The sequence below is a fragment of the Xanthomonas sp. NCPPB 3218 genome, from assembly GCF_056725185.1.
Genome location: NZ_CM161516.1, coordinates 4,792,347 through 4,849,818, shown reverse-complemented (window position 1 = coordinate 4,849,818; position 57,472 = coordinate 4,792,347). Strand labels below are relative to the sequence as shown.

Below are 57,472 nucleotides of genomic sequence, written 5' to 3'. Positions count from 1 at the left end.
ATCCCCGGCGATATCGACACCAGCCTGCTGCGCGAACCGGCCGAAGAAGCCCTGGCCGAAGCGGTGGAAGCGGCCATCGGCGATACCGGCGATGCGCTGCACCGGCACGATTACGTCGCCGTGCTCGCGCGCCTGGCGCGGTTGCGCCCACAGGTGGACGCGTTCTTCGATGGCGTGATGGTCAATGCCGAAGACGCGCAATTGCGCGCCAATCGTCTGGCCCTGCTGAAGAAGCTCGGCGACCGCCTCGGCAGCGTCGCCGCCATCGAGCATCTGTCCAGCTGATGGCTGCGTCCGCCGGCGCGGTGCACTGGCAGACCGCGCAGGCCGCGTTGGCACGCCGCGACCTGGCTGTGGCGGCGTCTGCGTTGCAGGCGCTGCTGGAGGTGGAGCCGGCGCATGTGGCGGCCCGCGTGCTGCTGGCCGGCATCGTGCTGGCCAACGGCAGGATGCGCGAGGCGGTTGTGCAGCTGCGGCTGGCGGCAGGCGATCTGGGCGACGACGTGACGATGCGTTGCCGGGTGGCGCAGGCCTTGCTGCGCGTCGGCGAGCATCGCGCACTGCATGCCTTGCTGCGGCACCCGTCGGTGATGCGGTGCCAGGACGGCGCGACCTTGGCCCTGCTCGCGCACGTGCATCAATCCCTGGGCGAACATGTCGACGCACTGGCGATGATGCAGCGGGCGCAGGCCTGCGGATTCGATGGACCGGATTTCCGGTTTTTTCTAGCGGTGCAGTTGCAGTTCAATGGTCGCCTCGATGAAGCGGCGCAGGCGCTGGAGCATGCGCTGGCGCACACGCCCGGCTATGGCCGCGCGGCGTTGACGCGCGCGCGCCTGCGCCGGCAGAGCGCCAGCAGCAACCATGTGGCGCAACTGCGTCAACAGTTGCAGCTCGCCAAGCCCGACAGCGAAGATCGCGCCGGGCTGGCGTTCGCGCTGTACAAGGAGCTGGAAGACCTCGGCCAGACCGAGGCCGCCTGGGACGCGCTACAGCACGGCAACGCGGTGATGCATGCACGCCTGCATCACGACGCCGATGCCGAGGCGGCGTTGTACGCGCAGCTGGGTGCGTTGGCCGGCCAGGGCCTGTTCGCCGCGCAGCAAGCCCCCGTCGCACACGGCCCGCAACCGATCTTCGTGCTCGGTTTGCCGCGCTCGGGCACCACGGTGCTGGAGCGGATGCTGGGCAACCATTCCCAGATCGTGTCGGCTGGCGAGTTGAACGACTTCGGCCATCAACTGCGCTGGGGCGCCGACCAGGCCGGTCGCAGCCTGCTGGATGCGCGGCTGCTGCAGGCCTTGCCGACGCTGGACTACGCGCAGATCGGCGCGCGTTACCTGGAACAGACGCAATGGCGGGCCGGAACGGCACGCTGGTACATCGACAAGCTACCGGCCAATGCAGTGGCGATCGGCGCGATCGCGCGCGCCTTGCCGGGGGCATTGATCGTGCATCTGGTACGCGAGCCGATGGCGGTGTGCTTCTCCAATTACCGCGCGCTGTTCGGCGACTCCTACGCCTACAGCTACGACCTGCGCATGCTGGCGCGCCACTATCAGGCGTATCACGCCCTGATGGCGCAGTGGCGCGCGGCATTGCCGGGCCGGGTGATCGATGTGGATTATGCGCAGATGGTGCGCGATCCATCCGCGGTATTGCAGCAGTTGATGGCGCGCTGTGGGCTGCAGATCGAGCCCGGGCAGATCGATATCACCCGCAATGCGGCCGCGTCGGCCACGCTGAGCAGCGTGCAGGTGCGCGAAGGCGTGCATGGGCGCAACGTCGAAGAATGGCGGCGCTACGCCACGCAGCTGGAACCGCTGCGGCAGGCCTTGTTGCATGCCGGCCTGATCCAGACCGACGCACGCTGACAACGGCCAGCGAAACGACGCGGAGACGCCGCCGCGATGTATGCGCTATGCCCGCAATCGAAAACGCCTGGGTGTCGCCAGCCTCGTCGTGTCTGGCCACTCCAAGTTCGCCCACTCGCAGCAGCGGCGATCCCAAGCGCTCGATCCAAAAACGCTTGTCTCAAAACGCCAACGGCAGCCCCGTGGCTGCCGTTGGCAAATACCACCCTGGCTGACTCAGTGCGCGCCGAAACGCCAGTTGAGCTCCAGCATATAGGAGCGTCCGTAACCGGTGTAGTTGAAGATGTTGTAGTACGGATAGCTGCTGTAAGTGCGATCGCGCGGCGGCCGGGTGTCGGCCAGGTTGTTGACCGTGGCGGTCAGCGAGATGTCGTCGTTGACCGCATAGTCCAGCGTGGCATTGAGCGTGGTCCACGCACCGACCTTGCGTGCGCCTTCCACCGCATAGCCATCGGTGCTTTGCTGTGCGGTGAAGTTGGGCGTACGTCCGTAACGCTGGCCGAACAAGGTGGTGGTCCACGCATCCTTCTGCCAGGTGATCGAGGCATTGGTGATGCTGCGGAACTCGGAAGAGAAGAACGGCTCGCTCAGCAGGTCGCGCACCGGGTCTTGCGGGAACTGCTGACTTTCATGCTTGAGCGTGAGGTTGTATTGCGCGTCGAACACGAACAGGCCCCAGGAGTCGGTAGCCAGGTTGTAGGTCGCCTTGGTCAGCACGCCGGAGATTTCCTCGTTGGAAATATTGACCGGGTTGATGCGGATGTTGCTCAGGCGATTGGGTACCGGCGCATCGGCGGCCGTGCGATCGATGCGCGACAGCGCGTCGACGCAGGTCGGCGAGTTGATATCCAGGGCGCCGAGCCGGCAGGCCGATTCGTTCTGCAGCAGGGCATCGGTGCTCAGGTCGCTGACCTTGTCATCGATCTTGATGTTGTAGTAATCGGCGTTGACGCTGAAGCTTGCGCTCGGCGACCACACCACGCCGGCACCCCAGGACTTTGCGGTGATCGACTTCAGATCCGCATTGCCGGACCGACGGCCCTGGATGCTGGTGCCGCCATAGGTGCAGTCGGCGATCGGCACGTTGGGTTCTTCGAGTGCGCAACGGTAGTAATCGTTGACGCCCTGGAAGAAGCCGCTGTCGCCAGCGAAGGAAAACGCCATGTCCGGTGCCTTGAACGCAGTGGCGTAGTTGCCGCGGAACAGCAGCGAATCGATCGGACGGAATTCCAGCGCGGCCTTGTAGGTGAACTTGGAATCGCCGCCGCCGCCCTGGTTCTTGTAGTCGTCGTAGCGGCCCGACAGATTGGCGGTCAAGGTGCTCAGGATCGGCACCCGCATTTCGAAGGCCGCCGCCCAGTTCTCGCGCTTGCCGCTGCCCTGGGTGCCGGTCAGCTGGTAGAAGTCGCCAGCGATCACGCGTTGGTCGGTCGGGTTGGTCCAGTACTGATTACCGGCCTGCACCACACCGGCGACGCCGACCGCACCGGCAGGCAGGTTGAACAACTCGGTGTTGGTCAGCTGCAGGTTGACGTTCTGGGTCCAGGTCCGGGACTTGGTGCGGATTTCGTCGTTGAAGCTGCGGTACTGCGCCGGCGTCAAGGCGCGATAGAAGTTGGCATCGTTGGGTGAATAGATCGGGTAGCCGTAGTACTCGCCCTGCGGAGCGCCAAGGAACTGTTCGCGGAAGAAATCTTCGATGCGGTCGGCCAGCGGCCACTGCTGACGGCTTTCGATGCGATATTCCGAGCGTGCGTAGTAGGCATCGTAGGTCCAGTTGCTGGCACCCAGGCCGCCTTTCAGGCCAAGCGCGATGTTGTAGGAGTCGGCAGTCTGGCGGTCGTTGTTGAAGTTTTGATTGCCGGTTTCCTCCGGCGCAAAGATGCGTTGATAGCTTTCGAGCTGCTGGCTGTCCTGATTGTAGAAAAAACCACCGGTATCGGAGGATGTCTGCCAGAAGCGGGGGCCACTATTCACCTCGACCTTGGTGCGATTGAGCAGCAGGGTCGAGTACAGCTCGACGTTGTCGTTGAAGGCATAGCTCAGGTTGGCATAGCCGCTGGCGCTGCGTTCCTTGTTGAGGATGCTGGCGTAGCCCGGCTCGGTGCGGCTGCTGCAGAAGTTGCCGCGGTTGGCGCGGTTGTCGTACTGCACCGAGCCATTGAACAGCGGTCCCAATGCAGCGCAATTTTCGGCGCCCGGATCGAGATAGGTGGTGGGCAGGTTATGCAAGGCAATGCGTGAGCCGTAACGCAGGGTCGGGTCAGGATTGTCGCTGGTGGAATCGAAGTCGCGGCGCTGGTAGCCGTAGATCGGATCCTGATTGTTGAGCTGCAGGCCCCACACGATGTTGGCGCCACCGATTTCGTTGCCGCCGGTGAGCTGGAAGCGCTGGTTGTTGCCGCCACCCCCGTCGTAGGTGCCCATGCGGTAATTCATCTGCACGCCGTCCATGCGCTTCTTCAGGATGATGTTGACCACGCCGGCAATGGCGCTGGAGCCGTAGATCGAGGACTGGTTGCCCGGCGCCACGTCGATGCGTTCGACCATGCCCACCGGCACGCTGGCCAGGTCGACGAAATTGCTCTGGCCGTTGTAGAGCAATGGGTAATCGGCCATCGGCCGGCCGTCGATCAGCACCAGGGTGAAGCCGGGGTCCAGGCCGAGCAGGCTCAGCGATTTGGCGCCGGCAGTGAAGCCGCCACTGAACTGACCGTCCTGGACCGAGCCGGTGGCCATCGGTTGCGAGCGCAGCACGTCGTAGACGTCCTTGAAGCCGCGGCGCTGGATGTCCTGAGCGGTGATCGAAAACACCGGGGTCGCGGTTTCGACCTGGGACCGGGGAATCAACGACCCTGTCACCGTGACCTTGTCCAGTTGAGTCACTTCACCTGAATCCTGTGCCATCGCAAGCGATGGCATGGTCAGCGCGGTGCACACGGCGGTGACCAGCAAATGACGTTTCATGAAACGCACCTCTCTCTCCAAAGGTATGAACGGGCGCGCGGCAATCGGGGGGCCGCACGCAATGGGTGTCAACGAAACGTTAACAACGTACCGACTGTACCGAGTTCTATCCGATGCCGTATAGGCGTGTTTCTTCAGTTTTTTTGTCCCTTCACGCCCAGGCTGGGTATCCTTTGCCGATGCTTAAAGCCGCGTTTGCTCTCTCCCTGCTGTGCACCCTGTTCGTTCCGCTGCAAGCGGTTGCCCGGGCGACCATCGACAAGATCGAAATCAAGGGCTTGGACGACGACGCCGACGCCGAGATGATCGAGAACATCGAGGTCTCCCTGTCTCTGTATGAGGCCGTCGGCAAGGAGCAGGGCGAGTCGCGGCTGGAGTATCTGCTGGCGCAGGCCGAACGGCAGACGCGCGAGGCACTGGAACCGTTCGGCTATTACTCGCCGACCATCGAGCTGGCCGCGCCGCGCACCGGCGACAAGGTGACCGTGGTGATCACCGTGGAGCGCGGCGAACCGGTACGCGTGCGGCAGTCGCATATCTCCATCACCGGCTGGGCCGAGCAGGACCGTTACCTGGGCCAGGATCTCAAGCAGTTCGAACCGCGCGAAGGCCAAGTCTTCAGCCATCCGCAGTACGAAGCGAGCAAGGTGCGCATCACCCGCCGGCTGGCCGAGCGCGGTTACTTCGATGCCGACTTCACCCAGCGCCGCGTCGCGGTGACGCGCGCCGAGCACGCCGCCGATATCGATCTGAACTGGGACAGCGGCCGCCGCTACGACATGGGCAAGGTGCGCTTCGACTACGACTACTTCCGTCCCGGCCTGTTCGAGCCGCTGGTGTATTGGGACGAGGGCAGCTACTACCACGAAGGCAAGCTGGATCGCCTGCGCGAGTCGCTGACCAAGCTGGATTACTTCAGCACCATCGACATCCAGCCCAAGCCGGAAGAAGCCGACGACCAGGGCCGGGTGCCGGTGGATGTGAAGCTCACCCGCGCCAAGCGCACCGTCTACACCTCCGGCTTGAGCTACGGCAGCGAGAGCGGCGCCGGTGTGCGTGGCGGCGTGGAGCGCCGCTACGTCAATTCGCGCGGCCACAAGATGGACACGCAGCTGGATTACGCGCAGAACCGCAAGAGCCTGACCACCAGCTACCGCGTGCCGGCGTTCCGCTGGCTGGATGGCTGGTACACCGCCTCGGCGCGGCTCTACGACGAGCAGACCGAATACATCGACCTGCGCAACGTCAAACTCACCGGCAGCCGCAGCGGCCAGATCAACGAGCGCTGGAGTGCGATCGCCTCGATCAACGCCTTGCGCGAGCGCTGGCGGTTCAGCAGCGGCAGCGATTTCACCGATGCGGTCTACGAGACCTCCACGCTGATCTATCCGCAGTTGCAGGTCAATTACGTCAATGTCGACGATCGCCTGTTCCCGCGCAGTGGCGTGTCCGGGCAGGCGTTCATCCGCGGCGGTGCAGAAGGCGCCGGCTCGGATACCAACTTCGGCCAGCTCTACGGCCAGCTGCGCTGGTTCCTGGGAGCCGGCGACAACGGCCGGGTGATCCTGCGCGGCGAAGGCGGCACCACCTGGACCAGTGATCTGGTGGCGATGCCGCCGAGCCTGCGCTTCTTTGCCGGCGGCGCCAACAGCATCCGCGGCTATGCCTTCCGCGAAGTGGGCCCGCGCACGCCCAAGCCGGACGAATTCGCGCTCGGTGCCAAGAACGTGGTCACCGCCAGTGCCGAATACGAGCATTACCTCAAGGGCGGCCCCTGGGGCGGCGCGGTGTTCGTCGATAGCGGCAGCGCCTTCGACGACACGCCCGACTGGCACACCGGTATCGGCTTCGGCCTGCGCTGGCGCTCGCCGGTGGGCCCGGTGCGCGTGGACATCGCGCATGGCCTGAACGACCCCGACTCGCAGTTCCAGCTCTATATCGATATCGGGGCCAACCTGTGAGTACGCCGACGCCTACGCCACCCCCCGCACCGCGCCGCGCGCGTTTCTACCGCCGCCGCCGGTTCTGGGTGGGCTCGGGGCTGACCGTGCTGGGCCTGGTGTTGCTGGCGCTGATCGCGGTGTACTGGCTGCTGCAGACCGTGGCCGGGCGCGATGTGTTGCTGGCGCAGGTGACCGCGCGGCTGCCGGTCGGTGCCACCTTTACCTATGGCAAGGTCGAGGGCCCGGTGGCCGGCCCACTGACCCTGCGCGATGTCGATTTCCGTTATCAGGACATCCACTTCACCGCCGAGCGTGTGTACCTGGAACCGGACCTGCGCCCGCTGCTCGGGCGCAAGCTGCAGCTGGATGCGGTGCAGGTCAGCAATGCCAGCCTGAATCTGGGCAAGAGCGATGAGCCGTTCACGCTGCCGAGCTGGCCCGAATCGCTGCCGCAGATCAACGTGCCGCTGGCGATCCAGGCCGACAAGATTGACGTGGAGAACCTGCGCATCACCCAGCTGCAGCAGCCGATGATCGTCCTGCACAAGGTGCAGGGCGGGCTGGAAGTGGCCACCGGCGAACTGCGCACGCGCAATCTGGTGGTCGATACCGACATGGGCGACTTCCGCCTGCACGGCGACTACGTGCCCAACGACGATTACCGCGCCGACCTGACCGCCACCGCCGTGCTGCCGGCCGCGCGTGGGCGCACCCCGGCCAGCCTGGGGCTGGTCGCACGCGGCGATCTGGACAAGATGGAAGTGGCCATCGCCGGCCGCGCGCCGGCACCGCTGCAGGCCAGCCTGGTGTTCACCGGGCGCGACGATCCGACCTGGGCCTTCAAGGCCGTCACCGACGCGCTGGATACCTCGCTGCTGACGCCGGCCACCAATGGGGAGTACGCCGCCCCGGCCACACCGATCGCGCTGAACCTGCAGGCCTCCGGCAAGGGCGGCAACGCCGACCTGCAAGGCAGCGTCAAGCAGGGCGAGCTGAGCGCCACCTTGCAGCCCTCGCACATCAGCCTGCTGGACCAGGTCATCACCGTCGAACCGTTGGTGATCGATGCCTTCGAAGGCCGCGCGCAGTTGCGTGGGACTGCCGATTTCCGCGACACGCAGAATCCGAGCTTCCGTTTTGCGGTCAACGCCAGTGGCCTGCGCTTCACTCCGACGCCGGACCCAGCCACCCCCGATGCGCCGGTGGTGCCGGTGGAATTGGTCGATGCGCGCCTGGGCGTGGCCGGTAACCTGAAGGCGTGGGCGGCGATCGGCCGTGCCACGCTGGAGCGCGACGGGCAGCAGGCCGCGCTGGTGTTCGACAGCCGCGGCAACGATCAACGTGCGCAGCTCAAGCAGGTGCAGGCCAAGACCCCGGGCGGCTCGCTGGATCTCACCGGCGAGGTGGGCTGGACCCCGGAGCTGCAGTGGGATGTCACTGCCCAGCTGGCCAAGTTCGATCCGGGCTACTTCGCGCCGGGCTGGAACGGCAATCTCTCCGGCAAGGTCGCCTCCAAGGGCCGCCAGTTGCCGGCACCGGCCGGTGGCGTGTCGCCGGGCTTCGAGGCCACGGCCGATATCCCGAGCCTGACCGGCCAGCTGCGTCAACGCGCGCTGTCGGCCAACGGCAAGTTCGCCCTGCGTGGTGAACAGGGCGAGGGCCAATTGCAGCTGTCGCTGGGCAATAGCCGCATCACTGCCAAGGGCAAGGTCGGCGACCAGCTGGATATCGCCGCGCAATTGCAGCCGCTGCAGCTGGACGATGTCTTGCCCGGCGCCACCGGCACGATGCGCGGGCAGCTGCAGGTCAGCGGCCGTCGCGACGCGCCCGACATCACTGCCGACCTGGTCGGCAATGGCTTGCGCTGGAACGACTACAGCGCGCAGAGCATCAGCTTGCGCGGGCGTTTGCCGTGGCGAGGCAGCGACGGGCAGCTGGCCTTGCAGGGCACGGCGATCGAAGCCGGCGTGGTGCTGGACAGCGTGCGCATGCAGGCACGCGGTGCGGTGGAAGCGCTGCGCCTGGATGCCGATATCGCCAACAGCATGGCCAACGTCGCGCTGCAGGGCGATGTCCGTCGCAATGGCGAGCGTTGGCAAGGCCAGGTCGCCACGCTGCGGATCGCACCGGCCAAGGGCGATGCCTGGGCGTTGCGCCAGCCGGCGCAGTTCAGCACCGATGGCGCCGCGTTTACGCTGTCCGACACCTGCCTGGGCGCGGCCACCGGCGGCGCGCTGTGCGCCAGCGCCAACTGGCCGCGCGAGGGCATGGTGGTGCACGGCGATGCGCTGCCGCTGTCGCTGGTGCAGCCGTGGTTGCCCAAGCAGGAAGGGCGGCAGATCTATCTGCGTGGCGATTTGTCGCTGGACGGTAGCTTCAAGCCGCGCGGCAATGCCTGGGAAGGCTCGTTCCGCATCGCCTCGCCCGAAGGCGGCATTCGCCTGGGCGAAACCCGCTACGCCGCAGTAGCCGGCAACCCCAATCGCGGCGAGTTGCTGCGCTACGACCAGTTCAGCGTGCAGGCCGATTTCACCCCGCAGCAGATCCAGGCCAAGCTCGGTATCGGCTTCCAGGGCGCCGGCTTTGTCGATGCCAAGTTCAACACCGGCTGGGATGCGTACGCGCCGCTCAACGGCGAGCTGTATCTCAACATGTCGCGGCTGTACTGGCTGGAGCTGGTGGTGGCCGATGTGGTGCGGCCCAAGGGTCTGGTCGAAGGCCATGTGAGCCTGCGCGGTACTCGCGACAAGCCGCTGCTGGGCGGCGATGCCACCCTGAGCGATTTCACTGCCGAATATCCGTCGATGGGTTTGACCCTGAGCGAGGGCAAGGGCCGCTTCGACGCGCTACCGGATGGCTCGGCCAAGATCACTGCTTCTGCCAAGTCGGGGCAGGGCACGCTCAACATCGATGGCGGGCTGTCGTGGTTCGGCACCAGCACGCCGTTGCTGCTGAATATCCGCGGCGAAAACGTGCTGGCCTACAACACCAGCGAGTTGCGCATCATCGCCAACCCGGACATGCAGTTCGGCATCACCGACAACACCATGCAACTGCGTGGCAAGGTCACCGTGCCCGAAGCCGACATCGACCTGGAACGCCTGGATCGCGGCACCTCGGTATCCGAGGACGTGGTGGTGCTGGATCCGGTGGATCCGGAAGAAGCGCCCGCTTCGCCGCTGGATATGGACCTGGCCATCGTGCTTGGCGACAAGGTCAACATGAGCGGCTTCGGCCTGAAGGGCGGGCTGAGCGGGCAGATGCAGATCCGCGCCCGCCCGGGCCGCGAAATGACCGCCAACGGCGGGCTGGACGTGCGCGGCCGCTACAAGGCCTACGGCCAGGATCTGACCATCAGCCGCGGCCAGCTGACCTGGAACAACAACATCGTCTCCGACCCGCGCGTGAGCCTGCGCGCCGAGCGCAAGGTCGGCGATGTCACCGCCGGCATCGACGTCAGCGGCCGTGCCGAATCACCGCGCGCCGATGTGTGGTCGGAACCGGCGATGTCGCAATCCGAAGCGCTGTCGTACCTGGTGCTCGGCCGCGGACTGTCCACCGCCAGCAGCGACGAAACCCAGCAGGTCAGCGCGGCCTCGGCTGCCCTGTCGGCCGGCAGCAGCCTGATCGCCTCGCAGATCGGCGCCAAGCTCGGCCTGGACGAAGCCGGCGTGAGCGAATCCAGCACCGTCGGCTCGGTCGTGGGCTTCGGCAAGTATCTCTCGCCGAAACTCTACGTCGGCTACGGCGTCTCGATGGTCGGCAGCGGCTCGGTGCTGACGCTGAAATACCTGCTCAGCCGCGGCTTCGACATCGAAGCCGAATCCAGCACGGTGGAGACCAAGGGCTCGGTGAACTGGCGGCGGGAGAAGTAGCCGCCCGCCGTGCATCGGCGCATCGACGGTGTGTGGTGTTGTATTGCGTCAGGTCAGGACATGACGCAATGCGGATGTCCAGGATGAGGCCGTGCGTCAGGCATGGCCAGGTCGAGCGCTGCGGTGATCTAGAACCGGCGCGCGACGTTGCGGGGCAGGGCACGCCCGGCATCGGGTAGGCATTACGCACTCTTTATGCCCGCACGCCAGGGTGCAAATAGCCTCTTTATGCCCGGCAGGCCTACCTTGGCACTCCCGCACTGTGGTGCGTTGAGTCGAACACGATGTGTATCCTGATTTTGCAAGGTCCGCAGGCCGATCCGGCGCAGGTGGCGCCGCTGCAGCTGCCCGAGTGTGCCGGACGTGCGTTGCGCACGCTGGCGTGTGCCGATGTCGATGGCTTGATCGCCGGCTTACAGGCCGCCGGTGGTGATGCCGAGGTGGAGCTGGTGTTGCTGGATTCGGGTGATCTGGCGCCGTCGGAGCGTGCGCAGGTGCATGCGAGCGCATTGCGTGCTGCACTGGATGCGCTGTCTGCGCCGTATATCGAGCTGCACACCGATGCCGACCAGGAACTGGAGCCATGGCTGCATCCGCAGCATGCACCGCTTGCGGTGGTGATTACGCCGCACGATGCATCGCGCGCCTATGCGATGTCGTTGGGCATTGCCGCGCGTTGTCTGCCGTCGCTGCGCGCGCCCCTGCGCGCCGCTGCCTGAGGAAGCCGCCATGTCGATCATGATCGTGCGTGGGCCGGAGGCAGCGATGCCGCTGGTGCGTGGGCCGCAGCCGTTGCCGCGGGCCGTCATTCGGCAGCTCGTGCAATGCGCCGGCGACGCGGGCAAGACGGTGGCCTTGCGTGCCTGCGGGTCGGAGCAGGAGCTGCTGGATGCCTTGCGCGTGGCCGGGCAGGCGCGGATGGAAATCGCGTTGATCGATCCGGGCAGCTGCGTGGACAGCGCGCGCCTGCACCGTGTACTCAGCGCGTTGCCGTACCCGTTCGTGGAGGCTCACGACGATAGCGTGGACCGTCCGGAGCGTTGCCTGCCGGAGGGGTTCGGGCAGCGCATTGCGACGGTGCGCGGTTACTGCGCGCAGAGCTATCTGCTCGGGCTGGAAATCGCGTTGGAACATCTGGGCTGCACGGAGATCCAGGGCGATGTCCACGTCGGTACCTGAGCTGCGCCAGCTGCATTATTTCGCCGACTACGAGGGCTATTGCGACGGTCGGCCGGTGCTGTGGGGGCAACTGGCCCATAGCGTGGACGTGCCTGCCGATGGCGTGCTGGATGCCGCCGGGCTGGTCACTGCGTTGCGCCGCCGTGCGGCAGAGGCGCATGGGCTGGAAGCGGGGCAGATCCGCCTGTGCCAGGTCACGCGGCTGTAGCGGCGTGACACACAACGACGCCACCCGAAGGTGGCGCCGTCGTTCTGCCGTGATTGCGCGTCGCTCGCCGCAGATCACATGGGTTGACGCTTACTTGGCCGGGCTGGCCTCCGGCACGAACTTGGTCAGCTGGTTGGCCGTTGCGGCTGTGCCGAAGTTGAAGCGGCCGTAGCCGGCGCCCCAGTACAGCGCACCGTCCACGATGGCCGGCGAGCTGATCACCGAGCCGGTGGCGTCGTGGTTCCACAGCGTGGCGCCGGTGTCGGCGTCGAGGGCGACCATGTTGCCGGCCATCGAACCGGCGTAGAGCAGGTTCGGCGACACCGTCAGCGAGCCCTGGCCGCCGGCCGGCACGTTCGGATTCACGCGGTTGATGCCGGGCACCTTGACCTGCCACTTGATCCTGCCGGTGGCGGCATCCAGCGCTGCCCACGAGCCGCCGTTGTGGCTCTGGGTATTCGCAGGCCCCAGCGTATAGGTGGCGTTGGAGCTGTTGTTGATGGCCACATAGACCTGCGACTTGTACGGATCGAACGCAGTGCCCCACTCGACGCCGCCAGTGGTGCCGCCGGGACCGACCTGGGTCGACCAGACCTTGGCACCGGTCTTGGCGTCGAAGGCCCAGTAGATGCCGCTCTTCTGCCCTGCGCCGACCAGCTGCTGGGCCTTGCCATCGCGCCACACGGTGAACAGCTGCACGCCTGCGCCGCCGAAGTCGTAATCAGGGCCGGTCAGGTTGGTTGCCTGGGTGTTCGGGCACAGGCCATTGGTGGGCGCCACGATGCACGACAGGTTCCAGGCGTCGTAGCCTTGTGCACGGTCGGCCCAGACCAGCTTGCCGGTGTCCAGATTCAGCGAGATCACCGAGTCGACGTAGTTGTCCGGCGCCATGCACGCCAGTTCGTCCTGCACGGTGAGTTCACTGCCGCGATAAGAGCGTGCGTTGGACACGCAGTTACCCACGCTGGCGGGAATGTTGTAGTTGTTGCCGGTGCCGAAATACAGGCGGCGGTTGATCGGATCGATCGCCACCTGGCCCCACACCGATGCACCGGTATAGCCCTCGGGCACGTTGTAGAACTGCCACACCTTCTTGCCGGTGTTCAGATCCAGCGCCACCACGCTGCCGCGGAAACTGAAGGTGTGGGTCGGGTCCAGGTTGCCCCAGTCGCCGGAGGACACGGGCACGTACACGCGGTTGCCGTAGATCACCGGCGAGGAGGTGATGCGCGCTTGCGGGTTGGCTTCGGCGGTGGTCTTCCACAGCAGCTTGCCGGTCTTCTTGTCGATCGCCAGCACGGTGCCGGCGGCCTGGTCGCCGACGATGATGCTGTTGGCACTGATGGCCGGCGTGTTGCGCGTCACCGAGTTGGCATTGCCGGTGTAGTCGGACAACTTGGCCTGCCAGTTCGGTTTGCCGGTCTGGGTGTCGACGCTATACAGCGTGCCGCCCCAGTCGGGCACATACAACGTTCCACCTTCCACGCTCGGCGTGGCCGAGATGTCGCCGGTGGTGGTCAGGGTCCAGGCCGGCTTGAGGCCTTTGACGGTGGTGCGGTTGATCTTCCACTCGCCCGGCGCGAAGCGCTGATTCAAGTAGCCGCCGCCGGCGGTGGTCCAGCTGGTGGGGCTGGCAAATGGCAGCTGATTGCCGAAGCTGCGCCAGATCTGGCCGGAGCGTGCAAAAGCCTGGGTATCCAGCGACGACACCGACTGTTGTGCGGTTGCGGAGCCGGCCTGGGCGAAAGCCACTGCGCTGGCAAGCAGGCAGGGAACGAGCGTCAAACTGCGAAATCGCAAGCGGCGAATTGAATTTGTCATCACGGCATGTCCATAGATGGAAGGAAGCGCTGGATCCCCCCGGATCTGCCGAGTGAAGATGGCCGATTGTGGCGACCGTGCAACACACGCACCTTTCCGCATTCATTCAACGGTCGGGTCCGCTCGCATCTGGTGCCACCAGCTCGAAAAAATTGCGTTCAAGGTGTTCGCTATTCGCACAAATGCTGATGATTCATCACGATCGGCGCCGCTGCGATAGGAAAAATGATTGGCCGCGATGCATGCGTATTTGCATGCAAATCAATGGTCTACAAAAAGTAACCAGGAAATGTTGCGCCACCTTGTGAGGTTGGCCACGGTGTCGAACACAGCCCCTCTTCCTGCGTGGCGAGAAGGCACGGTTTGCGCGCCACCGGCGCGCGCGCCTTGGAGCGCCCGCGTCGCGGAGCGGGGGGTTGGGTGAGGGTACGGTGCGAAGCTTCTGTGTCGTCAAAATGCACGAGGCTTCGCGCGTCCCCTCATCCGCCCCTTCGGGGCATCTTCTCCCGCTGGGAGAAGGAAACAGCCAGGTAGCTGCGTTATCCGGCGCGTTATGCGCTTTGCGGCGAGGGCACGGCGGTGTGCGCTGCAGCGGGAGCGATCAGCGCCAGCTGCGCGATCGCATCCTGCACCACCTCCGCCACCGTGGTGTCCACATCCACCGACACCACATCGGCTTCGTCCAACGGCAATTCCAGGGTCTGCAACTGGCTGTCCAGCAGGCTGGCCGGCATGAAGTGGCCGGCGCGTGCGCTCAGGCGCGCGGCGATCACGTGCGGGGCGGCGTGCAGGAACACGAAGCGGATCGGAATGCCGCTGCGGCGCAGCAATTGCCGATGTGTGCCGCGCAAGCCCGAGAACGCGAGCACCACCGACTCGCCTGCCTGTACGCAGTCGCGCAAGGTGGCCGCCAGCAACTCCACCCACGGCAGACGCATCGCATCGGTGAGTGGCTGGCCGGCGGCCATCTGCGCGCGTGCGGCCACGCTGTGGTAGTCGTCGGCGTCCAGAAAACGGTAGCCGTAATGCGCTGCCAGCGCCTGCGCGATGGTGGTCTTGCCGCTGCCGGAAACGCCCATCACCACGATGGCCAGGGGCGAAGCGGACGCGGGTGTAGCGGGGGCGGCGGTGTCCATCACGTCAGGTTATATCTCCGGATCGATTCGGCATTTTGCCGGATTTCATGTTGGCGGCAGTCGATGCGTGGTGTAGCGTCGGCGCTCCTCGCCAGGTGAGCGGGCCGCCCAGCGTAACGGCGCGCTCGGCCGGGTTCAACGCACTCCAAGGTCTGCCGATGTCGTCATCGCCTGCAACGTCTCCTGCATCGGCGCGCCTGCGCTGGCGCGAAAAACTGGGCTACGGCGCCGGCGATCTGGGCCTGAATCTGTACTGGGCCAACATCTCCGCCTTCCTGTTGATCTTCTACACCGACACCATGCATCTGCCGGCAGCGGCGGTAGGCACGATGATCCTGTTGACCAAGATCGCCGATGCGATCGCCGATCCGGCGATGGGTGCACTGGCCGATCGCACACGCAGCCGCTGGGGCAAATTCCGCCCGTATCTGTTGTGGGGCGCCGTGCCGATGGCGGTGACCGGCGTGCTCGCCTACACCACGCCTGCGCTGGATCAGAACGGGCGCATGTGGTGGGCCACGATCAGCTTCCTGGTGATGATGCTGGCCTACACGGTGGTGAGCATTCCGTACTCGGCATTGTCCGGCGTGATCACCGCCGACAGCAGCCAGCGCACCAGCTTGATCAGCCTGCGCTTCATCGCCGCATTCGCCGGCACCACGTTGGTGAATTACTGCACGCTGGATCTGGTGGCCTGGTTCGGCGCCGGCAACGATGCGCTGGGCTGGCAGCGCACGATGATGCTGTACGGCGCGGTGGCGGTGGCGTTGTTCGTGACCGTGGCGTTGACCACGCGCGAGCGCGTGCAGCCACCGCCGCAGCAGCGCACGCCGATCCGCCGGGATATCGCCGACCTGCTGCAGAACAAGCCGTGGTGCGTGCTGTTCGTGCTGTCGCTGATCATCATGATCACCATTGTCATGCGCGGTGGTGCGGGCGTGTATTACCTCAAGTACTACGTGCAGCGGCCGGACCTGACCGGGCTGTTTCTGGGTGGCTATTCGGTGTCGCTGGCAGTGGGCGCGGCGATCACGCCGTTGCTGACACGGCATTGGGACAAGCGCCAGTTGATGACCGCGCTGATGGCGGTGGTGGGCGTGTTGAGTTGCCTGATGTTTTTCATTCCTGCCGACGCGGTGTGGGCGATCTTCGCGCTGAACATGTTGATCGGGCTGGCACTGGGGCCGAAGTCGCCGCTGGCATTTTCGATGTATGCCGACAGCGCCGACTACACCGAATGGCGCACCGGCCGGCGCGCCACCGCGATGACCTTCGCCGCCGCGACCTTCTCGCAAAAGCTCGGTGGCGCGCTGGCCTCGGCCGGCATCGCCTGGGTGCTGGCGGGCATGGGCTATGTGGCCAACAGTGCGCAGTCGGCGGGGTCGTTGACCGGCATCGTGCTGCTGCTGACGGTGATCCCGGGCGTGGTGGCGCTGCTGGCAGCCTGGACCATGCGTTTCTATCCACTCGATGATGGCCTGTTGCGCCGCATCCAACACGAACTGGCCGCGCGCAAGCGCAACGAACAGGAGCACCGCTGACCGTGTCTGCACTCTCCCACGCCGATTCCAGGTCCACGTCCGACGACGATCTGTCCACGTTGCTGGCGCCCAGCGCCGACGGCACGCGTTATGCGCTCTACAGCCCCACCGCAATGCCGAACGCGGGCGGGTTCCTGTGGAACCGCCGCATGATGCTGCAGCTGACCTGCCGTGGTTACGCCACCGGGCAGTTCATGCAGCCGGAGCCGGCCAAATACGCGCATGCGCCGCTGCTGGAAGCGCGCAACTTCATGATGCCTGAGCAGCCGTACTACGCGCATCATCCCGGGCGCTTCTTCTATCTCAAGGACGAAGACAGCGGCGCGTTGTATTCGGTGCCGCACGAACCGGTGCGTGCAACGCCGGAGCAGTTCGCGTTTTCCGCGGGCAAGCACGATGTGCGCTGGCGGGTGCGCCACGACGGCATCGTGGTGGAGCTGTGCGTGGCGTTGCCCACCGACGATGCAGTGGAGCTGTGGGAATGCCGCGTGCATAACCAGTCCGGGCGTACGCGCCGGCTCAGCCTGTATCCCTACTTTCCGATCGGCTACATGTCGTGGATGCATCAGGGCGGCGCTTACGAGCCGGCGCTGGGCGGCATCGTCTGCCGTAGCGTGGCGCCGTACCAGAAGGTGGACGACTATTTCCGTCAGCGCGATTTCAAGGACTGTACCTTCCTGTTGCACGAGCAGCCGCCGGTGGCCTGGGATGCGCAGCAGATGGCCTTCGAAGGCGAGGGCGGCCTGCATGCGCCCTCGGCCATCCAGGCCGAGCAGCTGGGCAACAGCGATGCGCACTACGAGAACCCGGCCGCCGCGTTGCAGTATCGGCTGACGCTGGACGCCGATGCGGCAAGTGTCTACCGCTTCGCGTTCGGGCCGGCCAAGGACGATGCGGAAATCGCCGCGCTGCGTGCGCGTTATCTGTCCGAAGCCGGCTTTGCCGCCGCCGCGCGCGACTACGCGCAGTATCTGCAGGGCGGGCAGGGTTGCGCGCAGATCGCCACGCCCGATCCGGCCCTGGACAACCTGGTCAACCATTGGCTGCCGCGGCAGGTGTTCTATCACGGCGACGTCAATCGCCTGACCACCGATCCGCAGACGCGCAACTATCTGCAGGACCACATGGGCATGGCCTACCTGCAGCCGGCCACCGCACGTGCGGCGTTGTTGCACGCGCTCTCGCAGCAGGAGCCCAGCGGTGCGATGCCGGATGGCATCCTGCTGGTGGAAGGCGCCGAGCTCAAATACATCAACCAGGTGCCGCATACCGATCACTGCGTGTGGTTGCCGATCTTCCTGAGCGCCTATCTGGCCGAAACCGGCGATGCCAGCGTGCTCGATGCGGTGGTCCGTACGCACGATGGACAGGCGCTCAGCGTGGCCGAGCGACTGGATGCAGCGATGCAGTGGCTGCTGGACGCGCGCGATGCACGTGGCTTGAGTTTCATCGCGCAGGGCGATTGGTGCGACCCGATGAACATGGTCGGCTGGCGCGGCAAGGGCGTGTCCGGCTGGCTCACCGTGGCCACCGCGTATGCATTGCGGCTGTGGTCGGGCATCTGCGCAGCGCATGGGCGAAGCGCGCAGGCGGAGACGTTTGCGCAGGCCGTGCAGGCGATCAACGCCGATGCCAACCGCGAGCTGTGGGACGGCAACTGGTATGCGCGCGGCATCACCGACGATGGCGTGCGCTTCGGCATCGCCGAGGATGTGGAAGGACGCATCTATCTCAATCCGCAGAGCTTTGCGCTGCTGGCCGGCACAGCCGACAGCGCGCAGCGCGCGGCCTTGCTGGAGGCGGTGCGCGAGCAGCTGCATACGCCGTACGGGCCGGTGATGCTGGCCCCGGCCTACACGCACATGCGCGATGACGTGGGGCGGTTGACGCAGAAGTGGCCGGGCGCCGCGGAAAACGGCGCGGTCTACAACCACGCGGCGGCGTTCTACCTGTACAGCCTGTACCAGATCGGCGAAGCCGACCGCGCCTGGGAGATCCTGCGCGCGCTGCTGCCCGGCCCCACCCGCGAGGACGTGCTGCAGCGCGGCCACCTGCCGGTCTCGCTGCCCAACTACTATCGCGGCGCCTGGCACCAGTACCCGCGCACGGCCGGGCGTTCCAGCCAGCTGTTCAACACCGGCACGGTGGCCTGGGTGTATCGCTGCGTGCTGGAAGGGCTGTTCGGCCTGGTCGGCGAAGGCGATGCATTGGCGATCCGCCCGCAGCTGCCCTCGCACTGGTCGCAGGCCCGGGTGACGCGCCAGTTCCGCGGCGCGCAGTTCGAGGTGACGCTGACGCGTGAACCGGGGCGGCGCGACATCGAGGTGCTGGTGGACGGCGAAGCCTGCCCGGACCAGCGCGTGCACGGCATTGTCGCCGGACGCACTTATGAGGTGCAGGTGCGGCTACCGGGCTGAGTGGCGCGTCCGCGGCGCTTGATTGGGGGCAACTGCGATAACTGCCAAGCTGCTGTAGGAGCGCGCTTGCGCGCGATGAGGCTTTCCCGCCGGTGCCCTGTCGCGCGCGAGCGCGCTCCTACGCACGTGCGGCCAGGCGGGCTGTTCCCCACTCCCGATTCCCCACTGCGTAAACTCCCCGTTCGCATTGGCCTAGGAACGCCCCTTGGTATCAAGCTGGATCCTGCTGCTGGTCTCCGTCGGCTATGCCGTGCTGCTGTTCGGCGTGGCCTGGTGGGGCGACCGTCGTCCGCTGTACCCGGAGCGGCCGTGGCTGCGGCCGGCGGTCTACAGCCTGGCGCTGGCGGTGTACTGCTCGTCGTGGACCTTCTACGGCGCGGTTGGCTCGGCGGTGCGCAACGGCATCGGCTATCTGCCGATCTACCTGGGCCCGCTGCTGTTGCTGCTGTTCGGCTGGCGCATCATCGAGCGGCTGGCGCTGATCGCCCGCGCCGAAAACACCGTCTCCATCGCCGATTTCATTTCCTCGCGCTATGGCCGCTCGCGGCGGCTGGCGGCGCTGGTGGCGGTGATTGCGCTGGTCGGCATCGTTCCGTATCTGGCGCTGCAGTACAAGGCGGTGGCGATGAGCCTGGAGGTGCTGACCGGGCATAGCAGTGCCGGGCGCGGCATCCTTGCCGATCCGGCGTTGTACGTGGCGCTGTTGATGGCCTTGTTCGCCACCTTGTTCGGCACCCGCCAGGTCGATGCCACCGAACACCACCGCGGCATGATGCTGGCGATCGCGCTGGAGTCGGTGATCAAGCTGATCGCCATCGTCGCGGTGGGCCTGTTCGCCTGGGTGTGGCTGAGCGACCACCAGGTGCCCATCGCCGACTCGGCGCGCACCTTGTTCGAGCACACTCCGTCGGTGGGTTTCATTTCGCAGACCTTGCTGAGCTTTCTGGCGGTGATCTGCCTGCCGCGCCAGTTCCATGTGGCGGTGGTGGAATGCAGCGACGTCGGCGACATCCGGCGCGCGCGCTGGTTGTTCGGTGCGTACCTGGTGATCATCTCGGCGATGGTGGTGCCGATCGCGTCGGCCGGCGTGGCCTTGTTCGGCAAGGGCAGCACGGTGGTCGACGACGCGGTGGTGCTGGCGCTGCCGCTGAGCCAGGGCAACACCGTGCTGGCATTGGTGGCCTATGTGGGCGGGTTCTCGGCCGCCACCGGCATGGTGATCGTGGCCAGCATCGCGTTGGCCACCATGGTCAGCAACGACCTGGTGATGCCGGTGCTGCTGCGCCGCCGCGGCAGCGCCGATGCGCGCGCGGCGGTGGCCTCGCGGGTGTTGTGGATCCGCCGCGTCGCCATCCTGTTGCTGGCGCTGATCGCCTACGGCTACCACCGCAGCGTGGCCAACGACACCACCTTGGCAGCCTACGGCCTGATGGCCTTTGCGGCAGTGGCGCAGTTCGCCCCCGGCGTGATCGGCGGGTTGTACTGGCGCGGCGCCAGCCGCAAGGGCGTGGAGACCGGCATGGTGCTGGGCTTCATGACCTGGATCTACACGCTGCTGCTGCCGGCCGCCACGCGCGCGGGCTGGCTGCAGCCGGACTGGCTGGTGGACGGGCCGTTCGGCATCGCCTGGTTGCAGCCGCAGCAGCTGTTCGGCATGCGCGGCTGGGACCCGCTGGCGCATGGCACGTTCTGGTCGCTGCTGATCAATGTCGGCGCGATGATGCTGGTCTCCGCACGCTGGCGCCCCGGAGTGGACGAACGCCTGCGCGCCGCGCCCTTCCTGGACCCGTATGCACAGCGGCCGGCGGTGGCCGGCGACTGGCCCGGGCATGTGCGCGTGGCCGACCTGCAGGCCCTGGCCGAGCGCGTGGTGGGCGAGCGGCATGCGCACCGCGCCTTCGTCGACCAGGCGGTGCTGCTGGAGCGCGAGCTGCAACCCACCGTGGTGGCCGACCGCGCCTGGGTGCAGTTCACCGAACGCCTGCTGGCCGCCTCGATCGGCGCGGCCTCCGCACGCCTGGTGCTGACCAGCCTGTTGCGCGGCTCGGGCATGGACCTGGGCGAGGTGGTGGCGGTGCTGGACGAAGCCGGCCAGGAGCTGCGCTTCAATCGCGAGATCCTGTCCACCACGCTGGAAAACATCAGCGCCGCGGTCAGCGTGGTCGACCCGGAGATGCGCCTGACCGCGTGGAATCGCCGCTATCAGCAGCTGTTCGGCTATCCGGACGGCATGCTGTATGTCGGCCGCCCGGTGGCCGATCTGATCCGCTACAACGCCGAGCGCGGCGAGCTGGGCGAGGGCGATATCGAAGATCAGATCGATCGCCGTATCCGCCACATGCGCGCCGGCTCGCCGCATGTATTTGAGCGCACCCGCAGCGACGGCAAGGTGATCGAGATGCGCGGCCAGGCGCTGCCCGGCGGTGGTTATGTCACCAGCTACAACGACATCACCGACTACAAGCGTGCCGAACGCGCGCTGCTGGACGCCAACGAGAACCTGGAGCAGCGCGTGGCCGACCGCTCGCGCGAGGCCGAGCTGGCGCAGCAATCCAAGACGCGCTTTCTGGCCGCGATCAGCCACGACGTGCTGCAGCCGCTCAATGCCGCGCGGCTGTTCGCCTCGGCGCTGCGCGAGAGCCATCAGAACAACGAGGAACAACGCCATCTGGCCGAGCGCGTCGATGCCTCGCTGCGTGCGGCCGAGGAGTTGCTCGATGGCCTGCTCGACGTCTCGCGGCTGGATGCCGGCGGCCTGCGGCCCACGGTCGAGGATTTCGATGCCAGTGCGCTGATGCACGAACTGGCCGCGCAATACGCGCCGGTGGCTTCCAGCCGCGGCCTGCAGCTGCAGGTGCATTGCCGCCCGTTGTGGGTGCGCAGCGACCGCCGCCTGCTGCGCCGGGTGATGCAGAACTTCCTCGCCAATGCGCTGCGCTACACGCGCCAGGGCCGCATCGTGCTGGGCATGCGCGGACGCGGTGAGCACGTGGAGCTGCAGGTGTGGGACACCGGCCCGGGCATTCCCGAGCACCACATGCGGCAGATCTTCGAAGAATTCCGCCGCTATCAGCAGCCGTTCGACTGGGGCGAGCAGGGCCTGGGGCTGGGCCTGTCGATCTGCCAGCGCATCTCGCGCCTGCTCGACCACGACCTGAGCGCACGCAGCCAGGTCGGCCGCGGCAGCATGTTCTCGATCCTGCTGCCGCGCGTAGCGGCGGTCCCGCTGCCGCCGGTGCTGCCGGTGGCCGTTGCACGCGCGCTACCCAGCGGCGATTCGCTGGCGGGCCTGCGCGTGCTGTGCGTGGACAACGACCGCGAGATCCTCGACGGCATGCGCGCCCTGCTCGGTCGCTGGCAGGTGGAGGTGATCACCGCCAGCACCGTGGATCAGGCGCTGGAGCGCGCGCGCGAACAGCCGGATCTGATGCTGGTGGATTACCACCTGCACGACCGGCTCGATGGCCTGGACACGCTGGATGCGCTGCAGGCCGTCGCCACCGCGCCGATTGCCGGTGCCCTGCTCACCGCTGACGGCCGCGACGAACTCAAGCAGCTCGCGCGCGCGCGTGGCTACCGCCTGCTGACCAAGCCGGTGAAGCCGGCCTCGTTACGCGCGTTTCTGAGCGCGCATCACGATGCGAAAACGCGCTGAGCGGTGCGACTGCAGCGTAGGAGCGTGCCTGCGCGCGACGAAGCTTTATCGGTAACGCCCGGTCGCGCGCAGGCACGCTCCTACGAGGGGAGGTGCTTAGGCTGCGCCGCTCAGGTGTTCGTAGAGGATGACGCTGCCGACGATCACCAGGATCAAGCCGCCGAGGATCTCGGCGCGCTTGCCAATCAGGTTGCCGAGCACGCGGCCCAGCATGACGCCTGCGGTGACCATGCTGAAGGTGCACAGCCCCACCACCACCGCCACCACGCCGATATGCACGTCCAGAAACGCCAGGCTCACGCCGACCGCCATCGCATCGATGCTGGTGGCAAAACCGGTGGTGGCCAGGGCCAGCAAGCCATGCCGTTTCGGCGTCTCCGACGTTGCTTCGTCAGCGTCGTCCGCATCGCTTCGCAGCCCCGCCACGATCATGTGCGTGCCCAGCGCACCGAGCAGCACGAAGGCGATCCAGTGGTCGTAGTCGGACACATAGCTGGACGCGGCGCGCCCCAGCAGCCAGCCGATCACCGGGGTGATCGCCTCGATGCAGCCGAAGATCAAGCCGGCGCGTAGCGCATCACGCCACTGCGGCTTGCGCATCGCCGCGCCTTTGCCGATCGCGGCGGCAAACGCATCGGTCGACATCGCGAAACCGATCAAAACAATGGAAAAAGGGGACATCGACATTCTCGGGTTGGGCACGGTCACAACGACATGCGCCCGCGCCAACCTTCGTCGTGCACGCATGCCGCTGGTCTCGCCAAACCGGAACTGGTTGCCTGCACCACGGCGCAACGGCCGAGTATGTTGATGCAGGCGCTTCCGACGATGCGAAAGCAGGCTACTCCCCAAGGGGCGCGCAGTGTACCAACGCATGGCCGCGTTCGGTGCGTCTGCAGCGCACGCGAAGGTCGGTCTGATCTTTATAGCCGTGGCTATTGCGAGCAGGGGTGACGCGGTTTTTGCCTTGTTTTCAGGCATCAAAGCCAGACAGGCATGTCCACGCAACGGCGCGATGCGGCACCCGATAGCCTTGGCTATAGCGACGAACGGTCTGCATGCCGGTGACCGAGGTAGCGAAAAACGCGGGGAAAGCCGCTGATGTGGGGTGTGCTGCAAGCAGTGCGAGTGGAAACGTCATGCTTGGATGCGCGTGCATGAGCCAGCGCCTGCGTCGTGCTGTCTTTCCAGACGTCGTGCAGGAGTGCAGCGATCGGCAACGATGCCGCGATCTCCCCGGCGTCTCGATGTGCACGGCTTGCGATGCCGCAGGTGCTGCCTAAGCGGTTCGGGTGGACGGCGATGGTCAGGCTGCCATCGCAGCGCTGCGGAACGAGCGCGCTGCGCTCCACGCACAGGGCCGGCCGCGCTGCGGGAGGACCGCAGAAGTCAGCCTTCGGAAGCGAGCAACAGAAACACCAGCGCCGACGCAGACTCCCGGTGCGGGTCGCGGCTACATCAATGCGGCGGAAATCTCCGCCGTCGCCGCACACAGGGCCTGCAAGGCCGCGTGCGGGCCGACCAGCTCGGGGCGGCGCGCGATGAAGGGAACGGTGAGCGTATAGGTCGCACTGCCGCGTTGCAGGATCGGTGCGGTCAGGTCGACCACGCCCACCACTGCCTCACTGGGTTGCATGGCGTAGCCATCGTTGCGCGCCTGCGCGGCGGCGGCGAGGAACTGCGCACGCTCGAACGGCACCTCGCTGGCGTCGAGCATGTCCAGCCAGCGCGCCTGCACCTCTGGCTGCTGGAACGCGAACAGCACCAGCCCGGAGCTGGAATGGGTCAATGGGCGGCGGTGGCCCGGGCGCACCACCAGGCCCAGGTCGCTGGGCACGTCCATCTGCGCGATCACCACGATCTGGTCGCCGGACGGCGCCACCAGGTGGCAGGGCTGATAGATCGCATCGGCCAGCCGGCGCATCACCGGTAGTGCCGCTTCGCTGATGCTCTGCACCTGCGGCTGCTGCATGCCGAGCATGAACAACCGATTGGTCAGCACGTAGTCGCCCTCGCCGTCGCGGGTGAGATAGCCGCGCTCCTCCAGCACCTGCAGCATGCGGAAGATCTCCCCGCGCGAGCGGCCGATGCCCTGCGAGATCGCACCCATGCTCATCGGCTGCGCCTGGCGGGCGAGCAGCTCGAGGATGTCCAGACCCTTGTCCAGGGCGGGGGCGCGGTACTTGGCGGGTTCGGTGCTCATCCGTTTGCGGCTCCAGGCAAGGCTGCGGCGCGCCAGGGTACAGGCATCGCGGGCAGCGGTGAGAAGTGGCGCTTGCGTGCAAATATAAACAAAGATTTTATATTTGCATGGCGCTGGCGTGCGCAGTACGCTCGCCGCACAGCAACGCAAGCGCCACAGCCTTGGGAGGGGATCGGTCGCATGCATCACAGTGACATTGCCGCGTCACCGCGCGGCAACCTGGCGCGTACCGCCATGGTTCCCCTGTTGTTGATCGTCAGCCTGTTCTTTTTGTGGGGCATGGCCAACAACCTCAACGATATCCTGATCAAGCAGTTCAAGAAGGCCTTCGAGCTGACCGACCTGCAGGCAGGGCTGGTCCAGAGCGCGTTCTACCTGGGCTATTTCGTGTTCGCGATGCCGGCGGCGATGTTCATGCGCCGCTACAGCTACAAGGCGGCCGTGGTGCTGGGCCTGCTGTTGTATGCGTGCGGCGCGTTCCTGTTCTATCCGGCTGCGCAGGTGCATACCTACTGGCTGTTCCTGCTGGCCTTGTTCGTGATCGCCAGCGGCCTGGCCTTCCTGGAAACCACCGCCAACCCGCTGGTGACCGTGCTCGGCCCGGCAGAAGGCGCAGCGCGGCGCTTGAATCTGGCCCAGGCATTCAACCCATTGGGCTCGATCACCGGCGTGCTGGTCGGCCAGCACTTCATCTTCTCCGGGGTGGAACACACGCCGGCCGAACTGGCGGCAATGGCACCGGCCGCGCGCGAGGCGTTCTTTGCCGCCGAATCCTCGGCCGTGCAGACGCCCTATCTGATCATCGGCGCAGTGGTGGTGCTGTGGGCGATCCTGATCGCGCTGGTGCGCTTTCCCACCGGCGCGCCGGAGAGCGATAGCGGCGTGGCGCCCAAGCGTGCACGCTTCGGCGAACTGCTGCGCAATCGGCGCTTCATGTTTTCGGTGGTGGCGCAGTTCTTCTACGTGGGTGCGCAGGTCGGCATCTGGAGTTATCTGATCCGCTATCTGCAGGATGCGGTGCCGGGCACGCCGGAAAAAACCGCCGCCACCTACCTCACCATCTCGCTGGTGCTGTTCATGGCCGGCCGCTTCGTCGGCACCGCACTATTGCGCTATCTGGCGCCGGCCAGGTTGCTGGCGAGTTTTGCGACGATCAATCTGGTGTTGTGCGCCGTTGCCATCGCGTTGCCGGGTTGGACCGGCTTGTACGCGCTGGTGGCTGCCAGCGTGTTCATGTCGGTGATGTTCCCGACCATCTTTGCGCTGGGCCTGGATGGCATGCATGACGATGCGCGCAAGCTGGGCTCGTCGCTGCTGGTGATGTCCATCATCGGTGGCGCGCTGCTGACGGCGGTGATGGGCGCGGTGTCGGACATGGCCGGTATCCACTGGGCGATGGTGGTACCGGGTGGGTGCTTTGCGGTGATCCTGCTGTTCGCGTTGCGTGCGCGCCGCGCTGCGCCGGTGGTTGCAGGAGTGGGCGCATGAGCACGCGGCGTCTGTGTTACGTGCTGGATCTGCACGACGATCCGCAGTTGATCGCCGAGTACGAGCGTTGGCATCGGCCCAGCGAGGTCTGGCCGGAAGTGGTGGCCTCGCTGCAGCAGGCCGGCATCCGGGAACTGGAGATCTTTCGCAGCGGCGACCGCCTGGTGATGCTGATGGAGGTCGGCGACGACTACGATCCGGCGGCCAAGGCGGCGCGGGATGCGGCCGATCCGCGCATCCAGGCCTGGGAAGACTTGATGTGGCGGTTTCAAAAGCCGTTGCCTGGCAGTGCGCCGAGAGAGAAGTGGCGCGAGGCCGGGCGGATCTTTGCCTTAAGTGCGGCGGTTGGAGCGGGGCAGGGTTAGGGTGTTGGCCTGCGTTTTTTGCGGATGTGTTGGCTCCGTTGTGGGGCGCTGGTCTTGAGTGTCTTTGCTGCCGCTGCCGCCGGGCGTCGAAACAGGTGTCTTTTGCGGGCGCAGCGTGATTGGCGCTGCGCTCCGAAGGCGTGACAGCTGCATCGCAGATGCCCCAGGCAGAAGCGGTCTCGGCCGCGATCGGGCCATCGGGAACGCCTGTCGCGGCTTGAGCCGCTCCTACGACACATCCTGCGATTAGATGATGCGGTGTGTTGGGTCACGCCTTCGCCTCGGCCAAGTCCTCGACCCGAAAGCGGCTGTCGGGTGGCGGAATTCTGCTATCCGGAGCCGTCGTGCGCGTGCTCCATGCAGAAGCGGCCTCGGTCGCGATCAGGCAATCGGGAACGCCTGTCGCGGCTTGAGCCGCTCCTACGACATCATGGGATCAGGTGATGCGTTGGATTAGGCCTTTGCCGTGGCCAGGTCCTCGACCCAGAAGCGGCCGTCGGGGTAGCTGAATTCTGCGATGGACGCCGGGTGCATCTCGGCGGAGAAGCCGGCGGCTTGCGGGGCCAGGTAGCGGCCGTGCCGGATGCGCACCGGGTCCAGGAAGTGCTGGTGCAGGTGGTCGACGAATTCGATCGCGCGGTCTTCCATCTTGCCGGTGATGGCGACGAAGTCGGCCATGGCCAGGTGTTGCACCAGTTCGCACAGGCCGACGCCACCGGCATGCGGGAACACGCGGATGTTGAACTTGGCGGCCAGCAGCAGGATGGCGAGGTTTTCGTTGACGCCGCCCACGCGCGCGGCGTCGATCTGGATCAGGTCCACCGCGCCAGCCTGCAGCAGCTGCTTGAACACCACGCGGTTCTGGGTGTGCTCGCCGGTGGAGACCGGCACCGGGGTGATGCCCTGGCGGATCGCGGCGTGGCCGAGCACGTCGTCCGGGCTGGTCGGTTCCTCGATCCAGGCGATGTCGAATTCGGCCAGCTGGCGCATCCAGTCGATCGCCGGGCCCACGTCCCAGCGCTGGTTGGCATCCACCGCCATCGCGATGTCCGGGCCGATCGCCTCACGCGCCAGGCGGCAGCGGCGGATGTCGTCCTGCACGTTGGCGCCGACCTTGAGCTTGATGGTGCGGAAGCCATCGGCGACGGCTTCTTTTGCCAGCCGCACCAGCTTTTCGTCGGAGTAGCCGAGCCAGCCGGGCGAAGTGGTGTAGGCGGGATAGCCCTGTTCGATCAGCGTGGCGATGCGCTGCGCACGCTGCGGTTGCGCATTGCGCAGGATTGCCAGCGCTTCGTCGCGGGTGAGCGCGTCGGTGAGGTAGCGGAAGTCGATGGTGTCGACCAACTGCTCCGGGCTGAGCTCGGCGATGTAGCGCCACAGCGGCTTTTTCGCCGCGCGTGCGGCCAGGTCCCAGGCGGCGTTGATCACCGCGCCGATCGCCATGTGCATCACGCCCTTTTCCGGGCCCAGCCAGCGCAGCTGCGAGTCATTGGTGAGCCGGCGCGCGAACGCACCCAGATCGGCAATGACTTCCTCGACCGACAGGCCGACCACGTGCTCGGCCAGTGCGGCCACCGCGGCGGTCTGCACATCGTTGCCGCGGCCGATGGTGAACACCAGGCCGTAGCCGGCCAGGTCATCCGGCGCATCGGTGCGCAGCACGACGTAGGCGGCCGAGTAATCCGGATCCGGATTCATCGCATCCGACCCATCCAGCTCGCGCGAGGTGGGGAAGCGGACGTCGTGGGTGTCGAGGGCGATGATGGTGCTCATGGAAGTCCTGGGCGATGGAAACGGGAATAAAACGCGCGAAATAAAACGGAAACGGAGAACGGAAACGGAGACGGGCGCCAGAGCCCCTCTCCCCGCGGGAGAGGGGGAGGGTACGGACGCGAAGCGCCGACCGTCCGTATTGAAGCGCTGCAGGTACGCATGCGTTTGCAACACAGATCAACGAACAACACAGATCAACGCATCACTGCACGACCAACTGCGTGTCACTACCAACGCGCGACAGCGCCTGGAAGTTCAACGCTCTCGCACGCCGCTTGAAAAATTTGCGCATGACACATCAACACACATGCCGACATGTCACGCCTGACGGCAAACGCACATCGCGACGAACTGCCTGGATATGTCGCTACGTACCCTCACCCCAACCCCGCTACGCGCCCCGGCCCGCGCTTGCGGCGCGGGCGCACCAACGCACGCGCGCCAGTGGCGCGCAAGCCGTGCCCTAGTGCCCCGGTGGGAGAGGGGCTTTAGGCCGCATCACGCGGATGCGCCACCACCGGCTGGCGCTGGCGGCCCAGGCCTTCGATCTCCAGTTCCATCACGTCGCCCGGCTTCAGGTACACCGGCGGCTTCTGGCCCAGGCCCACTCCCGGCGGGGTGCCGGTGCTGATCACATCGCCCGGCATCAGCGTCATGTAGCGGCTGATGTGGCTGACCAGTTCGGCCACGCCGAACACCATCGTGCGGGTGCTGCCGTTCTGGTAGCGGTGGCCGTTGACCTCCAGCCACATCGACAGGTTCTGCGGGTCGGCGATTTCATCGCGGGTGACCAGCCACGGGCCGATCGGGCCGAAGGTGTCGGCGCTCTTGCCCTTGACCCACTGGCCGCCATGTTCGAGCTGGAACTCGCGCTCGGACAGATCGTTGATGACCGCGTAGCCGGCGACGTGATTCAGCGCGTCGTCCACCGCCACATCGCGCGCCACATCGCCGATCACCACGCCCAGTTCCACTTCCCAGTCGCTCTTGACCGAGCCGCGCGGGATGACCACGGTGTCGTTGGGGCCGGTCACCGCAGTGGTGGCCTTCATGAAAAGGATCGGCATCTTGGGCACGTCCATGCCCGATTCGGCCGCGTGGTCGGCGTAGTTCAACCCCACGCAGATGAACTTGCCGATCTGCCCCACTGCGGCGCCATAGCGCAGCTCGCCTTCGAGCAGCGGCAGCGTGGACACGTCCAGCGCACGCAGTTTGTCCAGGCCGGCATTGGTGATGTGCTCGCCGGCCACATCGTCGATCACGCCGCTCAAATCGCGGATGCGGCCTTCGCCATCGATCAGGCCAGGACGTTCCTGGCCGGGGGCGCCAACGCGTACGAGTTTCATGCAGTCTTCCTTTGCAGGTGAGGAATGGAGCGGCCAGCAACGCTAGCGCGCATGCATCGGGTGGATAAGGACGGCGTGCTCAAATCAAGCCAGTACGGCTCGCATCCGGCACTGGCCGCCCACGTTGCGGTGCGCGGCACGGCGGTGCGTTGCCGCGCTCAGTTTGACCAGCCGCCATCGATGATGTGGGTCTGGCCGGTGGTGAACGACGATTCGTCCGAGGCCAGGTACACCACCAGCTGCGCGATCTCGCGCGGGTCGCCCAGGCGGCCCATCGGCTGGCGGTCGGTGAAGCTCTTCCACACCGCCTGTTCGTCGCCGCCCAGCGCCTTGACGCGCTGGCCCAGCGACGGCGTCTTGATGGTGCCGGGGCAGATCGCGTTGCAACGCACGCCCTGGGCCACGTAATCGGCGGCAATGGCCTTGCTCAGGCCGATCACGGCGGCCTTGGTGACGCCATAGACGAAGCGGTTGGGCACGCCCTTGATGCTGGAGGCCACCGAGGACATGTTGATGATGCTGCCGCGGCCGCGTTCGAGCATGCCCGGCAGCACCGCCTTGCAGGTGTAGTACATCGCATCGACATTGATCGAGAACGAGCGCCGCCAGGCCGGCTCGTCGCAATCGAGAATGCTGCCCTGGTGCACGAAGCCGGCGCAGTTGAACAACACATCGAACGGGCCGTGCGCCGCGACCAGTGCGGCAACCGCCGCCGCGTCGGTGACATCCAGCAGCTGGGTGGTGATGGCCTCCGATTCGGCCGCCAGCGCCTGCAGGGCAGCGGCGTCGATATCGGTGGCGATCACCTGCGCACCGGCGCGTGCGCAGGCCAGTGCGCTTTCGCGGCCGATGCCGGCGCCGGCGGCAGTGATCAGGCAGCGCTTGCCATGCAGGCGGTCGTTGGGAGTTGCAGGGATCGAGACAGTCATACCGAAGAGGTTCCGTAGGTGGGGGCCGCCGGCCGTGGCAGACGATAGAACGTGCGTGCGTTGTCGCCGAACACCGCTCCGGCATGGCCGTCGGCATATGTGGCGACCAGCTGCTGTGCGATGTCGAACCACTGCGCGTAATCGGCACGCTGGGTCAGCACCGGCCAGTCGCTGCCCCACAGCACACGCTGCGGGCCGAAGCGTGCGAACAGATGCGCGACATACGGTGCCAGCGCCTCCACGCCGGCGCCGCGCGCTGCTTCGGTGAGCAGGCCGGAGAGTTTGCAGTGCACATTGGGATGCTGGGCCAGCGCGGCCATGCCGGCGGCCCAGGCGACGAATTCGCCTGCGGCGATCTGCGGCTTGCCGCCGTGATCGATGACCACGCGCAGCTGCGGATGGCGCTTCAGGCGTGCCTGCAGCGCCGGCACATGCACGCTGCGGATCAGCGCGTCGAAGGCCAGGTCGTGCGCGAGCAGGGCGTCGAAGGCAGCATCCAGTTCGGGCTGGGCCAGCCATTGCACATCGACAATGTCCTGCACCATCGGGCGCAGGCCCTTGAGCACGCCGCCGCCGGCCTGCACCAGCGCGTCGATGCGTGCGGCGGCATCGGGCGCGGCGAAATCGACCCAACCGACCACGCCGGCAATACGCGCATCGGCGCGCGCCAGCTCGAACAGGTAACGGGTTTCGGCCTCGGTCGCGGCGGCCTGCACCACCACCACGCTCTCCATATCGGCAGCGTCCAGCGCCTGGCCGATATCGGCGGGGCCGAAGTCGCGATACAGCGGCGCCAGCTCGGGCGTCAGCCAGTGGTAGTCGCCACGGGCCAGCTGCCAGAAATGCAGGTGTGCGTCGATGCGGCTCATGGCGTGGGCAGGTCCGCGTCGAGCAGGCCGCCATCGCGCAGGCGCTGCCACAGTGCCGGTGCGATTGGCACCTGCAGGCGCGCGGCGGCCGATTGCACCTCGGCCACTGTCCGCATGCCGGCCACCACCGTGGTCACCGCCGGATGTGCCAGCGGAAACTGCAACGCCGCCGCGCCGATATCCACCTCGAATGCCGCGCAGGCCGCGTACAGGCGCTGCGCATGCTGCAGTGTGGCGGCGTCGACCGGGGCGTAGTTGTAGGTGGCGCCGGGGCCGCGTGCGTCGCTGAGCAGGCCGGAGCTGTACGGGCCGGCCGACAGGATCGCCACGTTGCGTTGCTGCGCCTGCTCGAGCAGGGCGCGGGCGCCGTGCTGTTCCAGCAGCGTGTAGCGGCCGGCCAGCATCACGCAGTCGAGCGGAAAGCGTGGCAGCACCTCCAGTGCCACGTCCTGCTCGTTGACGCCCAGCCCGATCGCCCCGCAGGCACCGGCCGCCTTCAGCTCCGCCATCGCCGGCAAGGCCTCCTCCAAGGCCTGGCGCAGCACGTTGGCGTGGTTGTCGCCGTGGGTCAGCGCACCGATGTCGTGCAGCAGCAGCACGTCGATGTAGTCGGTGCCCAGGCGCTCCAGGCTGGAAGCGAACGCGCGCCGCACGCCATCGGCGCTGTAGTCGAACTCGGCGCGGCGGCCCGCCACCGCAAAGCCGTCGCGCCCGGCGGCGGCCTGCGCATCGTCGTAGATGCAGCGGCCGACCTTGGTCGACAGCGTATACGCGCCGCGCGGCACGCCGGCCAGACCACGGCCCAGGCGGCTCTCGCTCAGCCCATAGCCGTAATAAGGCGCGGTATCGAAATGGCGGATGCCGGCCTGGAACGCAGCCGCCACGGCGGCCAGTGCCTGGCCCTCGTCGACCTCGGCATACAGATTGCCGATCGGCGCGGCACCAAAGCCCAGTGCCGAGAGCTGCACGTCGGTGTTGCCCAGACGCTGCCGTGCAATGGTCACGCTGCACGCTCCGCACAGCTGGCGGTCGCCGAACAGGTGTTCACGCAGTCGTTGAAGCAGTCACTGGGCATCGCAACGTCCACCAGCCGGCCGGTGCCGGACTGTTCGCATATGAATATCGCAATCATAAGTGAACAGATCACGCTGCAGTGCAGCATTGCAGCTGGTGGTGTTCAGCACGTGCGACATGTGTGGATTCCAGCACCTTGCCCGCTTGCAAGCTCCACACGCCGTGGCAGCTGATCTATGTCGAAATCCGCAGCTGGCATGAGCGCTTCCTATAACGCCGCCTGCGCGGTTGCCCCGGTCCGATACCTGGGGCTAGATACCAGCCCGTCCCGCACGAACGCGCACCCATGCCAACCACCACCCGCCGGGACCTGTTCAAGGTGCTTGCCGCCGGCGCCGTTGTCGCCCCGCTGTCGCCGGCCGCACTGGCGGGCGACGCGCGCGCCGCCTGCACCGGCACCCCGCAGTGGGCGCGCGGTATCGAAGGCCAGCGCAAGGCAGACCTGGGCAACGGCACTTACCTCAATCCCATCGTGGCCGGCGATCACCCCGACCCCACCATCCTCAAGGATGGCGACGACTACTACATGACGTTTTCGTCGTTCCTTTCCTATCCGGGCATCGTGCTGTGGCATTCCACCGACCTGGTCAACTGGACGCCGCTCGGCCCGGCGCTGCGCAAGCAGCTGGGCACGATCTGGGCACTGGACCTGTGCAAGCACGATGGCCGCTATTTCATCTATATCCCGGCCAATCCGGACGACACCGGCTGGTCGATCTTCGTGATCTGGGCCGACGACATCCGCGGACCCTGGAGCGACCCGATCGATCTGCAGATCGCCGGCTGCATCGACCCCGGCCATGTGCTGGGCGAGGACGGCAAGCGCTACCTGTTCGTCAACGGCATCCGCAAGGTGCGCCTGCGCGACGACGGCCTGGCCACCGACGGGCAGGTGGAACCGGCCTACGCGCCCTGGCGCTATCCCGACGACTGGATCGTGGAGAACTTTGCCCCCGAAGGCCCCAAGCTGACCTGGCACGATGGGTGGCTGTACCTGGTCACCGCGGTCGGCGGCACCGCCGGTCCGGTCACCGGGCACATGGTCATCGCCGCGCGTGCGCGCTCGGTGCATGGGCCATGGGAGCACTGCCCGCGCAACCCGCTGGTGCGCACCCAGTCCGAACAGGAGCCGTGGTGGTCGCGCGGGCATGCCACGCTGGTGGAAGGGCCGCGTGGCGACTGGTGGATGGTCTATCACGGCTACGAAAACGGCTTCCGCACGCTGGGCCGGCAGACCCTGCTGGAGCCGATCGAGTGGACCGCCGATGGCTGGTTCCGCGCCACCGGTGGCGATCTGTCCAGGCCATTGCGCACGCCTGCACGCGCAAACGCCACCGGCAACGCGGCGCTCAGCGGTTTCGCCTTGTCGGACGATTTTTCCAGCGACAGGTTCGGCACCCAATGGAGCCTGCATGCGCCCGGGCCCGGCGAACAGGCGCGCGTGCAACGGGCAGATCGGTCGCTCACGCTGGCCTGTTCCGGCAGCTCGCCGGCCGACAGCTCGCCACTGACCTGCGGCGTGCCCGATCGCGGCTACGTCGCCGAGGTCGCGCTGGAACTCATCGGCAATGCCGAGGGCGGCCTGTTGCTGTTCTACAACCACAAGGCCTTCGTCGGCATCGGCGTTACGCCCGACACCATCAAGACCTACGAGTACTCCGAAGAACTGGTGTGGGCACGCGCGCCCAACACGCACCGACGTATCCGCCTGCGTCTGAGCAACGAGGCGCACGTGGTGAGCTTCGACTATTCGTTCGACCAGGGCCGGCAGTGGATCCGCCACCCGACGCGCATGGAAATGTCCGGCTTCCACCACAACGTATTCGGCGGCTTCCTGAGCCTGCAGCTTGGCATCTACGCCGCACAGCAGGGCGCAGTGGTGTTGCGCGATTTCCGCTATCGCGCGCTGCGCTGAGCGCGGTGCTGCCGGCAAACGGCGGGGCCCGGGGGGACCCCGCCGTCAGACCTAAAGCGACTGATGAGGCTGAACTTCGCAGTAGGTGTGATAGCCGCTGTCAGCCGCAGCAGTAGCAGACGTTGCCCTGCCCCAGGTCGCCGCCAAACTCCGGACATTCGGCTTTGCAGGCCCACGCACTACACGATTCGGTCTTCGGCTGTGCGTTATCGACCGCCATTACCTGGAACGCACCGAAACCGGTACTGGCCAGGAACGTGGCCGCCATCAACGCCGTCCGCAAGGTACCCCAACGCTTCTTCATGCATTACTCCTTCACCGTTGCCAAAGCCGCTGGCGCATCCGTGCGGCGCAAGGCGGCGACCAGGTCCTGCACCTGCTCCGTGGTATCGAAGACGCCAAGACGGGAATGGCGCACGCGCCCCTGCCCGTCGATGGCCATCAGCAGTGGCACGTTGCGCGCGCGAAACAGCATCAACGCGCGACGATCGGTCAACGTGACCACCGGAAAATCGAAGCCATGCACATGCGCATAGCGCGCAGCCTGCGTCGCATCGCACTGGCACACGCCGAGCAACTGCGGACGGCCGGGCAGATTCGCCTGTAACTGCTGCGCTGCACGCAGCACGGTAGGGGCAGAGCGCTGGCAATACGGGCAAGTGGTGGTGAAGAAGAACAGCACCTGCGCCTGTCCCTGCGGCACGCCGAGCAGATGACGCTGGCCGGCGGTATCGGTGACCTCGATGCGCGGCACGTACATGCCGTCATACGGCGCGCTGATGCGGGCCTGCAGCAATTGCTGCTGCGCGCGCAGCTGCTTGTTCTGCCATGCCAGCACCGCGATCAATGCACAGGCAATCAGCAGCCCGATCCAGAGCCAGGGGAAACGTCGCGCCATGCCAGCTCCAGTAGCGTCATCAAGCCCGAGCCTTGCCCAGGCATGAGCTGATGGTCAATGGTGATATCGACAACTGCGATGTCGCGCGGTGCAGGGGTGTGGAAGCGGTCACGCCGCTGCGCTTGGGCTTGCCAGTGGCGCAGCGGTCGGCAGGCAGCGATTGCGCAACGGTGGTGTGTCGATCAACAGTGCGCCGTGTCTGCGGGGCACGCAGCACTATCCGAACCATCGATGAAAGAGTGCGTGCGGCGACTGCGCGTGTTCCTGCGATCGGTGGCTGCGAGCGTTGCCGCCGTCATCTGATTCTTGCCGCTGGCACCGATCATTGCCGACCGATGACGCGGCGCCCTGCCGCCAGGCGAGCACAAGCGGTGCGCGATCCATCAGCGCTGATCTGCAGCGCGTCTGCAACGCGCTGGCAGCAGGCAGACGCGCGTTCGGCTAGCGGGTGTTGGCCGCCGGTCACTCGATGCCGCGCACGAACAGCAGCTCCAGATCGCGCATCGGCACGAAGTCGGCCTGCCTGAACTGGAAGGTCAGCGGATCGATCTTCTTCAGCGCGCCGTCGAAGCACAGGCTGAGGATGTCGCTGGCGTTCTGCTTGCGGATGGTCAGCTGGAAGTCCTTGATCGGGCCGTTCCAGTTCTTGCCGGTGGTCAGCACATAACGCAGGTTGGCCCAGCCCAGGCCGTGCGCACCCTCGCGCCGCTGCATGCTGGCCTTGGTCGCCGGTTCGATGCAGGTGCGCTTTGCATACGACTCCAGCAGGAACGCGCTGCCCTGCGGCACGCCGGTGGACAGGCTGGGCGCGTAGGCATGCCGGATCTGCACGCTGCCCCGTGCCGGGAAGAGCTGTTGCCAGACGAAGTACTCGCTGAGCGTGAAGCGCGGTTGCTGGTCCCGGTCGATCCAGCGCGCCGGCAACGGCGTGCGCCCGGTCGGCACGTTGCCCGATTCGGCGAACGCGGCGATATCGTCGGTGCTCCAGCCGGTGGCGGCGAATGCCTTGGAGATGTCGCTGCCATCGTCCAGCAACACCACCAGCTTGCGCGTGGTGGTCACCGGTTTGCCGTCCACCCACAGGTTGAAATCGGTCAGTTCGCTGTGATCGGCCATGCCGAAATACATCGGCGGCATCGGGAAGGCGATCGGCACGCTCAATGCGCGCGCGCTGTGGTTGGTGAACACGTAGTCCACCTGCACGCGCTCCTCGCTGAGCAGCAGCGCTTCCTTGTCCATGCTGATATCGGGCTGATGCAACAGCCGGATGGTGCCGTTGTCGTCGCCGAAGCTGCTGTCGTTGGCCTGCGCACTGCCGCAGCCGAATACGGCCAGCGCAAGGACCAACCCGAGCGGGCCGCGCGGAAAAGAGAGTGGCTGCATGGATCCCCTGGCACTGGCACGCACCGACGCGCCGCAGGCGCACAGCATGCCACGCACCTGCCGATGCCGCAGCGCGGGCATGCATGGCATCAACTGCGCATGGCGTACAGTCGCACGCCCTGCGCACTCCAATCCCACGCTCCGATGCCTTCCTACGTTTCCCTGCTGGCTATCGCCGCCTGCCTGATGCTGTCACTGCAAGACAGCCTCGCTGCTGCGCCCGATCGCAGCCAGCCTGCCGCCGTGGTCTCAAGCTGCACCGCCGATGCGTACAGCAGCTGTCCGCCCTGGATGCCGTCGCAGCGTGAGATGCGCACGGTGCTTGCCGATTACTTCTGCGAGGCCGCCGATCGCGGGCTGGTCCGGCCACGCGTCAGTCGCGTGGTGCGCGCGGAGACCTCGCAGGTCACCTGCGCTGCCCTGGGGCCGGAAACCAATTCCAATATCGTGTGCGGAGGCGACATGCATTTCATCGGCCCCGACGGCCGCACCGATTTCGTCACCTTCAGCCCCACCATGCATCGCCAGGACGATGGGCGCTATGCGATCTATGAAGGCGAGGACGAAAACGAAAACGCGGTGTGGCATGTGCCCTCGCCGCAAAGCGCGTCGAAGGTCTGCACGGGCCAGCCGTTGCGTTGATTGTCCTCTGCGGTGGTGACCTCACGCGCCGCTTCGCTGCGGCGATCGGCCTTCGTTTTCGCAGGCCGGCTGACGAACGCGCTCAGTCTTCTTCAGGCGGCGGCAGCACGATGCCGTCGGCATCGATGGCGAGTTTGCCGGCCATCAGCACCGCCTGGGTGCGGTTGGTGACGCCGAGCTTGCGCAGGATCGCGGTGACATGCGCCTTGATGGTGGCCTCGGACACGCCCAGGTCGTAGGCGATCTGCTTGTTGAGACGCCCGGCGCCGAGCATCTGCAGCACGCGGAACTGTTGCGGAGTGAGATCGCGCAGGCGCTGGCCCACTTCGCGTTCTTCGCTGTCGGTCGGCGGCAGGTTCTGCGCTTCGGCCGGGATCCAGCGCTCGCCATCGAGCACCGTGGCCAGGGCACGGCCGATGGTGTCCGAATCGGCGGACTTGGGAATGAACCCGAACGCGCCATGGTCGATCGCACGCCGCATCACCGTCGGCTCTTCGCGTGCCGACACCACCACCACCGGCAACTGTGGATGCAGCGAGCGCATATGCACCAGCGCGCTGAATCCCTGCGCGCCCGGCATGTTGAGATCCATCAACAGCAGATCGGCATCCGGTTGCGCATCGGCCAGGGTGTACAGCGCATCCACCGTGTCGGCCTCGAACAACTGCACCCCCGGCATCACACGCTGCACAGCCCCGCGCAAGGCCTCACGGAACAGGGGATGGTCATCGGCGATCAGCAGGGTGGTCATTGAGGGGCTGGGATTGGGGATGGGGGGAGTGGGGATTTGCAGAAGCGCGGGATGGGGGGATTTGGGAGTCGGTATTCGTGGAAGCAGGGATGTCGGAATTCGCAAGAGCCGGTCTGAAAGCGCCGTCTGCGTCCCGACTGCCGTTCAATACCGGACATTCGAACGCGGAATGGCGAAGGACTGGGAACCCGCTTATGCGAATCCCCACTCCCGAATGCCCAATCCCCGCCCCTCAGCGCGCCAACCGCTCGCTCACCAACGAATCCACCACCGACGGATCAGCCAGGGTCGAGGTGTCGCCGAGTTGATCGGGTGCGTTTTCGGCGATCTTGCGCAGGATGCGGCGCATGATCTTGCCCGAGCGGGTCTTGGGCAGGCCCGGTGCCCATTGCAGGTGATCGGGTGAGGCGATTGGGCCAATCTCCTTGCGCACCCAGCTCACCAGTTCCTTGTGCAGTTCCTCGCTCGGGGTTTCGCCGGCGATCAGGGTGACATAGGCATAGATGCCCTGGCCCTTGACGTCGTGCGGGAAGCCGACCACGGCCGCTTCGGCGACCTTCGGGTGCGAGACCAGCGCGCTTTCCACTTCGGCGGTGCCGATGCGGTGGCCGGACACGTTGATCACATCGTCCACGCGGCCGGTGATCCAGTAATAGCCATCGGCATCACGGCGGCAGCCGTCGCCGGTGAAGTAGCTGCCCGGATAGGTGCGGAAGTAGGTGTCGATGAAGCGCTGATGGTCACCATAGACCGAGCGCATCTGCCCCGGCCACGAATCCAGCAGCACCAGGTTGCCTTCGGTGGCGCCTTCCAGGATCTTGCCTTCGGCATCCACCAGTGCCGGCTGCACGCCGAAGAACGGCAGGGTGGCCGAGCCCGGCTTGAGATCGACCGCGCCGGCCAGCGGCGAGATCAGGATGCCGCCGGTTTCGGTCTGCCACCAGGTGTCCACGATCGGGCAGCGGCTGTCGCCGACCACCTCGTAGTACCAGCGCCAGGCTTCCGGATTGATCGGCTCGCCGACGCTGCCGAGCAGGCGCAGGCTCTTGCGCGAGGTCTTCTTGACCGGCTCCTCGCCATCGCGCATCAGCGCGCGGATCGCGGTGGGCGCGGTGTAGAAGATGCTGACCTTGTGCTTGTCGATCACTTCCCAGAAGCGCGACACGTTCGGGTAGTTCGGCACGCCTTCGAACATCACTGCGGTGGCGCCGTTGGCGAGCGGGCCATAGACGATGTAGCTGTGGCCGGTGACCCAGCCCACGTCGGCGGTGCACCAGTAGATGTCGTCCTCGCGCAGGTCGAACACCACTTCATGCGTGTAGCTGGCAAACAGCAGATAGCCGGCGGTGGTGTGCAGCACGCCCTTGGGCTTGCCGGTGGAACCGGAGGTGTAGAGGATGAACAACGGATCTTCCGCGTTCATGCGCTCGGGTTCGCACTCGGCCGGCTGGCCGTCGACCACATCGTGGAACCAGCGATCGCGCGGTGCCTGCATCTCCACCGCACCACCGGTGTGGCGCACCACCAGTACCGTTTCCACGGTGTTGGTGCCGGGCAGTTTCAGCGCCGCATCGACATTGGCCTTGAGCGGAATCTTCTTGCCGCCGCGCAGGCCTTCGTCGGCGGTGATGATCAGCTTGCTCTGGCAATCGACCACGCGGTCGGCGATCGAGTTGGCGGCAAACCCGCCGAACACCACCGAGTGCACCGCACCGATGCGCGCGCAGGCGAGCATGGCCACGGCGGCATCGACGATCATCGGCAGATAGATGGTGACGCGGTCGCCCTTCTTGACGCCGAGATTGCGCAGCGCATTGCCGAGCTTGCAGACGCGCTCGTACAGCTCGCGATAGGTGACCGGGTAGGACTGCGCATCCGGGCTGTCGGGTTCGAACAACAGCGCGGTCTTGTCGCCGCGCGTGGCCAGCTGGCGGTCCAGGCAGTTGACGCTGGCATTGAGCTCGCCATCACCGAACCAGCGGATATGGAAATCGTCCAGCGCGTAGCTGACGTCCTTCACCTCGGTGGGTTGCTTGAACCATTCCAGCCGCTGCGCGGCCTTGCCCCAGAATTGCTCGGGGTGTTCGATCGATTCGCGGTACAGCGTTGCGTACTGCTCGCGCGTAATGCGCGCATCGGCGGCGAACGCGGGATCGACGGGATAAACATCAGCCATGGCACCCTCACTTGCGATGAACTTGTCGGAAGAGGACGTTGCGGCTGCCCTCGGTAGGCAATCAGTGTGCCGCATCCATTCTGTCCCGGCGTTCAACCGCGCCTTAGACCTTGGTCTTAACCGCCGCAGCGCGCGATCGGCAATCGGTTGCCGGCCCTGGTGCGACGATCGGTCACCTTGCGGAATGCTGCGTTGCAGCTACGACCAAAGGCGAATAGGCTCCAAAGCGCGGACTGCCTCACGCTCCGCACAGCATCGCCATCAAGCGCGAGGCCTTATCGGGGAGAGGGGTCCATGACACACCGTACTGCACCGTTGGTGCGCCATCCGCTGGCGGCTGCCTTGTTCGTGGCGAGCATCCTGCCGGGCGTGGCGTTCGCGCAGACCGCCAAGGAAAAGGCGCTGGAAGCACGCATTGCCGAGCTCGAGCGTCAGGTCCAGCTGCTGGTGTCGGCGCAGCAACAACAGCAGGGCCAGATTACGCAGACGCAGACCCAGGTGACCGAGGTGCGCGCCGCGCAGGCACAGGCACCGGCCGCGCCTGCGGTGCCGGCCGGCAAGCGGCCGATCCAGCTGACCAGCATCACACCGAACGCAGCGGCGGGGACAACGTTCCGTTACGGTGGTTTCATCAAGGCCGACTTCATGACCACCCGCACCTCCGACGGCGCATTGCCCGAAGGCGCGGTGGGCCGTTACCTGTATATCCCGACCCAGACGCCGGTCGGTGGCCAGGCCTCGAGCACCGATACCGACTTCCATGCCAAGTTCTCGCGCTTCAACCTTGGCGTGGACACCGTCACCGAAAACGGCGACAAGATCACCGGCTTCATCGAGCTGGATTTCTTCGGCAACGCGCTGGCCAACCAGGTCAACAACCTGTACGGCGGCACCCTGCGCCACGCCTACGTGAGCTGGAACAACTGGCTGGCCGGCCAGACCTGGTCCAACTTCATCGATTCCACGATCCTGCCCGAGGCCGCCGACATCGTCGGGCCGACCGACGGCGCGCTGTTCAGCCGTCAGACCCAGATCCGCTACACCCGTGGCGCCTTCAGCGTGTCGGCGGAAAACCCCGAGACGCTGACCACGCCCTACCAGGGCGGCAACACCATCCTGGCCTCCGACCATGGCGCGATGCCGGACCTGACCGCGCGCTACAACTGGAAGGGCACCTGGGGCACGTTCGGCCTGTCGGCGATCGCGCGCCAGTACCGCACGCGCAGCGCGCTGACCAACGACACCGACTTCGGTGGCGCGATTGCCGGCGGCGGCCGCTGGATCATCAATTCCAACAACGATCTGCGCTACCAGCTCAGCTACGGCGAGGGCCTGGGGCGCTATCTGGGCCTGGGCAACGGGTCGGATGTGGAGATCGACATGGACGGCAATATCCAGACCGTCAGCACGATCGCCGGCTGGGTGGCCTGGCGCCACGATTACAACGCCAAGCTGCGCAGCACGATCATGTATTCGCGGGTGAACTACGACCACGACATCGCCAATACCGGCGCGCTTGCGAGCAAATCGCAGCAGAGCATCCGCGCCAACGTGTTCTATTCGCCGCTGCCCAAGGTCGATGTGGGCGCGGAGCTGATGTATGGCCGTCGCGAAGCCGAGAACGGCGACAGCGGCGACATTTCGCGCCTGCAATTCACCACCAAGTACAGCTTCTAGTTTCCGCCACCGGCGGCTCGTTCCACTGCGGTGGGACGGGCAAGGCCACCGTCGTTTTACCCGCGCTCTACCAGGAGACAGACAATGACCGTCTCGAATGACGCACTGATCGCCAAGATCGATGCCAATCCGAAGTACCACGCACTCAAGCGCCAGCGCAACGCGCTGGGCTGGACCCTCACCGTGCTGATGTTGCTGGCCTATTACGGCTACATCGGCCTGATCGCCTTCGACAAGGAATTCCTCGCCAAGCCGATCGGTGCCGGCGTGACCTCGATCGGCATCCCGATCGCGATCGGGGTGATGGTGTTCACCATCGTCATCACCGCCATCTACGTGCGCCGCGCCAACAACACCTACGACCAGCTGACCGCGCAGATCCTCGAGGACGCACGCAAATGAGCAAGTATTCGCGCCTTCTCCTGATCCTGGCCGGGCTGATGCCAGCCGGCATCGCGCTGGCCGCTGGCGGCGACATGGGCCAGGTCGACAAGCAGCCCACCAACTGGGTGGCGATCGGCATGTTCGGCTTCTTCGTGCTGGGCACCTTGTGGATCACCAAGTGGGCGGCGGCCAAGACCAAGTCGGCCTCGGACTTCTACACCGCCGGCGGTGGCATCACCGGCTTCCAGAACGGCCTGGCGATCGCCGGCGACTTCATGTCGGCGGCCTCGTTCCTGGGCATCACCGCGGCGGTGATGGCCAATGGTTACGACGGCCTGATCTATGCGATCGGCTTTCTGGTCGGCTGGCCGATCCTGACCTTCCTGATGGCCGAACGGCTGCGCAACCTCGGCAAGTACACCTTCGCCGACGTGGCCGGCTACCGCTTCGCGCCGACCGCCATCCGCAGCTTTGCCGCGTCGGGCACGCTGGTGGTGGTGCTGTTCTATCTGATTGCACAGATGGTCGGCGCCGGTGCCTTGATCAAGCTGCTGTTCGGCCTGGACTACTGGGTGGCGGTGACCCTGGTCGGCGTGCTGATGATGGTCTACGTGCTGTTCGGCGGCATGACCGCCACGACGTGGGTGCAGATCATCAAGGCGGTGCTGCTGCTGACCGGCGTGACCTTCATGGCGGTGGCGATCATGTGGCACTTCAACTTCAGCTTCGAGGCGCTGTTTGCCGAGGGCGTGCGGGTGAAGACCGCGATCGCGGCCAATGGCGGCGCATCGCCGGAGGACGCGGCCAAGGCCGGCCTGTCGATCATGGGCCCTGGCGGCTTCGTGAAGGACCCGATCTCGGCGATCTCGTTCGGCATGGCGCTGATGTTCGGCACCGCCGGCCTGCCGCACATCCTGATGCGCTTCTTCACCGTTCCCGATGCCAAGCAGGCGCGCAAGTCGGTGCTGTGGGCCACCACCTGGATCGGCTACTTCTACATCCTGATCTTCATCATCGGCTTTGGTGCGATCGCGCTGGTGCTGACCAACCCGCAGTTCGCCGATGTCGCCACCGGCACCATCCACGGCGGCAAGGGCGCGGCCAACATGGCGGCAGTGCTGGTCGGCAATGCGGTCGGCGGTAACGTGTTCATGGGCTTCATCTCGGCGGTGGCCTTCGCCACCATCCTGGCGGTGGTCGCAGGCCTGACCCTGTCCGGCGCCTCGGCGGTGTCGCATGACCTGTACGCCACGGTGATCAAGAAGGGCAATCCGGCGCCGGGTTCGGAGCTGAAGGTCTCGCGTGCCACCACCCTGGTGCTGGGCGTGATCGCGGTTCTGCTGGGCATCGTGTTCGAGAAGCAGAACGTGGCCTTCATGGTGTCGCTGGCGTTCGCCATCGCAGCCTCGGCCAACTTCCCGGTGCTGATCCTGTCGTTGTTGTGGAAGAACTGCACCACCCGCGGTGCGGTGGTCGGCGGTTTCCTGGGCCTGGTCTCGTCGCTGGTGCTCACCATCCTGTCGCCGTCGGTGTGGGTGGACACGCTGGGTAATGCAGCCGGTTCGGCGCCGTTCCCGTACACCTCGCCGGCGCTGTTCTCGATGACCATTGGCTTTGTCGGCATCTGGCTGTTCTCGATCCTGGATCACAGCCCGCAGGCCGCCAACGAACGTGCAGCGTTCAAGGCGCAGCAGATCCGTGCCGAAACCGGCCTGGGTGCCAGCGGTGCGTCGGGTCACTGACGTACAGTCACTGCGCAGTCGCAGAACGCCGGCCTTGTGCCGGCGTTTTGCGTTTTGGCCAAGGCTGGCAGCGGGCAGCGTCTGTGTTGCCACGCCCCTACGATCGTCTTCTGACGCGAAGGGCGGGGGGATATCGGTCGAGCGCGCGCACCGCGCGGGTGCCGACAGCGATCCAGTGTCGTGACGGCCCGGGCGCAACGCCCCATCAGACCTCGGTGCGCGGGCGTGCGACGCGCTGCGCGCGCATGCACGACAGCGCTGCGTCCTTGCGTGGCATCGATGCGATCGCATCGCCCGCTTCGTTTTGCACGCAATGCCTGCGCGATCGCGAACAACCGCAACACCAGCGAAGAAATTAAGTCATCTAGGGTGACTAAATTGGCCGCAAGCCGAACGCTGATCACGCCCGGCTTGGCCTCTCCCCCGGTATCGACCGGTTGGCGAGTGCGCTGCAAGCGAGTCCGCCGATTGCGTCGACCCGTCGGCTCTCGTCCACCTCTTGCCCTTCCTGTACCTACGAACCGGGACACCGAGACCATGCCTATCCTCCTCGCTCCACATCCGCTGGCCCGCGCCTGCCGCCTGTTCGGCGCCTTGGCCCTGCTGGCTGCACTGCCGCAGCTGGCGATGGCCGCCTGCAACGACAGCTCCGATATCAAGATGCAACGCATCCTGTTCAACTCCTCCAATACCGTTGTGCTGGCGCACCGTGGCTTATGGGGCAAATACGCCGGCATCGCCGACATGCCGGAAAACTCGCGCGGCTCGCTGCAGATCGCCAACGACCAGTGCATGGATGGCGTGGAGCTGGACGTCAAGCTCACCAGCGATGGCGTGCCGGTATTGCTGCACGACTACAACCTGGGCCGCACCACCACCGTGTGGCAGCAACATCCCGGAGTGAAGTACGACCCGATCACCAACCAGGGCGTCAACCCGTCGATTCTGGTCACCCCGTGGTCGCAGGTCAGCCAGTTGTTCCTGCTGACGCCTGATCGTCGTACCACCACCGGCTATCACGTACCGCGTGTAGATGAGCTGTTTGCCTATTACAAGCAGCACAACCTGCGTACGCCGATGGTGTTCGACATCAAGGATGCGGCCACGGTACGCGCAGTGCGCAAGGCCGCCGAAAGCCAGTTCGGCGCGGCATCGGGCAGCTATGTGGCCGCCAAGGTCAATGCAACGCTGTACACCAGTCGCGATGCCTATCGTGCAGATGGCAGCGGCATGGTCGGCATACCGGTGTTTACCACCAACATGCTGGGCAAGATCAATGTGCGCCAGACGATTTCGGCATGGATGAACAACGGTCACCAGACGATGGAGATCAACGTCAAGCAACTCGGCGGCCTGCTGCAGAGCGATGCCGATTTCATTCGCGAGCGTGGGTATCGCGTGGGCGTCTTCCAGGCGATTCCGGATGGCCCGTCTGCTGGCAAGTTCTATCAAAACAGCGGCGCCTGCTGCTACGCGCTGTCGGATCTGTATTTCTCCTACGGCGGTGGCCGCGACACGGCCGACAATCGCGGCAATCTGGATTTCATCGTACGCGACGAGGCCTTTGGCCTGATCACCAGCGACGACCCGAAAGCGGCCATCGCCTACCTGCGTGCGCGCGGCAAGCACGACTAAGAGCAACTGACGAAACTACTGCGCAGCCGCCAGGCGGGCGCGGCCGGTGCTCGGAGTCCTCATGTACCACTCGTACACGCCGGTCCCTGCGCGTCGCCCACGCCCACCTGACGACTGCTCGCTACGTTTCGTTAGCCGCTCTCAGCAGCTGTTGCCGGCCCGTGCGGGCCGGCGGTCCCGGCGGCGGCACTGCCGCCGCCGGTTCATGCCATGACGGAGATTGCCCATGTTTTCCACACCACATTGTTTCAGGCTGCTTTGGTTGAGCCTTGCCTGCTCCACACCGCTGGCGCAGGCCGCCACACCCGATGCACACCTGCACACTGGCCCGGCTTCCGGAAAGGTGCTGCAGATTGGACACCAGACCTTCAGTGCGCCGGAATATCGCGCGCTGGCCCTGGCCGACCTGCCGCAGAACGCCAATCCGGCCGTTGCGGCCGACCCGAGTTTCGTACGCGAATTTGCCGACCGGCTGCTGCTGGTGGACCAGGCCCGCCAGGCGCATCTGCAAGACGACCCGGTGGTGGCCGCGCACATCCGTCAGGCCACCGATGCCATTCTTGCCGAGGCAATGCAGCGGCGCGCACGCGATGCCGCGTCTATCGACGCCACGCAGGTGCAGGCCCAGTTCGATGCGCATCCGCACGATTACGACGAGGTTCGCCTCAGCCATCTATTCGTGGCGCTGCAGCCCCAAGGCGATGCCCGGCGCGGCACACCGTTGACCGATGCGCAGGCGCTCGCACGCGCACAGCGGCTCAAGCAGCAGCTGGATGCCGGCACGCCCTTCGAAGAACTGGCAATGCGCGAATCCGACGATGCTAGCACTGCGGCCGAGGGCGGCCAGCTGTCATCGATCTTCCTGCGCAACGTGGCCGATGTCTTTGCTGCGCCCGTGCAGGGGCTGGGCGTGGGGCAGGTTTCGGCCCCCGTCCGCGGGCCGGAGGGATATCACCTGATTCGTGTGGATGCGCGCATACCCGCCACGCTGGAGACAGCGCGCGGACAGATCGAAGTGCAATTGCGCGACCAGGCCGCCACCGCTGCGCTGGAACGTCTGCGCCAGGACAACCCGCTGCAGTTCGATCGCGCCGCACTGGAAGCGGCGCTGCGTTGATGCCAACGCCTGCGCTGAACGTTGGCGCGCGGCCATGGCATCGGAGGCGGTCGCGCTGGCCGGTGGCGGGCGCGATGTGCGTGGCCGTAGCGATGTCGGCCGCCGGAATGTGGAGCCTGCGCACGCCTGCTGCGTTGCACCCGCAGAGCAGCGTCGCTGCGCACCCTGCGGTGCATGCCGGCGTTGCATCGACGCAGCTGCCGGCGCGCGTCGGTCAGGGCCTGTTCGACAGCGCCATGCAACAGCTGGCCTGTCGTCAACAGGGTGAGGAGCGAGCCGCGCAGATCGCGCACGGCGGTGCACATGTGCCGCCATTGGAGGGCCGTCGCTGCGTCGCCGGCACGCAGCTGCAGATCGAGGCGCTGCTACGCACGGCCGCTGCGCACGGCGATACCGATGCGCAACGCTATCTACTTGCGCAGCGTGCGGCCGAGTTGCTGCAACGTGCGGTGGCCGGCGTACCTGCCGGCATGCCTGCGCAGCTGTCGGCGAGCGACGAACAGGAGGTGGCCGCGATTGTGGCCGAGTTGGAAGCGCTGGCATTGGCGGGCCATCGCGATGCCATCGACACCTTGGCGCAGGTGGTGGAATCGCCGCTGTTGCATGCGCCCGACCCTGTGTATGCGGCGGCGTGGCGGCTGGCGTCGCGCCAACCGCCGGACCACGCGCTGGATCCATCGGCACCGTTGCAGGCAGAAGACGAATTGCTGGAGTCGCTCACCCAGCAACAGCAGCAACAGGCACGTGAGCTGGCGGTTGAGTTGTTCGGCTATTGCTGCCGTGGGCGCGCTGCCACCGCAGATTGACGCCGGTTCTGCGACGCACGAACCAGCGCCCATCCAACGGCAACGCAGACTGTCAGCACCCGCGACAGGGGCGGGGCACCTTCAGTCAACGGAAGTAGCGCGCCTTCAACGGCAGCGTCGCCGCACCGATCGCGCAGGCGTCGGCCGGTGCCTCGGCCGGTAGCAGTAGCGGCATCGGCCTGCCCTGACCGCGACGCGGCAGGTTGTCGATCTGCACGGCGGCGATCAGGCGTCGGGCCAGATCGGCCGGCAGGCGGCCGCCGAACACGATCGCTTCCGGGTCGCACACCGCGGTGATTGCCGAGACGATCAACGACACCCCCGGCGCGCTGCGTGCGATCCAGCGCGCGATCGCCGGCCAGGTCGGGTCGTAGGCGGCCAGCAGGCTGCGCACGTCGGCAAATGCCACGCCGTCGTCGGCCAGCAGTTCGCGCAGCAGTTCCAGCGTGGCGCGTTCGAGCTTCTGTGCCGGCAGCATGCCAGCGAATTCACCGGCATTGCCGCGCGCACCGCGCATGACCTGGCCTTCGATGACCAGGCCGCCGCCGAACCCGTAGCTGAGATAGAGGTAGGCAAAGTCGCGATGTCGACGGCCCACGCCCAGCATCGCTTCGCCGGCGGCGGCCACGCTGCCGTCGTTGTCCATCCACACCGGCTGCGCGCAGGCCTGCGCCAGCCACGGCGCCAGGGCGAACTCGCCAAGCGCACGCAGCGGCTCGGGCGGATTGATGCGCCCGTCCTCGCCGGTAAAGAACCCGCTCATCGCCAACCCGATCCCCAGCCGCGGCCCCACCGCGTGGTCCAGGCCTGCCAGCAGCGCTGCGTCGCCGGCCTGCAGCTGCAGCAACACCGCGTCGGCACTGCGCGCGTCCAGCGGCAGCTCGCTGACCGCCAGTACCTGGCCGGCGAAATCCACCAGCGCCAGGCTCAGCGCGTCGGTGGCGATGGAGACGCCCAAGGTGTGGCCGTGCGCCGGGTTCAACGACACCGCCACCCCCGGCTTGCCGCGGCCGGCACGTGCCACGCCGCTGCCCATGTGGACCATGCCGCGCGCTTGCAGGCCTTCGATCAGGCGCACCGCAGTCTGCACGGTCAGCCCAGTGCCGCGGCTGAGGTCGGCGCGGGTGAGCACGCCGGCCAGGCGCAGGTGGTCGAGCATGTCGCGCTCGTTGCGGCTCAACCCGGGGAAATTCGGCGCATGCGGCGGCAATGCGACAGCGGCAGTGGACGGCATGGCGAGCGGTGGCGCGGGGGAGGGCCAGCTTACCCGGTCCGGTCGAAATAATTAATTTACAGTAAGTTATTGAATTGCCGGCCTCTGTCATCAGCGGTCATCCCGCCACACGCCTGCGCACCTGTCCGTGTTCCCGGCCGCGGCCTGCTGCCCCCCTGCTCGACCTGCACCGCCGAGCTGCAGATGGCCGACGGCAAGCGCCAGCCACGCGAGGCCAGCCGCGCCGACTACGGCGAGGCGCCCAACCGCGCAGCGCGCTGGCCTGGATCGCGCGCAAGTAGCGATGGATGCTGGTCGCCGACTGCGGCTCCAGCACCCTGACCTGGCGCGTGGACGGTGCGCCTGCGCGCGCTCAATCGTCTCATCCACACCGGCATTCCGAGCGGGAACGCCCGGTCGCCAACCAGTTCGGCGTGCGCATCGCCCCGCGGCCCTGAGCACGCTCCGGCGGCGCGGTACCATTGGTGGTTTGAACCACGGTCCGCGCTACGCCATGAAGATTGCCTCCTGGAACGTCAACTCGCTCAATGTGCGCCTGCCGCACCTGCAACAGTGGCTGGGCACGTTCGCACCCGACGTGGTCGGCATCCAGGAAACCAAGCTGGAAGACCACAAGTTTCCGGATGCGGCGCTGGCCGCTGCCGGCTATCGCAGCGTGTTCTGCGGGCAAAAGACCTACAACGGCGTGGCGATCCTGTCGCGCTCGCCGGCGCTGGACGTGCAGATGGGCATCCCCGGTTTCGACGACGTGCAGCAGCGCGTGATCGCCGCCACCGTCGATGGCGTGCGCATCGTCAACCTGTATGTGGTCAACGGCCAGGACGTGGGCACCGACAAGTACGCCTACAAGCTGCGCTGGCTGGCCGCGGTGCACGACTGGCTGGCGCAGGAGCTGCACAAGTATCCGCAGCTGGTGGTCCTGGGCGACTTCAACATCGCTCCGGATGCGCGCGATGTGCACGATCCGGCAGTGTGGAACGAGCACCACATCCTCACCTCCAGCGCCGAGCGCGCCGCGCTGGAACAACTGCTGGCGCTGGGCCTGCACGATGCGTTCCGGCTGCATCATGAGCAAGCCGAGCAGTTCAGCTGGTGGGATTACCGCCAGGCCGGATTCCGCCGCAATCTGGGCCTGCGCATCGATCTGACCCTCGTCTCGGAGGCCTTGCGCGCACGCGCGGTGGACGCGGGCATCGATCGCGAACCGCGCACCTGGGAACGCCCCAGCGACCACGCACCGGCCTGGGTGCGCCTGGCCGAGGCGGGCGCATGAGCGAGCGGCATCTGCGGCGTAGCACATACAAGGTTGGCGAGGTCACGATCAGCCCGGTGCATCGGCTGAGTTGCCACTGCGGCGCGGTGCAGATCGATCTGGATCTGCCGCACGGCCTGCTCGATCCACGTCGTTGCGACTGCTCGATGTGCCGCCGCCGGGGCGCCATCGTCGCCTCGGTGACGCTGGACGGCCTGCACGTGCGGCAGGGCGAGGATGTGCTGCGGCTGTATCAGTTCAACACGCACGTGGCGGCGCATTACTTCTGCGGTGTGTGCGGCATCTACACGCATCACCGGCGGCGCTCCAATCCCAACGAGTACGGCTACAACGTCGGCTGCCTGGAAGGCGTCAATCCCTATGCGTTGAACATCGCCGTGCCGGTGGAAGATGGGGTACACCATCCGTTGGATCGCGCTCCGGTCGATGGCTGAAACGACAACGCCCGGGCAAGCCCGGGCGTTGAATGTTCCATCAGTGGATGCGTGCTTAGCGCACGCGTCCACGGGTGAACAGATTGACGATTGCCAGCAGGATCACCGCACCCACCAGCGACCACACGAAGGTCCACAGCGTGATCGCCTGATTGATACCGCCACCGAACAGGAACCCGGCGATCAGCGCGCCGACGATGCCGACCACGATATTGAGAATGATGCCCTGCTGCGCATCGCGACGCATGATGATGCTGGCCAGCCAACCCACGATGCCGCCGACGATCAACCAGATGATGATGCCCATGTTGCCGAACTCCTCATGCGATTGCACCGGAAGTAGTGCATGGGCGCCATTCAACGCAGACCGGTGTGAAGTGACTGTCGAGCGTGGTCGCACGCGCATGCGGCTGTTGTGCTTGGTGCACGCAGCGTGACAGCGCACGCAAGCTGGCATATCGGCCCGGTGCAGCTGTGGCTGCGTCCGCACCGGCATGGCGAGCGTGGCGAACCGCAGGCGCGCGAGTTGCTGGGCCAGGCTTTGGCGCTGGAACCGGCCCAGGTGCCGCTGCGGCGCGACGAGCGCGGGCGGCCGTCGTTGCAGCCGGCCTTGCCCGACCGGGACACCGGCTGGAGCCATAGCGGCGATTATCTGCTGGTCGGCCTGGGGCAGGGCGTGCGGCTGGGCGTGGATCTGGAGCGCATCCGCGCGCGCCCACGTCTTCTGGAAATTGCGCAGCGATTCTTCCATGCCGACGAAATCGCATTGCTGGCTGGCCTGCAGCCGGACGCGCAACAGGCGCTGTTTTTCCGCCTGTGGTGCGCCAAGGAAGCGCTGCTCAAGGCGTACGGGCATGGCCTGTCGTTTGGCCTGCATCGGCTTGCCTACGCAGTGGCACCCGACGGCGCATTGCAGTTGCAGTGGTGCGACCCCGCGCTCGGCCAGGCCACGCAATGGCAGTTGCACGAATGGTGGGCCGCACCGGATTGCCGCGCTGCGCTGGCGTTCTACCCGTTGCCGGCCGAATAGGCGCGGCGATCGCTTCACTGCGTGGCTGCAGCGCAGGTGTGCGTTGCGTCCTGGACCGTGATGCAGCGCGTGCCGGACATGGATGCTTGCGTTGCTGGTCCGACCGACGTCTCAGGCATGTTCCGGCCGCGTCGCAGCGTGCGGCAAAATCGGCTGACGGAACTGCGCCACCCCATCCAGATTGCGCAAGGTCACCGTCAGCACGCCGGTGCGTGCATCGATTTCCACTTCGCCAAAGAACTGAAATCCGGCCAGCGGCGACAGGTTGGGTGCCGGCGGTGCTTTCTGGAAGATCACCGTCGGGCCAAAGGTGGCATCGAGTGCATTCGGGCCGAAGCTGCCGGCATTGAGCGGGCCGGCCACGAACTCCCAGAACGGCTCGAATTGCTGAAACGCCGCCCGATCCGGGTGGTAGTAATGCGCCGCGCAATAATGCACATCGGCGGTCAGCCACAGCGTGTTGCGAATGCGCGCTGTGCTGATGAAACGCAGCAGCGTGGCGATCTCCTGTTCACGCCCGCGCGGCACACCCGGGTCGCCGTTGGCGATCGCCTCCCATCGCGCGCGGCCTGCGGCGTCCTGCCCATCGGGCACCTGCAGGCCGATCGGCATGTCGGCGGCAATCACCTTCCATTGCGCGCGCGAGCCGGCCAGTTCGCGCTGCAGCCAGGCCAGTTGCTGCGGGCCCAGAAAGGCCGCGTCCGCGCCCGGTTGCGGCTGCAGGTTGTCGCTATTGGCGCCGCGATAGCTGCGCATGTCCAGCACGAACACATCCAGCAGCGGGCCATAACTGATCTTGCGGTAGATGCGCCCGTTGCCATCGGCATGCACGCCGCGCATCGGTGCGTATTCCAGAAATGCCTGACGTGCACGACCGGCCAGCACCCCAATATCGCGCACCTGATAGCGCTCGTCCAGCTGCTTGCCGGGCGACCAGTTGTTGGTGGTTTCGTGGTCGTCCCACTGCCAGACCTGCGCCACCTCGGCATTGAAGCGGCGCACATGCTCATCGAGCAGGTTGTAGCGGTAGTTGCCGCGGAATTCGTCCAGCGTTTCGGCCACCTTGCTCTTGGCCGCAGTAGTGAGGTTGCGCCAGCGCTTGCCTTCTTCCACGATCAGCTCGGCCGGGATCGGGCCGTCGGCATAGATGGTGTCGCCGCTGTGCAGGAAGAAATCCGGGTTGCGCTCGCGCATCGCGCTGTAGATGCGCATGCCGCCGATGTCCGGATTGATGCCGAAGCCCTGGCCGACGGTGTCGCCACTCCAGACAAAGCGCACATTGCCACGCGCCTGCGGCGCACTGCGCAGATGGCCGTGCACCGGTGCGCTCAAGACGCCGTTGTCGGCATCTTCGAAGCGCACCCGGTAGAAGATGTCCTGATCGCGCGGCAATGCGCCCAGATCCACCCGCGCAGTGAAATCGTGCGCTGGCGAAGCCACCGGCCCATCCACGCGACGCGCCTGACGCAGGCTCGGGCGCGTATCCCATTCCACCCGCAGCCGCGCCGGCCGATCGCAGCGGCTCCACAGCAACGCCCGGCCATCCACGACATCGCCGCTCTGCACCCCATCGGTGATCAGCGGCCGCCCGGACGGCGCAGCCAGACTGCGCGCGGACCAACCGGCAGTGGCCGGCAACAACAGGCCGGCACCCAGCCCTTGCAATACGCGGCGGCGGGCGGGATCGGAGGCGGTCATGGCATCCTCGAACGTCTGGCAGCGGCGCCCAGATATAGCGCCGCCGTCTTACCGGCGCGTGTCCATTGCGCTGCACGACGCGCCCGGCCCGTGGGGATGGATGCAGTCACCGCGTTGCGCAGCACGCACCGCAAGCTCTGCGCGGCAAGGCAGTGGCAGGGCGGTTCACGCGTGCTGCCACGGTCGTAGAGATCGGCAAAGGCAAGTTGTGGTGGATGGTGAGGCAGGAGGTCGCCACCACCCGCGGCAGCGCAGCGCAGGCTCACGCCTCCACCGCACCCGCCTTGCCGTCCTCGACCACAAAGCGCTTCAACGTCGAGACCGTGGCCTGGCGGTCGCGGCGGTCTGAGATGCCTTGCAGGCGCGTTTCCATCCGGCCCGGTGTCAGCGTCACCGAGACATAGCCGCGGGTTTCGCCTTCGGCGTAGTGCACGTGCGGATTGAGCGCCATGGTCTGTTGCAGCTCGGCGTTGCTCTGGCCGTCGGAGGTGACCGAGGTGCCGACGAATTCGGTGGCCAGCGTCGGCGAGTCGGGGTTGGCCGGATCGGCCTTCAGATCGGTGACCCAGTACGAGTGGATGTCGCCGCCCCAGAACACCGGGTTGCGCAGCCGGGTCTTGGCGATGGCGTCGAGCATGCGCGTGCGCGTGGCCGGGTAGCCGTCCCAGCCGTCGGTCCAGTGTCCGAACACGCCGTCGCGGCCGTGCTGCTGCATCGGTGCCACCAGCAGATCCTGCGCAATCACGTTCCAGCGCGCGGCCGAGTGTGCGAAGGCGCCATGCAGCCAGCGCTCCTGTTCCCAGCCGAGCATGCTGCGGCGTGGGTCGGTGCGTTCGTGGCAACTGTCGTCCACCACATGCCCGCCGCGCCAGCCGTTGGCCTGCGGGCAAGGTTGTTCGCTGCGGTATTGGCGCCCATCGAGCACGTAGAAGCGCGCCAGCTGGCCGTAGTCCAGCGAGCGGTAGATGCGCATGTCGGCGCCATGTGGGCGACTGCGTGCGCGCAGCGGGAAGTGTTCGTAGAAGGCACGGTAGGCGGCCGCGCGCCGGGCCAGGAAGGTGTCGACTGCAATCGACGGGTCCTGCGACCAGCGGTTGGCGTAATCGTTCTGCACCTCGTGGTCGTCCCAGGTCGCCACGCAGACGCTGCCGGCGTGCAGCGCCTGCAGGTCGGGGTCGGTGCGGTATAGCGCATAGCGGTTGCGGTAGCCAGCCAGATCCAGGCACTCGCCGCTGCCATGCGGGCGCACGATCTTGGTCGCCGCCTCGCCGTGGTTGCTGTATTCGTAGATGTAATCGCCGAGGAAGAACACCAGGTCCGGCTGTTCGGCGGCCAGGTGGCGGTAGGCGCTGAAATAGCCCAGCTCCCAGTGCGAGCAGGACACAAAGCCCAGCCGTGCGGCATCCGGCAACTGGTGCGGCGCCGGCAAGGTGCGTGCGCTGCCGATGGCGCTACGCGCGCCCAGCGCCTGGAAGCAGTACCAGTACGGGCGATCGGCGGCCAGGCCGGCGACCTCCACATGCACCGCATGGCCCCAGGCCGGGCTGGCGACGGTCTGGCCCTGGCGCACGATGTGGCGCATGCCCGGGTCGCTGGCCACCTGCCAGCGCACCTGCACCGGGGCGGTCAGCCCGCCGCGTCCATCCGGCTCCAGCGGGCGTGGCGCCAGCCGGGTCCAGATGACAAAGCCGTCGGCCAGCGGGTCGCCCGCGGCCACGCCCAGGGTAAACGGGTCCGGGCTGCCGCTGGCACGTGCGAACGGGCTGAGCAGCCCGGCGGCCGCCAGCCCGGCACCGGCGACGAGAAGACGGCGCCGGCTGTGATCCACGGCGGCAGCTGTGTTGCCGGGGCCAGGCAGGGGCGATGCGGAAGACGGGTCGATCAAAGACATGGGCATACAGGCGATCTGGCGAACGCGACCATAGTGCGACGGGCGCATGTCCGTTCAATGGCAGCGGCAGTGGTGTCGCTGTCGGCGCAGGCTTACCTGCGTCATCGACTGCGGATGGTGGACATGGATACGGGTGTGCCACCGCGGCGGGTGACCTGCCCACAGCGATGCCCATACGCCGGTGCAGCGGCCGCTGTCGTGGGTGGCGGGTCTTGCGGCATCGCAGGCCTGGACGTTGTGCTGGGCAAGTTCACTTACGTCGGCTTGCGGCCCACGCGCTCACGCGCCACGCATCGCCGGCCTGCGCGGCACGCACGCGCCAGCCAGCTGCGATAATCGCGGCATGAACGATGCCGCACTTTCCCCCGATGTAGCCGCTGCGCTGGCCAACGGCCTGCAGGCCCAATCCCTGGATGCGGCCTTTGCCGCGCCGTTGTTGCGCTATCTGACGCTGCTGGTGCGTTGGAACAAGACCTACAACCTCACCGCCGTGCGCGACCCGCGCGAGATGGTCACCCGCCATCTACTCGATTCGCTGGCCATGCAGCCCTACATCGCCAGCGGCACCCTGGCCGATCTGGGCACCGGCCCCGGCCTGCCCGGCATCCCGCTGGCGATCACCCGCCCGCAGCTGCAGGTGACCCTGGTGGAAAGCAACGGCAAGAAGGCCCGCTTCATGCGCGAGGCGCTGCGCCAGCTGGCGCTGGGCAACGCACGCGTGGCCGAGTCGCGCGCCGAGGCGCTGGACGAGCCGGCCGCCTACGACCATCTCACCGCGCGGGCGCTGGACACGCTGGCCGGCATCATTGACGTCGGCGGCCACCTGCTGCGCCCGGGCGGCAGCCTGCTGGCGATGAAGGGCGTCTACCCGCACGACGAGATCGCCGCACTGCCCGCTGGCTGGACGGTGGGCGAGGTGCATCCGCTGCAGGTGCCGGGCCTGGACGGCGAGCGGCATCTGGTGGTGGTGCGCAAGGCAGGCTGAAGCGGCCGGCCTGTCCGGTCGCGCGCATTCACTCCGCAAGCCGCGACCCGCAATCCCCGCGCTGGGACTTCCGGCCCATGGCAGCTGCCGCCCGGGCTGCCATGATCGAACGTTCGATCCGAACGCAGGCCGCCCGCACGTGACATCTCCTCTCGCCGCCGCACTTTCGCTCGCCCTGCTGGGCGCAAGCTTCGCCGCCACCTCGGCGCAGGCCGCCGCACCGGCACCAGCGGCGCCCGCCACGCTGACCGCCGAGCGCCCCGCCGATGCGCGCTTCCGCGCCATCTACGAAAAAGAGTGGAACTGGCGCCAGGCCGAGACCGGCCAGGCCGACGAAGACAGCGACACCACCGGCGACAACACCCATCTGCCCGATGTCGGCCCGGCCGCGCAGCAGGCGCGCCTGGCGGTATGGGACGGCGTGCTCAAGCAGCTCGACGGCATCGACCCGAAACAGCTCTCGCCCGCCAACCAGGTCAACTACGCCATCTACCGCCCGCAGGTGGAAAACCTCGCCGCCGAGGTGCGCCTGCGCCTGTACGAGATGCCGTTCAATTCGGACAGCTCGTTCTGGTCCAACCTCGGCTTCATGGCGCAGCGGCCGATGAAGACCGCTGCCGAGTACCGCGCCTACATCGCGCGCCTCAATGATGTGCCGCGCTACTTCGAGCAGCAGACCGCCAACATGCGCGCCGGCCTGGCGCGCGGGTTCAGCGTGCCGCGCGCGGTGCTGGATGGCCGCGACGTTTCCATCGCCACCGTGGCCGATGTCAAGGATCCCACTGCGTCCAGCTTCTACGCGCCGTTCAAGCAGTTGCCGGCGCAGATCCCCGCCGCCGAACAGGCGCAGTTGCGCGAACAGGCCAAGGCCGCGCTGAGCAATGCAGTGCTGCCGGCCTATAGCAAGTTGCTGAGCTTTTTCCGCGACGAGTACATGCCCAAGGCGCGCACCACGCTGGCGGCCGAAGCGCTGCCCAACGGCAAGGCGTTCTATCGCCAGCAGATCCGCGAATACACCACGCTGGACCTGACGCCGGAGCAGATCCACAAGATCGGCCTGGACGAGGTGGCGCGCATCCAGGCGCAGATGGACGCGATCATCAAACAGGTCGGTTTCAAGGGCAGCTTCGCGCAGTTC

45 protein-coding genes, 1 other RNA gene and 1 riboswitch (2 of these 47 only partly in view) are annotated in these 57,472 nt (G+C 66.5%); of the genes, 26 read left to right on the top strand and 20 right to left on the bottom strand.

All coding sequences use genetic code 11. The annotated features are described in order from the left end of the window. Positions 1 to 285, top strand: partial view of a glycine--tRNA ligase subunit beta gene (gene glyS, locus AC1PLS_RS20385; RefSeq protein ID WP_184435004.1) — the 3' portion only. Its footprint begins 1,953 nt before the window's first position; the window shows 285 of its 2,238 coding nt (coding positions 1,954–2,238); the start codon falls outside the window, past its left edge; the stop codon is at positions 283 to 285. Beyond that, the gene (locus AC1PLS_RS20380; RefSeq protein WP_184435001.1) at positions 285 to 1,874 is read left to right on the top strand and encodes a tetratricopeptide repeat-containing sulfotransferase family protein; all 1,590 of its coding nucleotides are present in this window, start codon (positions 285 to 287) and stop codon (positions 1,872 to 1,874) included. Before glyS ends, AC1PLS_RS20380 begins: the two co-directional genes overlap by 1 nt. Before the next feature lie 216 nt (positions 1,875 to 2,090). Here AC1PLS_RS20380 and AC1PLS_RS20375 read toward each other — a convergent pair whose 3' ends face one another. Continuing rightward, on the bottom strand, positions 2,091 to 4,781 hold the full coding sequence (locus tag AC1PLS_RS20375) for a TonB-dependent receptor domain-containing protein (protein WP_184381546.1): 2,691 nt from the start codon (positions 4,779 to 4,781) through the stop codon (positions 2,091 to 2,093). A 239-nt stretch (positions 4,782 to 5,020) separates the two neighbouring features. On the opposite strand from AC1PLS_RS20375, the gene AC1PLS_RS20370 reads away from it, so the two are divergent. The 5 genes from AC1PLS_RS20370 to AC1PLS_RS20350 all read left to right on the top strand — a co-directional run bounded on the left by AC1PLS_RS20370 (position 5,021) and on the right by AC1PLS_RS20350 (position 12,046). Then, entirely contained in the window at positions 5,021 to 6,802 is a 1,782-nt protein-coding gene (locus AC1PLS_RS20370) for an autotransporter assembly complex protein TamA (RefSeq protein WP_016903873.1), read from the top strand. Continuing rightward, a complete protein-coding gene (locus AC1PLS_RS20365) occupies positions 6,799 to 10,659 on the top strand; it encodes a translocation/assembly module TamB domain-containing protein (protein WP_184434998.1) in 3,861 nt (1,286 codons plus the stop codon). Before AC1PLS_RS20370 ends, AC1PLS_RS20365 begins: the two co-directional genes overlap by 4 nt. Before the next feature lie 284 nt (positions 10,660 to 10,943). Beyond that, a complete protein-coding gene (locus AC1PLS_RS20360; protein WP_184434995.1) occupies positions 10,944 to 11,378 on the top strand; it encodes a hypothetical protein in 435 nt (144 codons plus the stop codon). 10 nt (positions 11,379 to 11,388) lie between these two features. Further along, positions 11,389 to 11,838 carry a 3-dehydroquinate dehydratase gene (locus tag AC1PLS_RS20355; RefSeq protein ID WP_046345097.1) on the top strand — a complete coding sequence of 150 codons (450 nt, stop codon included), beginning with the start codon at positions 11,389 to 11,391 and terminating at the stop codon, positions 11,836 to 11,838. After that, positions 11,819 to 12,046, top strand: coding sequence for a hypothetical protein (locus tag AC1PLS_RS20350; RefSeq protein WP_016903869.1), 228 nt, complete (start codon positions 11,819 to 11,821; stop codon positions 12,044 to 12,046). The genes AC1PLS_RS20355 and AC1PLS_RS20350 overlap by 20 nt, the downstream gene beginning before the upstream one ends. 90 nt (positions 12,047 to 12,136) lie before the next feature. On the opposite strand, the gene AC1PLS_RS20345 is transcribed toward AC1PLS_RS20350, so the two are convergent. Both AC1PLS_RS20345 and AC1PLS_RS20340 read right to left on the bottom strand, forming a co-directional pair. Further along, positions 12,137 to 13,867: an outer membrane protein assembly factor BamB family protein gene (locus AC1PLS_RS20345; RefSeq protein ID WP_024937591.1), complete on the bottom strand. Its 1,731-nt coding sequence runs from the start codon at positions 13,865 to 13,867 to the stop codon at positions 12,137 to 12,139. Between the two features lie 551 nt (positions 13,868 to 14,418). After that, the gene (locus AC1PLS_RS20340) at positions 14,419 to 15,003 is read right to left on the bottom strand and encodes a gluconokinase (protein WP_126965090.1); all 585 of its coding nucleotides are present in this window, start codon (positions 15,001 to 15,003) and stop codon (positions 14,419 to 14,421) included. Between the two features lie 158 nt (positions 15,004 to 15,161). On the opposite strand from AC1PLS_RS20340, the gene AC1PLS_RS20335 reads away from it, so the two are divergent. The 3 genes from AC1PLS_RS20335 to AC1PLS_RS20325 all read left to right on the top strand — a co-directional run bounded on the left by AC1PLS_RS20335 (position 15,162) and on the right by AC1PLS_RS20325 (position 22,616). Then, the gene (locus tag AC1PLS_RS20335; protein ID WP_184434992.1) at positions 15,162 to 16,544 is read left to right on the top strand and encodes an MFS transporter; all 1,383 of its coding nucleotides are present in this window, start codon (positions 15,162 to 15,164) and stop codon (positions 16,542 to 16,544) included. A gap of 2 nt (positions 16,545 to 16,546) precedes the next feature. Then, complete coding sequence (locus AC1PLS_RS20330) at positions 16,547 to 18,961, top strand: GH36-type glycosyl hydrolase domain-containing protein (protein ID WP_439655022.1); 2,415 nt, start codon at positions 16,547 to 16,549, stop codon at positions 18,959 to 18,961. A 205-nt stretch (positions 18,962 to 19,166) separates the two neighbouring features. Further along, a complete protein-coding gene (locus AC1PLS_RS20325; RefSeq protein WP_184381440.1) occupies positions 19,167 to 22,616 on the top strand; it encodes a hybrid sensor histidine kinase/response regulator in 3,450 nt (1,149 codons plus the stop codon). 96 nt (positions 22,617 to 22,712) lie between these two features. Here the strand turns inward: AC1PLS_RS20325 and AC1PLS_RS20320 are convergent, their stop codons facing one another. From AC1PLS_RS20320 to AC1PLS_RS20310, 3 genes are all read right to left on the bottom strand, one after another. Then, positions 22,713 to 23,297: a manganese efflux pump MntP gene (locus tag AC1PLS_RS20320; protein WP_046346108.1), complete on the bottom strand. Its 585-nt coding sequence runs from the start codon at positions 23,295 to 23,297 to the stop codon at positions 22,713 to 22,715. 12 nt (positions 23,298 to 23,309) lie between these two features. Continuing rightward, positions 23,310 to 23,472, bottom strand: a riboswitch (yybP-ykoY riboswitch). Positions 23,473 to 23,589: 117 nt separating this feature from the next. Next, positions 23,590 to 23,757: a hypothetical protein gene (locus tag AC1PLS_RS20315; protein ID WP_481104002.1), complete on the bottom strand. Its 168-nt coding sequence runs from the start codon at positions 23,755 to 23,757 to the stop codon at positions 23,590 to 23,592. A gap of 312 nt (positions 23,758 to 24,069) precedes the next feature. Then, the gene (locus AC1PLS_RS20310) at positions 24,070 to 24,819 is read right to left on the bottom strand and encodes an IclR family transcriptional regulator (RefSeq protein ID WP_016901778.1); all 750 of its coding nucleotides are present in this window, start codon (positions 24,817 to 24,819) and stop codon (positions 24,070 to 24,072) included. 180 nt (positions 24,820 to 24,999) lie between these two features. Between AC1PLS_RS20310 and fucP the strand changes: the two genes are divergently transcribed. Both fucP and AC1PLS_RS20300 read left to right on the top strand, forming a co-directional pair. After that, positions 25,000 to 26,307, top strand: a complete 1,308-nt coding sequence (gene fucP / locus AC1PLS_RS20305) for an L-fucose:H+ symporter permease (protein ID WP_054591867.1) — start codon at positions 25,000 to 25,002, stop codon at positions 26,305 to 26,307. Continuing rightward, positions 26,304 to 26,672: an L-fucose mutarotase gene (locus AC1PLS_RS20300; RefSeq protein WP_184434989.1), complete on the top strand. Its 369-nt coding sequence runs from the start codon at positions 26,304 to 26,306 to the stop codon at positions 26,670 to 26,672. The genes fucP and AC1PLS_RS20300 overlap by 4 nt, the downstream gene beginning before the upstream one ends. A gap of 453 nt (positions 26,673 to 27,125) precedes the next feature. Here AC1PLS_RS20300 and AC1PLS_RS20295 read toward each other — a convergent pair whose 3' ends face one another. The 5 genes from AC1PLS_RS20295 to AC1PLS_RS20275 all read right to left on the bottom strand — a co-directional run bounded on the left by AC1PLS_RS20295 (position 27,126) and on the right by AC1PLS_RS20275 (position 32,593). After that, entirely contained in the window at positions 27,126 to 28,445 is a 1,320-nt protein-coding gene (locus AC1PLS_RS20295; protein WP_184434987.1) for an L-fuconate dehydratase, read from the bottom strand. Between the two features lie 488 nt (positions 28,446 to 28,933). Next, a complete protein-coding gene (locus AC1PLS_RS20290) occupies positions 28,934 to 29,791 on the bottom strand; it encodes a fumarylacetoacetate hydrolase family protein (protein ID WP_184434984.1) in 858 nt (285 codons plus the stop codon). 158 nt (positions 29,792 to 29,949) lie between these two features. Then, positions 29,950 to 30,720 carry an SDR family oxidoreductase gene (locus AC1PLS_RS20285; RefSeq protein WP_039521219.1) on the bottom strand — a complete coding sequence of 257 codons (771 nt, stop codon included), beginning with the start codon at positions 30,718 to 30,720 and terminating at the stop codon, positions 29,950 to 29,952. Next, the gene (locus tag AC1PLS_RS20280) at positions 30,717 to 31,589 is read right to left on the bottom strand and encodes an amidohydrolase family protein (RefSeq protein WP_184434982.1); all 873 of its coding nucleotides are present in this window, start codon (positions 31,587 to 31,589) and stop codon (positions 30,717 to 30,719) included. Before AC1PLS_RS20280 ends, AC1PLS_RS20285 begins: the two co-directional genes overlap by 4 nt. Further along, positions 31,586 to 32,593: an aldo/keto reductase gene (locus tag AC1PLS_RS20275; protein WP_311736860.1), complete on the bottom strand. Its 1,008-nt coding sequence runs from the start codon at positions 32,591 to 32,593 to the stop codon at positions 31,586 to 31,588. Before AC1PLS_RS20275 ends, AC1PLS_RS20280 begins: the two co-directional genes overlap by 4 nt. Before the next feature lie 356 nt (positions 32,594 to 32,949). On the opposite strand from AC1PLS_RS20275, the gene AC1PLS_RS20270 reads away from it, so the two are divergent. Then, positions 32,950 to 34,578: a family 43 glycosylhydrolase gene (locus AC1PLS_RS20270; RefSeq protein ID WP_184434979.1), complete on the top strand. Its 1,629-nt coding sequence runs from the start codon at positions 32,950 to 32,952 to the stop codon at positions 34,576 to 34,578. A gap of 100 nt (positions 34,579 to 34,678) precedes the next feature. Here the strand turns inward: AC1PLS_RS20270 and AC1PLS_RS20265 are convergent, their stop codons facing one another. The 3 genes from AC1PLS_RS20265 to AC1PLS_RS20255 form a co-directional block, all read right to left on the bottom strand. Further along, positions 34,679 to 34,882: a hypothetical protein gene (locus AC1PLS_RS20265; protein WP_016901788.1), complete on the bottom strand. Its 204-nt coding sequence runs from the start codon at positions 34,880 to 34,882 to the stop codon at positions 34,679 to 34,681. A gap of 3 nt (positions 34,883 to 34,885) precedes the next feature. After that, positions 34,886 to 35,449, bottom strand: coding sequence for a peroxiredoxin family protein (locus tag AC1PLS_RS20260; RefSeq protein ID WP_181097862.1), 564 nt, complete (start codon positions 35,447 to 35,449; stop codon positions 34,886 to 34,888). Positions 35,450 to 35,938: 489 nt separating this feature from the next. Next, on the bottom strand, positions 35,939 to 36,859 hold the full coding sequence (locus AC1PLS_RS20255) for a DUF4424 family protein (protein ID WP_154832889.1): 921 nt from the start codon (positions 36,857 to 36,859) through the stop codon (positions 35,939 to 35,941). 144 nt (positions 36,860 to 37,003) lie between these two features. Here AC1PLS_RS20255 and AC1PLS_RS20250 point away from each other — a divergent pair, with 144 nt between their 5' ends. Continuing rightward, positions 37,004 to 37,501 carry a hypothetical protein gene (locus AC1PLS_RS20250; RefSeq protein WP_184434976.1) on the top strand — a complete coding sequence of 166 codons (498 nt, stop codon included), beginning with the start codon at positions 37,004 to 37,006 and terminating at the stop codon, positions 37,499 to 37,501. 82 nt (positions 37,502 to 37,583) lie between these two features. Here the strand turns inward: AC1PLS_RS20250 and AC1PLS_RS20245 are convergent, their stop codons facing one another. After that, complete coding sequence (locus AC1PLS_RS20245) at positions 37,584 to 38,252, bottom strand: response regulator transcription factor (protein WP_016901792.1); 669 nt, start codon at positions 38,250 to 38,252, stop codon at positions 37,584 to 37,586. A 232-nt stretch (positions 38,253 to 38,484) separates the two neighbouring features. Further along, positions 38,485 to 40,428, bottom strand: a complete 1,944-nt coding sequence (acs, locus tag AC1PLS_RS20240) for an acetate--CoA ligase (RefSeq protein ID WP_065033398.1) — start codon at positions 40,426 to 40,428, stop codon at positions 38,485 to 38,487. Between the two features lie 294 nt (positions 40,429 to 40,722). Here acs and AC1PLS_RS20235 point away from each other — a divergent pair, with 294 nt between their 5' ends. From AC1PLS_RS20235 to AC1PLS_RS20205, 7 genes are all read left to right on the top strand, one after another. After that, positions 40,723 to 42,105 carry a DcaP family trimeric outer membrane transporter gene (locus tag AC1PLS_RS20235; RefSeq protein ID WP_039521213.1) on the top strand — a complete coding sequence of 461 codons (1,383 nt, stop codon included), beginning with the start codon at positions 40,723 to 40,725 and terminating at the stop codon, positions 42,103 to 42,105. An 84-nt stretch (positions 42,106 to 42,189) separates the two neighbouring features. Further along, positions 42,190 to 42,507, top strand: a complete 318-nt coding sequence (locus AC1PLS_RS20230) for a DUF485 domain-containing protein (RefSeq protein ID WP_024937573.1) — start codon at positions 42,190 to 42,192, stop codon at positions 42,505 to 42,507. Then, positions 42,504 to 44,231: a cation acetate symporter gene (locus AC1PLS_RS20225; RefSeq protein ID WP_065033399.1), complete on the top strand. Its 1,728-nt coding sequence runs from the start codon at positions 42,504 to 42,506 to the stop codon at positions 44,229 to 44,231. Before AC1PLS_RS20230 ends, AC1PLS_RS20225 begins: the two co-directional genes overlap by 4 nt. A gap of 627 nt (positions 44,232 to 44,858) precedes the next feature. After that, positions 44,859 to 45,866 (top strand): glycerophosphodiester phosphodiesterase family protein, encoded by a 1,008-nt coding sequence (locus tag AC1PLS_RS20220; RefSeq protein WP_024937571.1) that lies wholly within the window; start codon positions 44,859 to 44,861, stop codon positions 45,864 to 45,866. Between the two features lie 61 nt (positions 45,867 to 45,927). Continuing rightward, a non-coding RNA gene (locus AC1PLS_RS20215) (sX9 sRNA) lies at positions 45,928 to 46,003 on the top strand. Between the two features lie 89 nt (positions 46,004 to 46,092). Then, positions 46,093 to 46,983, top strand: a complete 891-nt coding sequence (locus AC1PLS_RS20210) for a peptidylprolyl isomerase (protein WP_081280687.1) — start codon at positions 46,093 to 46,095, stop codon at positions 46,981 to 46,983. Positions 46,984 to 47,075: 92 nt separating this feature from the next. Further along, positions 47,076 to 47,789: a hypothetical protein gene (locus tag AC1PLS_RS20205; protein ID WP_481104001.1), complete on the top strand. Its 714-nt coding sequence runs from the start codon at positions 47,076 to 47,078 to the stop codon at positions 47,787 to 47,789. A gap of 85 nt (positions 47,790 to 47,874) precedes the next feature. On the opposite strand, the gene AC1PLS_RS20200 is transcribed toward AC1PLS_RS20205, so the two are convergent. Beyond that, entirely contained in the window at positions 47,875 to 49,023 is a 1,149-nt protein-coding gene (locus AC1PLS_RS20200; RefSeq protein WP_184434973.1) for an ROK family transcriptional regulator, read from the bottom strand. A 493-nt stretch (positions 49,024 to 49,516) separates the two neighbouring features. Here AC1PLS_RS20200 and xth point away from each other — a divergent pair, with 493 nt between their 5' ends. Continuing rightward, complete coding sequence (gene xth / locus AC1PLS_RS20195) at positions 49,517 to 50,296, top strand: exodeoxyribonuclease III (RefSeq protein ID WP_039513469.1); 780 nt, start codon at positions 49,517 to 49,519, stop codon at positions 50,294 to 50,296. After that, positions 50,293 to 50,730: a GFA family protein gene (locus AC1PLS_RS20190; RefSeq protein ID WP_184434970.1), complete on the top strand. Its 438-nt coding sequence runs from the start codon at positions 50,293 to 50,295 to the stop codon at positions 50,728 to 50,730. Before xth ends, AC1PLS_RS20190 begins: the two co-directional genes overlap by 4 nt. Before the next feature lie 55 nt (positions 50,731 to 50,785). Here the strand turns inward: AC1PLS_RS20190 and AC1PLS_RS20185 are convergent, their stop codons facing one another. Further along, entirely contained in the window at positions 50,786 to 51,037 is a 252-nt protein-coding gene (locus AC1PLS_RS20185; protein ID WP_016901812.1) for a GlsB/YeaQ/YmgE family stress response membrane protein, read from the bottom strand. Between the two features lie 126 nt (positions 51,038 to 51,163). On the opposite strand from AC1PLS_RS20185, the gene AC1PLS_RS20180 reads away from it, so the two are divergent. Then, the gene (locus tag AC1PLS_RS20180) at positions 51,164 to 51,760 is read left to right on the top strand and encodes a 4'-phosphopantetheinyl transferase superfamily protein (RefSeq protein WP_184434967.1); all 597 of its coding nucleotides are present in this window, start codon (positions 51,164 to 51,166) and stop codon (positions 51,758 to 51,760) included. Between the two features lie 111 nt (positions 51,761 to 51,871). On the opposite strand, the gene AC1PLS_RS20175 is transcribed toward AC1PLS_RS20180, so the two are convergent. Then, positions 51,872 to 53,458, bottom strand: a complete 1,587-nt coding sequence (locus AC1PLS_RS20175; protein WP_184434964.1) for an alkaline phosphatase D family protein — start codon at positions 53,456 to 53,458, stop codon at positions 51,872 to 51,874. A 262-nt stretch (positions 53,459 to 53,720) separates the two neighbouring features. Then, the gene (locus AC1PLS_RS20170; RefSeq protein WP_184435027.1) at positions 53,721 to 55,349 is read right to left on the bottom strand and encodes an alkaline phosphatase D family protein; all 1,629 of its coding nucleotides are present in this window, start codon (positions 55,347 to 55,349) and stop codon (positions 53,721 to 53,723) included. A gap of 343 nt (positions 55,350 to 55,692) precedes the next feature. Between AC1PLS_RS20170 and rsmG the strand changes: the two genes are divergently transcribed. Both rsmG and AC1PLS_RS20160 read left to right on the top strand, forming a co-directional pair. Continuing rightward, a complete protein-coding gene (gene rsmG, locus AC1PLS_RS20165; RefSeq protein ID WP_126966215.1) occupies positions 55,693 to 56,334 on the top strand; it encodes a 16S rRNA (guanine(527)-N(7))-methyltransferase RsmG in 642 nt (213 codons plus the stop codon). Positions 56,335 to 56,473: 139 nt separating this feature from the next. Continuing rightward, positions 56,474 to 57,472, top strand: the 5' portion of a protein-coding gene (locus AC1PLS_RS20160) for a DUF885 domain-containing protein (RefSeq protein ID WP_184434961.1). The gene runs 822 nt beyond the window's last position; the window shows 999 of its 1,821 coding nt (coding positions 1–999); the start codon lies at positions 56,474 to 56,476; the stop codon falls past the right edge of the window.

What these genes read in the sequence shown, in the direction of transcription:
- AC1PLS_RS20380 (WP_184435001.1), top strand. Translation starts at nt 285, where the DNA reads ATGGCTGCGTCCGCCGGCGCGGTGCACTGGCAGACCGCGCAGGCCGCG.
- AC1PLS_RS20375 (WP_184381546.1), bottom strand. Translation starts at nt 4,781, where the DNA reads ATGGCACAGGATTCAGGTGAAGTGACTCAACTGGACAAGGTCACGGTG.
- AC1PLS_RS20370 (WP_016903873.1), top strand. Translation starts at nt 5,021, where the DNA reads ATGCTTAAAGCCGCGTTTGCTCTCTCCCTGCTGTGCACCCTGTTCGTT.
- AC1PLS_RS20360 (WP_184434995.1), top strand. Translation starts at nt 10,944, where the DNA reads ATGTGTATCCTGATTTTGCAAGGTCCGCAGGCCGATCCGGCGCAGGTG.
- AC1PLS_RS20355 (WP_046345097.1), top strand. Translation starts at nt 11,389, where the DNA reads ATGTCGATCATGATCGTGCGTGGGCCGGAGGCAGCGATGCCGCTGGTG.
- AC1PLS_RS20350 (WP_016903869.1), top strand. Translation starts at nt 11,819, where the DNA reads ATGTCCACGTCGGTACCTGAGCTGCGCCAGCTGCATTATTTCGCCGAC.
- AC1PLS_RS20345 (WP_024937591.1), bottom strand. Translation starts at nt 13,867, where the DNA reads ATGACAAATTCAATTCGCCGCTTGCGATTTCGCAGTTTGACGCTCGTT.
- AC1PLS_RS20340 (WP_126965090.1), bottom strand. Translation starts at nt 15,003, where the DNA reads ATGGACACCGCCGCCCCCGCTACACCCGCGTCCGCTTCGCCCCTGGCC.
- AC1PLS_RS20335 (WP_184434992.1), top strand. Translation starts at nt 15,162, where the DNA reads ATGTCGTCATCGCCTGCAACGTCTCCTGCATCGGCGCGCCTGCGCTGG.
- AC1PLS_RS20320 (WP_046346108.1), bottom strand. Translation starts at nt 23,297, where the DNA reads ATGTCCCCTTTTTCCATTGTTTTGATCGGTTTCGCGATGTCGACCGAT.
- AC1PLS_RS20315 (WP_481104002.1), bottom strand. Translation starts at nt 23,757, where the DNA reads ATGACGTTTCCACTCGCACTGCTTGCAGCACACCCCACATCAGCGGCT.
- AC1PLS_RS20310 (WP_016901778.1), bottom strand. Translation starts at nt 24,819, where the DNA reads ATGAGCACCGAACCCGCCAAGTACCGCGCCCCCGCCCTGGACAAGGGT.
- fucP (WP_054591867.1), top strand. Translation starts at nt 25,000, where the DNA reads ATGCATCACAGTGACATTGCCGCGTCACCGCGCGGCAACCTGGCGCGT.
- AC1PLS_RS20300 (WP_184434989.1), top strand. Translation starts at nt 26,304, where the DNA reads ATGAGCACGCGGCGTCTGTGTTACGTGCTGGATCTGCACGACGATCCG.
- AC1PLS_RS20295 (WP_184434987.1), bottom strand. Translation starts at nt 28,445, where the DNA reads ATGAGCACCATCATCGCCCTCGACACCCACGACGTCCGCTTCCCCACC.
- AC1PLS_RS20290 (WP_184434984.1), bottom strand. Translation starts at nt 29,791, where the DNA reads ATGAAACTCGTACGCGTTGGCGCCCCCGGCCAGGAACGTCCTGGCCTG.
- AC1PLS_RS20285 (WP_039521219.1), bottom strand. Translation starts at nt 30,720, where the DNA reads ATGACTGTCTCGATCCCTGCAACTCCCAACGACCGCCTGCATGGCAAG.
- AC1PLS_RS20280 (WP_184434982.1), bottom strand. Translation starts at nt 31,589, where the DNA reads ATGAGCCGCATCGACGCACACCTGCATTTCTGGCAGCTGGCCCGTGGC.
- AC1PLS_RS20270 (WP_184434979.1), top strand. Translation starts at nt 32,950, where the DNA reads ATGCCAACCACCACCCGCCGGGACCTGTTCAAGGTGCTTGCCGCCGGC.
- AC1PLS_RS20265 (WP_016901788.1), bottom strand. Translation starts at nt 34,882, where the DNA reads ATGAAGAAGCGTTGGGGTACCTTGCGGACGGCGTTGATGGCGGCCACG.
- AC1PLS_RS20255 (WP_154832889.1), bottom strand. Translation starts at nt 36,859, where the DNA reads ATGCAGCCACTCTCTTTTCCGCGCGGCCCGCTCGGGTTGGTCCTTGCG.
- AC1PLS_RS20250 (WP_184434976.1), top strand. Translation starts at nt 37,004, where the DNA reads ATGCCTTCCTACGTTTCCCTGCTGGCTATCGCCGCCTGCCTGATGCTG.
- AC1PLS_RS20245 (WP_016901792.1), bottom strand. Translation starts at nt 38,252, where the DNA reads ATGACCACCCTGCTGATCGCCGATGACCATCCCCTGTTCCGTGAGGCC.
- acs (WP_065033398.1), bottom strand. Translation starts at nt 40,428, where the DNA reads ATGGCTGATGTTTATCCCGTCGATCCCGCGTTCGCCGCCGATGCGCGC.
- AC1PLS_RS20235 (WP_039521213.1), top strand. Translation starts at nt 40,723, where the DNA reads ATGACACACCGTACTGCACCGTTGGTGCGCCATCCGCTGGCGGCTGCC.
- AC1PLS_RS20230 (WP_024937573.1), top strand. Translation starts at nt 42,190, where the DNA reads ATGACCGTCTCGAATGACGCACTGATCGCCAAGATCGATGCCAATCCG.
- AC1PLS_RS20225 (WP_065033399.1), top strand. Translation starts at nt 42,504, where the DNA reads ATGAGCAAGTATTCGCGCCTTCTCCTGATCCTGGCCGGGCTGATGCCA.
- AC1PLS_RS20220 (WP_024937571.1), top strand. Translation starts at nt 44,859, where the DNA reads ATGGCCGCCTGCAACGACAGCTCCGATATCAAGATGCAACGCATCCTG.
- AC1PLS_RS20210 (WP_081280687.1), top strand. Translation starts at nt 46,093, where the DNA reads ATGTTTTCCACACCACATTGTTTCAGGCTGCTTTGGTTGAGCCTTGCC.
- AC1PLS_RS20205 (WP_481104001.1), top strand. Translation starts at nt 47,076, where the DNA reads ATGTCGGCCGCCGGAATGTGGAGCCTGCGCACGCCTGCTGCGTTGCAC.
- AC1PLS_RS20200 (WP_184434973.1), bottom strand. Translation starts at nt 49,023, where the DNA reads ATGCCGTCCACTGCCGCTGTCGCATTGCCGCCGCATGCGCCGAATTTC.
- xth (WP_039513469.1), top strand. Translation starts at nt 49,517, where the DNA reads ATGAAGATTGCCTCCTGGAACGTCAACTCGCTCAATGTGCGCCTGCCG.
- AC1PLS_RS20190 (WP_184434970.1), top strand. Translation starts at nt 50,293, where the DNA reads ATGAGCGAGCGGCATCTGCGGCGTAGCACATACAAGGTTGGCGAGGTC.
- AC1PLS_RS20185 (WP_016901812.1), bottom strand. Translation starts at nt 51,037, where the DNA reads ATGGGCATCATCATCTGGTTGATCGTCGGCGGCATCGTGGGTTGGCTG.
- AC1PLS_RS20175 (WP_184434964.1), bottom strand. Translation starts at nt 53,458, where the DNA reads ATGACCGCCTCCGATCCCGCCCGCCGCCGCGTATTGCAAGGGCTGGGT.
- AC1PLS_RS20170 (WP_184435027.1), bottom strand. Translation starts at nt 55,349, where the DNA reads ATGTCTTTGATCGACCCGTCTTCCGCATCGCCCCTGCCTGGCCCCGGC.
- rsmG (WP_126966215.1), top strand. Translation starts at nt 55,693, where the DNA reads ATGAACGATGCCGCACTTTCCCCCGATGTAGCCGCTGCGCTGGCCAAC.